Annotated in this window: 46 protein-coding genes and 6 pseudogenes; 32 read left to right on the top strand and 20 right to left on the bottom strand. The window is 70.0% G+C overall.

Translation table 11 applies throughout. The features are described from left to right. A partial coding sequence (locus BUE44_RS33045; RefSeq protein WP_073502712.1) for a glycoside hydrolase family 11 protein occupies positions 1-884 on the top strand: 884 nt, incomplete at its 5' end. A gap of 275 nt (positions 885-1,159) precedes the next feature. On the opposite strand, the gene BUE44_RS37660 is transcribed toward BUE44_RS33045, so the two are convergent. Next, a complete protein-coding gene (locus tag BUE44_RS37660) occupies positions 1,160-1,465 on the bottom strand; it encodes a hypothetical protein (RefSeq protein WP_159450326.1) in 306 nt (101 codons plus the stop codon). A gap of 1,129 nt (positions 1,466-2,594) precedes the next feature. Here BUE44_RS37660 and BUE44_RS39045 point away from each other — a divergent pair. The 3 genes from BUE44_RS39045 (at position 2,595) to BUE44_RS33020 (ending at position 6,594) form a co-directional block, all read left to right on the top strand. Then, positions 2,595-4,490, top strand: a complete 1,896-nt coding sequence (locus tag BUE44_RS39045) for a putative Ig domain-containing protein (RefSeq protein WP_235002707.1) — start codon at positions 2,595-2,597, stop codon at positions 4,488-4,490. Between the two features lie 93 nt (positions 4,491-4,583). Continuing rightward, positions 4,584-5,078 carry a hypothetical protein gene (locus BUE44_RS33030; RefSeq protein ID WP_073502710.1) on the top strand — a complete coding sequence of 165 codons (495 nt, stop codon included), beginning with the start codon at positions 4,584-4,586 and terminating at the stop codon, positions 5,076-5,078. A 697-nt stretch (positions 5,079-5,775) separates the two neighbouring features. Continuing rightward, positions 5,776-6,594, top strand: coding sequence for a D-alanyl-D-alanine carboxypeptidase family protein (locus tag BUE44_RS33020; protein WP_107415926.1), 819 nt, complete (start codon positions 5,776-5,778; stop codon positions 6,592-6,594). Positions 6,595-6,953: 359 nt separating this feature from the next. Here BUE44_RS33020 and BUE44_RS33015 read toward each other — a convergent pair whose 3' ends face one another. Together BUE44_RS33015 and BUE44_RS33010 are read right to left on the bottom strand one after the other, a co-directional pair. Continuing rightward, positions 6,954-7,745, bottom strand: a complete 792-nt coding sequence (locus BUE44_RS33015; protein WP_073502707.1) for an ABC transporter permease subunit — start codon at positions 7,743-7,745, stop codon at positions 6,954-6,956. Continuing rightward, positions 7,745-8,368, bottom strand: a pseudogene (locus BUE44_RS33010) (ABC transporter ATP-binding protein); the annotation flags it as partial. The gene BUE44_RS33015 and the pseudogene BUE44_RS33010, both read right to left, overlap by 1 nt. Between BUE44_RS33010 and BUE44_RS39040 the strand changes: the two are divergent. Next, positions 8,288-8,755, top strand: a complete 468-nt coding sequence (locus BUE44_RS39040; protein ID WP_407640086.1) for a sensor histidine kinase — start codon at positions 8,288-8,290, stop codon at positions 8,753-8,755. The pseudogene BUE44_RS33010 and the gene BUE44_RS39040 overlap by 81 nt on opposite strands. After that, positions 8,647-9,294, top strand: coding sequence for a response regulator (locus BUE44_RS33000; protein WP_407640085.1), 648 nt, complete (start codon positions 8,647-8,649; stop codon positions 9,292-9,294). The genes BUE44_RS39040 and BUE44_RS33000 overlap by 109 nt, the downstream gene beginning before the upstream one ends. Before the next feature lie 8 nt (positions 9,295-9,302). Here the strand turns inward: BUE44_RS33000 and BUE44_RS32995 are convergent, their stop codons facing one another. Beyond that, the gene (locus BUE44_RS32995; RefSeq protein WP_143172643.1) at positions 9,303-11,057 is read right to left on the bottom strand and encodes a hypothetical protein; all 1,755 of its coding nucleotides are present in this window, start codon (positions 11,055-11,057) and stop codon (positions 9,303-9,305) included. A 326-nt stretch (positions 11,058-11,383) separates the two neighbouring features. Between BUE44_RS32995 and BUE44_RS32990 the strand changes: the two genes are divergently transcribed. After that, positions 11,384-13,762, top strand: a complete 2,379-nt coding sequence (locus tag BUE44_RS32990) for a hypothetical protein (protein ID WP_073502702.1) — start codon at positions 11,384-11,386, stop codon at positions 13,760-13,762. 204 nt (positions 13,763-13,966) lie between these two features. Here the strand turns inward: BUE44_RS32990 and BUE44_RS32985 are convergent, their stop codons facing one another. Then, positions 13,967-14,194, bottom strand: coding sequence for a hypothetical protein (locus BUE44_RS32985; protein WP_073502701.1), 228 nt, complete (start codon positions 14,192-14,194; stop codon positions 13,967-13,969). Positions 14,195-14,220: 26 nt separating this feature from the next. Between BUE44_RS32985 and BUE44_RS36870 the strand changes: the two are divergent. From BUE44_RS36870 to BUE44_RS32970, 4 genes and pseudogenes are all read left to right on the top strand, one after another. Beyond that, positions 14,221-14,316 (top strand): annotated as a pseudogene (locus BUE44_RS36870) (ABC transporter permease); the annotation flags it as partial. A gap of 119 nt (positions 14,317-14,435) precedes the next feature. Continuing rightward, a pseudogene (locus tag BUE44_RS32980) lies at positions 14,436-16,167 on the top strand (glycoside hydrolase family 13 protein). A gap of 201 nt (positions 16,168-16,368) precedes the next feature. Further along, the gene (locus BUE44_RS32975) at positions 16,369-17,022 is read left to right on the top strand and encodes a helix-turn-helix transcriptional regulator (protein ID WP_235002705.1); all 654 of its coding nucleotides are present in this window, start codon (positions 16,369-16,371) and stop codon (positions 17,020-17,022) included. A 467-nt stretch (positions 17,023-17,489) separates the two neighbouring features. Further along, positions 17,490-17,942, top strand: coding sequence for a hypothetical protein (locus BUE44_RS32970; RefSeq protein ID WP_143172642.1), 453 nt, complete (start codon positions 17,490-17,492; stop codon positions 17,940-17,942). A 303-nt stretch (positions 17,943-18,245) separates the two neighbouring features. Here BUE44_RS32970 and BUE44_RS32965 read toward each other — a convergent pair whose 3' ends face one another. Beyond that, the gene (locus BUE44_RS32965; protein ID WP_073502698.1) at positions 18,246-19,268 is read right to left on the bottom strand and encodes an LLM class flavin-dependent oxidoreductase; all 1,023 of its coding nucleotides are present in this window, start codon (positions 19,266-19,268) and stop codon (positions 18,246-18,248) included. Positions 19,269-19,580: 312 nt separating this feature from the next. Here BUE44_RS32965 and BUE44_RS32960 point away from each other — a divergent pair, with 312 nt between their 5' ends. Further along, complete coding sequence (locus tag BUE44_RS32960) at positions 19,581-19,826, top strand: hypothetical protein (RefSeq protein WP_073502697.1); 246 nt, start codon at positions 19,581-19,583, stop codon at positions 19,824-19,826. Positions 19,827-20,007: 181 nt separating this feature from the next. Next, entirely contained in the window at positions 20,008-20,130 is a 123-nt protein-coding gene (locus BUE44_RS39435) for a hypothetical protein (RefSeq protein WP_265737191.1), read from the top strand. 126 nt (positions 20,131-20,256) lie between these two features. Here BUE44_RS39435 and BUE44_RS37255 read toward each other — a convergent pair whose 3' ends face one another. Next, positions 20,257-20,571, bottom strand: coding sequence for a hypothetical protein (locus BUE44_RS37255; protein ID WP_159450325.1), 315 nt, complete (start codon positions 20,569-20,571; stop codon positions 20,257-20,259). Between the two features lie 192 nt (positions 20,572-20,763). Here BUE44_RS37255 and BUE44_RS39675 point away from each other — a divergent pair, with 192 nt between their 5' ends. Beyond that, positions 20,764-21,717, top strand: coding sequence for a coiled-coil domain-containing protein (locus tag BUE44_RS39675; RefSeq protein WP_200804601.1), 954 nt, complete (start codon positions 20,764-20,766; stop codon positions 21,715-21,717). On the opposite strand, the gene BUE44_RS32945 is transcribed toward BUE44_RS39675, so the two are convergent. Further along, the gene (locus BUE44_RS32945) at positions 21,636-22,430 is read right to left on the bottom strand and encodes a MerR family transcriptional regulator (protein WP_073502695.1); all 795 of its coding nucleotides are present in this window, start codon (positions 22,428-22,430) and stop codon (positions 21,636-21,638) included. The two genes, BUE44_RS39675 and BUE44_RS32945, sit on opposite strands and share 82 nt — an antisense overlap. A gap of 78 nt (positions 22,431-22,508) precedes the next feature. Between BUE44_RS32945 and BUE44_RS32940 the strand changes: the two genes are divergently transcribed. The 4 genes and pseudogenes from BUE44_RS32940 to BUE44_RS32925 all read left to right on the top strand — a co-directional run. Continuing rightward, on the top strand, positions 22,509-22,871 hold the full coding sequence (locus BUE44_RS32940) for a nuclear transport factor 2 family protein (RefSeq protein WP_073502694.1): 363 nt from the start codon (positions 22,509-22,511) through the stop codon (positions 22,869-22,871). A 37-nt stretch (positions 22,872-22,908) separates the two neighbouring features. Beyond that, on the top strand, positions 22,909-23,697 hold the full coding sequence (locus BUE44_RS32935; RefSeq protein WP_073502693.1) for an SDR family oxidoreductase: 789 nt from the start codon (positions 22,909-22,911) through the stop codon (positions 23,695-23,697). A gap of 229 nt (positions 23,698-23,926) precedes the next feature. Then, entirely contained in the window at positions 23,927-24,940 is a 1,014-nt protein-coding gene (locus BUE44_RS32930; protein ID WP_073502692.1) for an alpha/beta hydrolase, read from the top strand. 100 nt (positions 24,941-25,040) lie between these two features. Next, a pseudogene (locus BUE44_RS32925) lies at positions 25,041-26,053 on the top strand (glycoside hydrolase family 15 protein); the annotation flags it as partial. Between the two features lie 122 nt (positions 26,054-26,175). Here BUE44_RS32925 and BUE44_RS32920 read toward each other — a convergent pair. Further along, positions 26,176-26,919, bottom strand: coding sequence for an SDR family NAD(P)-dependent oxidoreductase (locus tag BUE44_RS32920; protein ID WP_073502691.1), 744 nt, complete (start codon positions 26,917-26,919; stop codon positions 26,176-26,178). Positions 26,920-27,226: 307 nt separating this feature from the next. On the opposite strand from BUE44_RS32920, the pseudogene BUE44_RS32915 reads away from it, so the two are divergent. The 5 genes and pseudogenes from BUE44_RS32915 to BUE44_RS40000 all read left to right on the top strand — a co-directional run. Then, a pseudogene (locus BUE44_RS32915) lies at positions 27,227-27,637 on the top strand (aldo/keto reductase); the annotation flags it as partial. A gap of 174 nt (positions 27,638-27,811) precedes the next feature. Then, positions 27,812-28,120, top strand: coding sequence for a putative quinol monooxygenase (locus BUE44_RS32910; RefSeq protein ID WP_073502690.1), 309 nt, complete (start codon positions 27,812-27,814; stop codon positions 28,118-28,120). 296 nt (positions 28,121-28,416) lie between these two features. Continuing rightward, positions 28,417-28,971, top strand: coding sequence for a type 1 glutamine amidotransferase domain-containing protein (locus tag BUE44_RS32905; protein WP_073502689.1), 555 nt, complete (start codon positions 28,417-28,419; stop codon positions 28,969-28,971). A 311-nt stretch (positions 28,972-29,282) separates the two neighbouring features. After that, positions 29,283-29,546 (top strand): annotated as a pseudogene (locus BUE44_RS40005) (alcohol dehydrogenase catalytic domain-containing protein); the annotation flags it as partial. A 158-nt stretch (positions 29,547-29,704) separates the two neighbouring features. Then, positions 29,705-30,361 (top strand): zinc-binding dehydrogenase, encoded by a 657-nt coding sequence (locus BUE44_RS40000; protein ID WP_322940974.1) that lies wholly within the window; start codon positions 29,705-29,707, stop codon positions 30,359-30,361. A gap of 48 nt (positions 30,362-30,409) precedes the next feature. On the opposite strand, the gene BUE44_RS39915 is transcribed toward BUE44_RS40000, so the two are convergent. The 3 genes from BUE44_RS39915 to BUE44_RS37250 all read right to left on the bottom strand — a co-directional run bounded on the left by BUE44_RS39915 (position 30,410) and on the right by BUE44_RS37250 (position 32,921). Beyond that, positions 30,410-31,015, bottom strand: a complete 606-nt coding sequence (locus tag BUE44_RS39915; protein WP_107415925.1) for a relaxase domain-containing protein — start codon at positions 31,013-31,015, stop codon at positions 30,410-30,412. Positions 31,016-31,033: 18 nt separating this feature from the next. After that, the gene (locus tag BUE44_RS32895; RefSeq protein ID WP_073502688.1) at positions 31,034-32,338 is read right to left on the bottom strand and encodes a carbohydrate-binding protein; all 1,305 of its coding nucleotides are present in this window, start codon (positions 32,336-32,338) and stop codon (positions 31,034-31,036) included. Positions 32,339-32,498: 160 nt separating this feature from the next. Then, positions 32,499-32,921, bottom strand: coding sequence for a hypothetical protein (locus BUE44_RS37250; protein WP_143172640.1), 423 nt, complete (start codon positions 32,919-32,921; stop codon positions 32,499-32,501). Positions 32,922-32,941: 20 nt separating this feature from the next. Here BUE44_RS37250 and BUE44_RS32890 point away from each other — a divergent pair, with 20 nt between their 5' ends. Next, positions 32,942-34,033, top strand: a complete 1,092-nt coding sequence (locus BUE44_RS32890) for an integrase core domain-containing protein (RefSeq protein ID WP_073502687.1) — start codon at positions 32,942-32,944, stop codon at positions 34,031-34,033. Between the two features lie 881 nt (positions 34,034-34,914). Here the strand turns inward: BUE44_RS32890 and BUE44_RS32885 are convergent. Continuing rightward, a complete protein-coding gene (locus BUE44_RS32885; protein ID WP_073502686.1) occupies positions 34,915-36,447 on the bottom strand; it encodes an esterase/lipase family protein in 1,533 nt (510 codons plus the stop codon). Between the two features lie 236 nt (positions 36,448-36,683). On the opposite strand from BUE44_RS32885, the gene BUE44_RS38125 reads away from it, so the two are divergent. From BUE44_RS38125 to BUE44_RS39995, 3 genes are all read left to right on the top strand, one after another. Continuing rightward, on the top strand, positions 36,684-37,091 hold the full coding sequence (locus BUE44_RS38125; RefSeq protein ID WP_073502685.1) for a hypothetical protein: 408 nt from the start codon (positions 36,684-36,686) through the stop codon (positions 37,089-37,091). 3 nt (positions 37,092-37,094) lie between these two features. Next, entirely contained in the window at positions 37,095-37,898 is an 804-nt protein-coding gene (locus tag BUE44_RS38120) for an NACHT domain-containing protein (RefSeq protein WP_073502684.1), read from the top strand. A 71-nt stretch (positions 37,899-37,969) separates the two neighbouring features. Continuing rightward, a protein-coding gene (locus BUE44_RS39995; RefSeq protein ID WP_456049218.1) for an IS630 family transposase occupies positions 37,970-39,048 on the top strand; the annotation gives its coding sequence in 2 pieces (ribosomal slippage) (positions 37,970-38,471 and positions 38,471-39,048; 1,080 coding nt in all). Positions 39,049-39,464: 416 nt separating this feature from the next. On the opposite strand, the gene BUE44_RS32860 is transcribed toward BUE44_RS39995, so the two are convergent. The 5 genes from BUE44_RS32860 to BUE44_RS32840 form a co-directional block, all read right to left on the bottom strand. Then, a complete protein-coding gene (locus BUE44_RS32860) occupies positions 39,465-39,935 on the bottom strand; it encodes a hypothetical protein (protein WP_143172639.1) in 471 nt (156 codons plus the stop codon). A gap of 380 nt (positions 39,936-40,315) precedes the next feature. Next, the gene (locus BUE44_RS32855; protein ID WP_073502681.1) at positions 40,316-40,825 is read right to left on the bottom strand and encodes a hypothetical protein; all 510 of its coding nucleotides are present in this window, start codon (positions 40,823-40,825) and stop codon (positions 40,316-40,318) included. Further along, positions 40,822-41,283 carry a hypothetical protein gene (locus BUE44_RS32850; protein WP_073502680.1) on the bottom strand — a complete coding sequence of 154 codons (462 nt, stop codon included), beginning with the start codon at positions 41,281-41,283 and terminating at the stop codon, positions 40,822-40,824. Before BUE44_RS32850 ends, BUE44_RS32855 begins: the two co-directional genes overlap by 4 nt. A gap of 7 nt (positions 41,284-41,290) precedes the next feature. Then, positions 41,291-43,144 carry an alpha/beta hydrolase gene (locus BUE44_RS32845; protein ID WP_073502679.1) on the bottom strand — a complete coding sequence of 618 codons (1,854 nt, stop codon included), beginning with the start codon at positions 43,142-43,144 and terminating at the stop codon, positions 41,291-41,293. Positions 43,145-43,147: 3 nt separating this feature from the next. Further along, positions 43,148-43,645 (bottom strand): hypothetical protein, encoded by a 498-nt coding sequence (locus tag BUE44_RS32840; RefSeq protein ID WP_073502678.1) that lies wholly within the window; start codon positions 43,643-43,645, stop codon positions 43,148-43,150. A gap of 292 nt (positions 43,646-43,937) precedes the next feature. Between BUE44_RS32840 and BUE44_RS32835 the strand changes: the two genes are divergently transcribed. Together BUE44_RS32835 and BUE44_RS32830 are read left to right on the top strand one after the other, a co-directional pair. Beyond that, positions 43,938-44,576 carry an ISAs1 family transposase gene (locus BUE44_RS32835; protein WP_073502677.1) on the top strand — a complete coding sequence of 213 codons (639 nt, stop codon included), beginning with the start codon at positions 43,938-43,940 and terminating at the stop codon, positions 44,574-44,576. Positions 44,577-44,949: 373 nt separating this feature from the next. Further along, on the top strand, positions 44,950-45,480 hold the full coding sequence (locus BUE44_RS32830; protein ID WP_235002701.1) for an alpha/beta fold hydrolase: 531 nt from the start codon (positions 44,950-44,952) through the stop codon (positions 45,478-45,480). A 390-nt stretch (positions 45,481-45,870) separates the two neighbouring features. Here BUE44_RS32830 and BUE44_RS32825 read toward each other — a convergent pair whose 3' ends face one another. Then, positions 45,871-47,946 (bottom strand): WD40 repeat domain-containing protein, encoded by a 2,076-nt coding sequence (locus BUE44_RS32825; RefSeq protein ID WP_073502676.1) that lies wholly within the window; start codon positions 47,944-47,946, stop codon positions 45,871-45,873. 248 nt (positions 47,947-48,194) lie between these two features. Between BUE44_RS32825 and BUE44_RS37245 the strand changes: the two genes are divergently transcribed. The 3 genes from BUE44_RS37245 (at position 48,195) to BUE44_RS32815 (ending at position 51,344) form a co-directional block, all read left to right on the top strand. Then, positions 48,195-48,347 carry a glycosyltransferase family 4 protein gene (locus tag BUE44_RS37245; protein WP_143172638.1) on the top strand — a complete coding sequence of 51 codons (153 nt, stop codon included), beginning with the start codon at positions 48,195-48,197 and terminating at the stop codon, positions 48,345-48,347. Positions 48,348-50,081: 1,734 nt separating this feature from the next. After that, positions 50,082-50,741 carry a GNAT family N-acetyltransferase gene (locus BUE44_RS32820; protein WP_073502675.1) on the top strand — a complete coding sequence of 220 codons (660 nt, stop codon included), beginning with the start codon at positions 50,082-50,084 and terminating at the stop codon, positions 50,739-50,741. A gap of 135 nt (positions 50,742-50,876) precedes the next feature. Next, positions 50,877-51,344, top strand: a complete 468-nt coding sequence (locus tag BUE44_RS32815; protein WP_073502674.1) for a hypothetical protein — start codon at positions 50,877-50,879, stop codon at positions 51,342-51,344. Positions 51,345-51,821: 477 nt separating this feature from the next. Here BUE44_RS32815 and BUE44_RS32810 read toward each other — a convergent pair whose 3' ends face one another. Continuing rightward, entirely contained in the window at positions 51,822-52,619 is a 798-nt protein-coding gene (locus BUE44_RS32810; RefSeq protein WP_073502673.1) for an SMI1/KNR4 family protein, read from the bottom strand. Positions 52,620-52,855 lie beyond the last annotated feature (236 nt).

Here is a 52,855-nt window from a genome sequence, read left to right as displayed (position 1 = left end):
TGGGCTCCGGCGGCCAGTACAGCACCACGTGGAACAACGTGACCAACTTCGTTGCCGGCAAGGGCTGGAACCCGGGCACGACCGCCCCCGTGACCTACTCGGGCTCGTGGAACTGCAACGGCAACTGCTACCTGTCGCTGTACGGCTGGACCACGAACCCGCTCATCGAGTACTACATCGTCGACAACTACGGCAACTACAACCCGAGTTCCGGCACCTCCAGGCTGGGCTCCGTCAACAGCGACGGCAGCACGTACGACCTGTACCGGACGCAGCGCGTCAACCAGCCCTCCATCCAGGGCACCGCGACGTTCTACCAGTACTGGGCGGTCCGCCAGGCGAAGCGCACCGGCGGCACCATCACCGTGGCCAACTTCTTCAACGCGTGGGCGCAGGCGGGCCTGAACCTCGGCACCCCGAACTACGAGATCCTGGCCACCGAGGGCTACGGGTCCTCCGGCAACTCCAACATCACCGTCGCCAGCACGACGCCGACCACGCCTCCTCCCACCAGCAACCCGCCCACCTCGACGCCTCCCACCAGCACCCCGCCGACCACCCCGCCGCCGAGCGGCGGCGGCAACGGCTGCACCGCGACCTTCACCAACTCCTCCGACTGGGGCGCCGGGTTCACCGGTGTGGTGAACGTCAAGAACAACGGTTCCGCCACCACCAACGGCTGGACCGTGCAGTTGGTCTTCCCCGGGAACCAGACGGTCACCAACATGTGGAGCGGCACCTACACCCAGTCCGGCAACACGGTGACGGTGAACAACGCGAGTTACAACGGCGCCGTGGGAGCCGGTGCCAGCACCTCGTTCGGGTTCAACGCCAACTACTCAGGCAGCAACGGCGCTCCGACGCTCTCCTGCACCACCCGCTGACCCCGGTCACCGCCAGAGCCGCCGTCGGCGGCGCGGCCCACGGGGACCCGGCAGGCCCCGCCCCCGCTCGTTCGCGGGGGCGGGGCCTGCAGCTCGGCGGCGAGCGGACCCACGAGCGCAGAACTTCACGGTCCGCATCGGAGACGACCAGCGGCAGGCCGACAGGCATACGCCATTCAACCGCACCCCAAGCCGCTGTCCGAGAATCTCATTCACGCGACACTGGAAGGTGCCGAATTCGTCCTTCATCTGCTCGATCATTCGCTCCTGGCTCCTCACCCGGAAATCATCGGCGGCCTGGCGTAGAGCCTCGTTACGAGCGTCCAGCAGTTTCGGGTACGTTTGCGGACTGACCGCTTCCAGCGGTGCGGGATGACGTTCACGGCCTGGCCGATCACTCCACCCGTCACCACGGCGCCGACGACGGTCCCCTCCAGTTCCTGCTTCTTCGCCTCCAGCGTTTCGTCGAACTGAGCCAGAAGTCGCTGACCCTCCTGGGGACTCAACCCCCGTGCGGACTGCTCCACCGCGCTGCGCACTTTCTCTTGACCTTCGAGTGCGGCCCAGGCGAACCAAAACATCCCCTCCGATATAGTCTCCGAACTCGGCAGAGGCTCGGTGAACACGGCGGCACGACCGGTGACAGCCGACTCCACTCCCTCCCCCAGCCCGGTCACGCGCGGGCGCCGACCTCGGCGGCGGAGGCGCGGGCGACTCCCCCCGGTGACCGCAGCCGGCGGAGTGCTGGTGCTCCTCGGGCTTAGCCCACGAGTGCCCGGACTGACCGAGCAGCTGTACGACGGCCGCGTTGCCGACGGCCCGCTGAAGGCCGGGCAGGCCCTGCGACCGTCCGGGGAGGGCTGGCCCGGACCGGCGGGGTGAACGCGCGGCCTTCTCGGCCCCGCCCTTCTTGGCGCTCTCGTGGCTGTACAAGGAAACCCCTCCGATGACGTGAAGTCGTCAACTTCCTACCCGACCTTCTCCCCCCGTGCCAGAGTCTCCCGGGCAGCACCGGCTGATCGAACGGGCACCTGTCGACGGCGGCCCGGCGGGCACGGGCCGAAATCTTTGAGGTCTGCTTCCGAGCACGGCGGTCGAGCGGACTCCCCAAGCGCGAAGTCCACCTCCCGGCGCCCGAGGACGCGGTCCATCCGGCGCGGGCAGCGCTCCGGACGGCGACGAGCCGCAGGGCGGCACGCCCGACCTGAGCAAGCCAAGGAATGAGCTGTGAACGGTCAAGATTTGCCCACGCCGACTGACGTACCTCTGTAGACGAAGTGGCTGCGTAACCCCCGAATCAGGGGTCAGGGGAGGCGTACCGGCTGGTGAGGGCGCCACTTCCGGCTATTGACCGGGTCACGCCAATCTGCTTTTCTGTCGCCACGGCGCACCCCCACCAGTCATCTGTCGGATCGTCAGCACGACTCCTCGCAGTCGGTTCCGCCTCCGTCGAGAGCTCCGCGAGGGGCCTTGGTGGATCGCTTGGCCATGACCACGCTCGGCCGGCTCGTCGCTGCGGCCCGGCATGTCCACCTCATCTACGCGCGTCCGGCTACCCGGACCGGACCTCACCGGCCCGGAGCCGCCCCACCCGGCAGTCCAAGCCCCGGCCGTCGCCGGGGCTGTCCCGGTGCGTCTCCTTCCGTCCCTACATGCGGATCAGCGCTGCCCACCGGCAGCCGGAGTCCGCGAAGAAAGGTTCCTCCACCCATGGGCGAGACCTATCACCGCAGAGCGGCACGAGCGGCCTTCACCGGCCTCGCGTCGCTCGCCCTCGTCACCGGCGCAGCATTCGCCGCCGCACCCCTGGCGGCAGCCGCGCCGGCACCCGCGTCCGGCCAGTCGGTCGCCAACCCCTACAGCCCCGCGCACGACCACGCCTACCGGCACGGCGTCGTACCGACCCTCCAGCAGAACGCGAAGATGAAGTCGTGGGCCGCCGCTCAGGCGTCCCCCGCGGCGACCGGGCCGCAGACGCTGTCCTACGGCGGCGGCATCGACGGCATCGGTGTCCAGAACGGCCACTCGAAGGTCTACCTGGTCTTCTACGGCACCCAGTGGGGCACGCAGAGCACCAACAGCAGCGGCGACGCGACGTTCTCCGGCGACGCGAAGGGCGCCGCCCCGGTGGCCCAGGAGATGTTCAAGGACATCGGTACCGGCGGCGAACTGTGGTCGGCCGACCTCACGCAGTGGTGCGAAGGTCCGAACGTCGCAACCGGTGCGACCAGTTGCCCCTCGAACGCCAGCTTCATCCCTTACCAGAGCGGCGGAGTGCTCAGCGGCGTCTGGTACGACAATTCGGCCGCCTCGCCCAGCGCTGCCACCGGACACCAACTGGGAGTGGAGGCCGTGAAGGCGGCCAGCCACTTCGGGAACACCACCGCTGCGGCCAACCGGGATGCGTACTACGTGATCCTTTCCCCGCACGGCACCAACCCGGACAATTACCAGAACCAGTACTGCGCCTGGCATGACTACAACGGTGACACCACGCTGACCGGCGGCGCCGTGTCCTCGACGGTCGGTGACGTCGCCTTCAGTAACCAGCCGTACAACATCGACTCCGGCGCGGGCTGCGGCGTCGGCTTCGTCAACTCCCCAGGAACACTCGACGGGTGGACGATGACGCTCGGCCACGAGTGGCAGGAGATGATGTCGGACCAGAACCCGGCCGGCGGCTGGACCAACCACACCGGCAGCTCCTACGACGGCCAGGAGAACTCCGACGAGTGCGCCTGGCTCAACCCCGGCACGACGGGCGGCGCGGCGAACATCACGATGGGTACCGGCACCTTCGCCGAGCAGGCGAGCTGGTCCAACGACACCAACTCGTGCGCCATCTCGCACGCGATCGTCGGCGGCGGCAGCACCGGCAACACCGTCACCGTGACCAGCCCCGGCAACCAGAGTTCGACCGTCGGCACCGCGGTCTCGCTGCAGGTGCGCGCCAGCGACTCGGCTTCGGGACAGACCCTGACCTACAGCGCGACGGGCCTTCCCGCCGGGCTGGGCATCTCCTCCAGCGGCCTGATCACCGGCACGCCCACCACGAGCGGCACCTCCACCGTCACCGTCACCGCCAAGGACACCACCGGCGCCTCCGGCAGCGCGTCCTTCACCTGGACCGTCAGCACCACCGGCGGCGGTTGCGCCAGCCCCGGCCAGAAGATCGGCAACCCCGGCTTCGAGACCGGAACGGCCGCACCCTGGACCGCCAGCTCCGGCGTGGTCGACAACAGCTCCGGTGAGGCCGCGCACTCCGGCAGCTGGAAGGCGTGGATGAACGGCTACGGCAGCACGCACACCGACACCGTCTCCCAGTCCGTCACCATCCCGGCCGGATGCGCGGCGACCTTCTCCTTCTACCTGCACATCGACACGGCCGAGTCCGGCAGCACGGCCTACGACAAGCTGACCGTCCAGGTCGGCAGCACGACGCTGGCCACCTACTCCAACGTGAACGCGGCCACCGGCTACGCCCTGAAGTCCTTCTCCCTGTCCAGCTACGCCGGGCAGACGGTGACGCTGAAGTTCACCGGCACCGAGGACTCCTCGCTCCAGACCAGCTTCGTGATCGACGACACGGCGCTGAACGCCTCCTGACAGCACGTTGGTTCGCGGTGGTGGGGCGGGACGTCCGCGCCACCACCGCGGTATCCGGGACCATGAAGACGTCACAGCCCAGGAGGTACGCCGATGTCCGGTCGAACGATCCGCGATGCCGCCGCACCCGCCGGTCGCGGACTTCCCACCCCGCTGCCGGCCCTGGTCCTCGCCGCCGTACTCTGCGCGACCGGTGCCTGCTCGTCCGCGTCGGGCCACCCCACGGGGTCCACCGCCGACCCGTCGTCGCACACCGCCGCATCCCCCGCGACGCTCACCCTCGACGAGCACGCCCTGCGGACCAGCGTGCGCGTACGCAGCGGCACCGCCGTCATCGTCCGGTTGCACAGCACGTACTGGTCGACGCCCACGACTTCCGACCCGGGCGTGCTCGTGCCCGGCGGCGGCGGAAGCTCTCCCACCGGCTCGTGCCCGCCGGGTGGCGGCTGCGGCGTGGCGTCGGCCCGCTTCACCGCGACACACCCCGGCACCGTCCGCATCACCGCCCACCGCTCGTCCTGCGGCGAGGCGATGCGCTGCCCGCCGGGCCAGAGCGCTTACGAGGTCACGGTGACGGTCAGCGGGTAGGGACTGTCCGGCCGAACGCGTAGGCCAGGCCGCGGGCGTGCCGGTGCTCCACCGACCAGCGGACAAAGTGGCCGGTCTCGTCTGGAGCGATGGACTCCAGGCATCGATGCCACCTACTGCGCGCGACCGGGCAGCCCAGCCAGCCGGCACAGAGCCACGGTCCTCTGGTCTGCAACGAGGAGGGCTTCGTCATCTCGGCGGGCACCCCCGGCACCACACTGGTGAATCCCGAGGACGCCTTTGATCTCCAGCCTTTGCCCAACTGGGAGCGCAACACGAGATGCTGCGGGCCGACCGGCAACGAAGGGCTCAACCGAGCCTGCCCCTGCGGTGCTCCGGTCGCGACCCTCGCAGCCGACTGCTTCGGGCCCTACGAGCGGTGCGACGTACGGTCGGGGCAGCCGGGACCTGGCCGGGGCGCGCCGGCGCCCCGCGGCGCCCCACAGTCCGGGCGACGGCCCGCTGCGGCCCAGCGCCCCCCGGGATGGGCACGGGCGGCTCGCCGACGGGTAACGACTGGGCGCGAGCCGGCGGGTCCGTGCATCCATCCGGCCGCCCGGCGTGTCTCACGTTTGGCCGCTCACTCCCATGTGGCCGCAGCACAGGCGCATTTGGAGCATCTATCGTGATAACCGGCAGCAAGGCCATCCACCGCGTCACCGCGGCCGCCGTCACCGCGGGCACCGTCCTGACCGCCATGGCGGTCGCCGCACCGGCGCAGGCCGCGACGCCCCCACCGCCGTCGATCGCGGCCAAGGGCGGCTTCGTGATGAACAACGCGTCGGATGCGACGTACTACACGAAGGCGGCCGACACCCGGCGGTCCACCGGCTCCACCACGAAGATCATGACGTTCGAGGTGGTGTTGCGGCAGAAGAACCTCAACCTGAACTCGCGAATCACCGTCCAGAAGGCGTACAGCGACTACATCGTCAGCAAGAACGCCTCCTCCGCCCACCTGATCGTGGGCGACAAGCTCACCGTGCGGCAGCTGCTGTTCGGGATGATGCTGCCCTCGGGCTGCGACGCGGCCTACGCGCTGGCCGACCGGTACGGCGTGGGCAGCACCCGGGCCGCCCGGGTCAAGCAGTTCATCGGCCAGATGAACTCCGCCGCGAAGGGGCTGGGTCTGAAGAACACCCACTTCGACTCCTTCGACGGGATCGGCAACGGCGCGAACTACTCCACGCCGCGCGACCTGACGAAGCTGGCGAGCACCGCCATGAAGAGCGCCGACTTCCGCTCCGTGGTGAAGACCCGCACCATCAAGACGAGGGTCGTCACCAAGACCAACGGGTACCGCAACTACTCCTGGACCAACACCAACACGCTGCTCGGCAGCTACACCGGGACGATAGGCGTCAAGACCGGCTCAGGCCCGCAGGCCGGCTACTGCCTGGTCTTCGCCGCCACGCGCGGCTCGCGAACCGTCATCGGCACCGTCCTGGCCTCCACCTCCGCCACCCAGCGCGCGACGGATGCCCGGAAGCTGATGGACTACGCCTTCAAGCGCTGACCCCGCGCCGCGCCCCGCGGGCCCCGCCCGCCACTGCGGCGGTCGGGGCCCGCTGCCACCGCCCACGGTAATAACGGCCTGGTCGGCGGTGAGCAACCGCGGTGTCGGCGTCGCGGAGTTGGAGGCGGGCGTCGGCGGTACGGCTCAGGCGGCGGGCGCGTGAGCGGGGGTGGGCGCCGGTGTCGTGCGCGATGCGCCCCTGTCGGCCGCGAAGGCCACGGTCGTCAGGTGCCCGGCGATGACGGCGACCTCGACGGCGGACGCGCGCCGTCCAGGACGGCCGTGACCAGAGGACCACCGCCGCGGCGAAGTGCCCGACTGGCCCGAGTGCGTTTTCCGGAGACTCGGCAGCCCGGCGCTCACGGGTCGCGGCGCACTCGCCAGGCTCCGAGGGCGAGGGCGACGGCGAGGTACAGGGCGAGATCGAGGAAGGCCATGCCGAGCGAGGGTGTGCGGGGTGAGTCGGGCGGAATGTGCGTCTGGGCGAGGACGTCGGAGGCGTTGGACAGCACCAAATGGTCGGGGAGATAAGACCAGTTGTCGAAGGCGCGGGCGAGACCATAGGCGAGGTAGACCAGGCCGAACATGCCGGCGACGGCGCCGGCGGTGTGCCGGATGACCGCTCCGAGGCCGAAGCCGACCATCGCCACGACGAAGAGATACAGGCCGGCGCCGGTCACCGCGCGCAGTACCCCCGGATCGCCGAGACCGACGCTCAGGTGCGCGTGAGCCAGGTTGCGCTGCCCGAGGAAGAAGGCGGTGAAGGCCATGCACTCGCCGAGGACCAGCGCGACCGCACCGATTACCAGCGCTTTGGCGGCGAATACGGTGCCGCGCCGGGGGACGGCGGTAAACGTCGTACGGATCGAGCCGGTGCGGTACTCGGAGCTGACCGCGAGCACGCCGAGCACGCCGAAGGCCAGTTGCCCGATGACGAATCCGGTGAAGCAGTCGCCGACGGGGTCGAATCCGGCGCGGTCGCCGGCGGACATGGTGGGCCAGTTGTGGGCGGCGGAGGCGGTGTCGACCCATCCGAGGACCAGTCCCATGAGCAGGGCGCACAGCAGGGTGAGATAGGTGGAGCGGACCGAGCGCAGTTTGATCCATTCGGAGAGGACCGCGCGGCGCAGGACCCTGTCGTGGGCTGTCATCAGCGGTGCACCGCCCGGTACTCGGACGCGTCCGCGGTCAGCCTGAGGTAGGCGTCCTCCAGCAGGGTGCGAGCGTCTGCCCCCGTCCTGGCGTCGGCCCGCTGGGCGAGCAAGTCGGCCGTGCTGGTGTCAGCGAGGAGGCGGCCCCGGCCGATGACAAGCAGATGGTCGGCGGTCAGGGCGGTCTCGCTCATCAGGTGGCTGGAGACCAGGACGGTGCGGCCTTCGCCGGCGAGGGACTTCAGCAAGCCCCTCATCCAGCGGATGCCGCCCGGATCGAGGCCGTTGACCGGCTCGTCCAAGAGCAGTACAGGTGGGTCGCCGAGTAGCGCGGCGGCGATCGCGAGCCGTTGCCGCATGCCGAGCGAGAAGCCGCCGACACGCTTGCCGGCGACGCTGTCCAGGCCGGTGCGGGCGAGCACCTCCGCGATCCTGGCTCGCGGCAGGCCGTTGGTGGCCGCCAGGGACTCCAGATGGCTGCGGGCGCTGCGGCCTCCGTGCACGGCGGCCGGGTCGAGGAGAGCGCCGACCTCACGCAGCGGGTGGCCAAGGCGGGCTTCGGCCACCTGGTCATCGACGACCGGCCCGAGGAGGCGCGCGCCGCCCTCGGCGCCATCGAGACCACCGGACGCGAGGCACTGGGCGAGATGCGGCGCCTGCTGGGCGTGTTGCCGGAGGAGCCCAAGGACGGTGAGACCTGCGAGCCCGCGCTCGTCCCCTGTCCCGGACTCGCCGGCTTGGACCGGTTGCTGGCCTCGACCGCCATCGCGGGCCTGCACGTCGAGCTGATGGTCACCGGCAGCCCCCAACCGCTGCCCGCCGGGGTCGATGTGTCCGCATACCGGATCGTGCAAGAGGCCGGGTGGTCGTGGCAGACGACCAGGCCCTGGTCTGGGCGGCCCTGTGCGGCATCGTCGGGACCGCGCAGGACCTCGCGGTGGTCGCCGCGGTCGACACCGGCACCACAGCCGTCGAGGCGGCCAGGGCTCAGCACGCCGATGTCGTGCTGATGGACGTGCGGATGCCCGACATGGACGGCATCGAAGCCACCCGGTTGATCTGCGCCCCAGCCTCGGGTCCTGTCCCCCGCGTCCTGATACTCACCACCTTCGACCTGGACGAGTACGTGTACGGAGCGCTGCGCGCCGGAGCCAGCGGGTTCCTGCTCAAGGACACCCCGCCGACCGACCTGATCGCCGCCGTACGCGTGATCGCCGCGGGAGACGCACTGCTCGCCCCCGGCATCACCCGGCGTCTGATCACAGAGTTCACCGCCCGGCAGGCTCCCCTGCCCACGCCCGCACTTAGGGACCTGGCCGGCGTCACCACGCGCGAACGGCAGGTACTGATCCTGGTCGCCGAGGGGCTGTCCAACGCCGAGATCGCACACCGCCTGCACATCACCACAGGAACCGCCAAAACGCATGTTGGACACCTGCTGACCAAGTTCCAGGTGCGTGACCGCATCCAACTGGTCATCCTGGCCCACCGCACCGGGCTCGTACCCGGACAGCCCTCATTATCCGGTGACGCACCGGAATCGCGCTGACGGGCGGATCAGGCCGCGTGACCCGTCGGGGTGGGCTCCGGTACGAGCACCGACTCCGCGCCGCCCGGGTTGTAGTCGCGGAACCAGCTCAGGTCGTCGGAACCCATCGCGTGGAAGTGGCGCCCGGCGTTGTCCAGCAGGGTCGTGTGGGCCTTGCCCTGGTCGAGCCAGTCGACCTCCAGGTCGAAGGTGCAGTCGCAGTGGTGATCGCCCACCTCGATCCGGAACTCCTCCGGGGAGCCCGCGGTGACGTAGAAGTAGACACCGGCGGCCGACCGGGTGCTCGGGACGACCCGGGGTGTCCGGTCGTCCAGCCGGGTGGAGAAGCTCCGCGGCTCCCCCTGGGCGCCGCACCCACCGCAGGGGACGTCCACGTACAGCCCCGCCCGCGGGTCGGTCCTGCGCTGCAGGTGCACCACCTGTATCTCGTTGATCAGTACGGCCTCGGTACTGCTGGTCTGCAGCGTGATGAGGATGCCGTCGGCGAGGTGGGCGATCCCCGGTTCCTCAGCGAGGGCACGGCCCGCCCCGAGGTCGCCGTCAAGCACCTCCTTGGCCTTGGGCCAGTAGTAGTGGACGGCGGTCGAGGGCCCGCTGACCGTCGTGGTGGCGCTGATGACCCCGCTGCCGGTCCGCACGCCGTCCGCGCCGCCGGACGACGGACCGGCGCCGGCGTCGTCGGCCGACGAGCGATGGAGGCCGATGAATGTCGTCGTGACCGCGACGACGAGCGCGAGCACGACGACGGCGACCAGCGCACGGCTCTGGAGGCCGACTGTCACCGTGGTCCGGCCGCCGCCGGAGACCACGATCTGGCTGCTGCGCCGCGACCCGGTCAGTTGGATCCCGCCCGGCGGCAGGCCGCCAGGACCGCCACCCCCTGCGGGACCCGGAACGGACGACGCGGCCCCGGCGGTCGCCCCCTGTTCCGCGCCCCTGCCCGGCAGATCCGCGAAGCCCGGGCCCGCGGCTGCGACCACGGCGGCAGCAGCGACGCCGAGCGAGGCGGCGACCACCCAGCGGTCCGCCGACTCCTCCAGCAGTGGTGGCAGGAGAAGGGCACCGGCCACCCACATCGTGACGGCGCAGACCGCCAGTGCGAGTCCCACCATGACGAACCAGCGTGCCCAGGACGGCAGTCCGGCGGGCCGGTCTGCCCTCGTTGCCTCGGATGACGGCGCCGACGACGGCCCGGTGAACGGCGCGGCGGTCGGACCGGCTCCGGGGCCGGGGGCTGCGGCCGCACCACCCGGGGCGGGCAGGGCTCCCACGTCGGCCATTGCACCCGTGGCACGGCCACCCGAGCCGCCCGAAGTGCCGCTCGCGGCCGTCGCCTCCGGCTCTCCCGGGCCGCGCTGCTCGGGCAGCGTGCCGACGAACTCCTCCAGCAGGCGCAGGCTTCGCCGCCACCGCATGAAGTCGGCCCCGAACCGGCTGTCCGCGGCTGCGGTGTCCATCAGCCACCGCGCCAACTGCCGGGCCGTGGCCCGGTCGTCCGGCGCCTCACGCAGCGCCGTCAGAAGCGCGAGCCCGGCTGCCGGATCCGGCGGACCCGCGACGCCGAGGGCGGCGGGCCGTCGTGCCGGGTCGATGGTGGGCCTGTCCCCGGCGGGGGCGGGCGAGCTGCCGTCGGCCGAGCCGACCAGTTCGATCAGCGGGGCCCAGTACCGCGCCCCCTGATGGCCGGAAGCGGCCCCGGCCACGTATCCGAGCAGGGTGGCCAGCATGCCCGTCTCCAGCTTGCGCCCCCCGATTGTCCCCACTACGGCCCTCCCCCTTCGACTCGCCCCAATGAAGATGCTCGCACAGATCTGACTGCTTTTCAGCTCTTCCGGACCCCTGTGGGCGCTCCGGGCTAGGGTGGGCGAATCCTGGCTCCGATCGCAGGGCACCCGCTCGGCCGCCACGCTTCGGGAGCGCTGGCGGGGGCGGCCAGAACAGGGGGTGGCTGATGAGATCCTGGGCACTTGCGGTTGATCTGGGCACGGCCTGGACGAGCGCTGCGACGGCGTCGCCGCACCATCCGCAAGGCCCCGGCAGCACCCCCCGGATAGCGTCGATCGTCTATCCGGCCGCAGACGGTGGGCTGTTGATCGGAGAGGCCGCCCAGCGCCGGGCGGCGGAGCTCGGGGAGCGGGCCCGGCCCCCCGCGGAGCCCGGCGCACAGGCTGCCGGGGCGGACAGGTTCACCCCGGCCCAGGCGTGGGCGGCGCTCGTCGTGGCGGTGGCCGGTGCGGTCGTGCCCGGGTGCCCCACCGGAGGACCGTGGGAGTTGCTGGTGGTGCACCCGGCGGGATGGACCCCCGACGCGTTGTCCGTCCTCGGCCGGGCGCTGGAGGCTGCCGGGCTGCCCGCGCCCCGGTTCGTCCCGCGCGCCGTCTGCGTCGCGGAGGCCGCGGACGCTGCGGCCCCGGCCGACCCCGCGGCCCCGGCAGGGAAGCCGGAGACGCCGCCGATACCGGGTGAGCCGCGGACGCCGGCGACGCGGCGGGCACAGGACGGCATCCTCGCCGTCGTCACTGACGACGGAGCGGACTTCGAGGTCGCGGTCCTGGAGCGGACGCGTGGCGGATTGCGGCTCGCCGGACCGGGCGGCGGCCTCGGCGTCGACGCGGACCGGCCGGCCGACGCCACCGCACGGGCGCTGGGGCACGAGCTCCTCGCGACTCTCGCCGGTGCCGGGCTGCCGCCGGACCGGCTGGCCGAGGTCGTCCTGAGCGGTCGGGCGGCAGCCGGTCCGCATGTTCGGGAGGCCGTGGGGACCATGACCGGTGTGCCCGTGCGGGTCGCGTCGGACATCCCGGGCGGCGCAGCCGGGGCTGCCCTCGCCGCGTACCGTCTCGGCCGGGGCGAACGGGTGGCGCATCCCGGCAGGCCGGCCCGGCTCGGCAACCGGCGGCTGATCGCGTGTGCCGCCGCGGTGGCCCTGGTGCTGGCCGGCCTGGGCGCGTACGCCCTCGCGCGGCCACGGCACCCGGCGGCGACTCCGAGCGCCGCCCGGAGTACGCCGGGCTCGCCGCGGCAGGGTGGCTCACCGGCGGCCGCCCCGGGCGGGACGGCGGGCGGTTCCTACGACGTCTACGTCGCCGACCAGCAGACCGACTCGCTCAGCCGGGTCGACACCGCCACCGGGCAGGCCGGGCCGCCCGTCCAGCTCGGCTCGTGCCAGTGGCCCAGCGATGTCGTGGTCAGCTCGGACCGCAAGCAGGCGTTCGTGGAGTGTGCCGGGGCGATGATCAGGCCGGTGGACCTGGCCACGGGGACCGTCGGACCCCCGATCACGCTCCCGTCGCAGGGGAACAACGACCTTGTCTTCTCGCCCGACGGGTCGGTGCTCTACGCGCTGTCGGTCGACGACCACCGCGACGCCGGCGCGGTCACCCCCATCGACACCCGAACCGGCAAGGCGGGCAGGTCCGTTCCGGTCACCGGCAACGTCCACACGATGGCGGTGACCCCCGACGGACGACATGTGTACGTCCTCGACTACGGCACAGGCGGCGGAGCGACGGGGTCGGTGACCGACGTCGACACCACCCGCGGGACCGCGTCCGGACCGATCCCGCTCGGCAAGAACCCGACCGCGATCGTCCTGACCCCGGACGGCCTGACGGCCTACATCGCGTGCAGCGACTCGGGGTTCGTCGTGCCGCTCGCCACCGCGACGGACACTGCCGGGCAGCCCATCCCACTGGCGGGCGGACCGGTACGGCTTGCGATCACCCCCGACAGCAGGACGCTCTACGCCCTCGTCGGCGGCCTCCCGACCGCCTCGGGCACGGCGGTCACCCCGATCGACACGGCGACCGGTGTGACCGGCACACCGATCGACGTCGTCGGCAACGACATGGCGATCACACCGGACGGCAGGCAGGTCTTCGTGTTCGGGTCCGCCATCGAAGCGGCCGCCGACTGGTTCGACACGGCCACCGGGCGGCTCCGGCCGCGGATCACCGTCGGCACCTACCCGTCGGGCCTGGCGTTCTCGGCCGACGGGACGCAGGCGTTCATCCTCAAGGACGGGACCGGGAGCGGGGACCCGGTCACCACGGTGGTCCCGGTGGCGTTGCCCTCCGGCCGTACCGGCAAGCCGATCAAGATCCTCCCGGGGGCGGGCGTGATCGCGGTTGCCGCACCCCGGGTCCGCCCCCATCCGGTCCCGACTCGAACCGCCCCGGTTGTCTCGCCGACCACGGGCGCCGACACCGGTGCGGGTTGCGGAGCCGCTGGTACGAGCCCGTCGGGCGGCAGCCTGGTCCTGACCGTCACCTCCGGCTCGGTGACCTGTGCCGAGGCGCGCAAGGTGCTGGGCGATTACCGCGCGTCCCACGACCGGGAGGGCTCCGGCGGTTTCGCCACGGTGGACGGCTGGGACTGCGGCCACGACAGCGTCGCGGGATTCGAGCACTCCGGAGAGTACGAGAGCTGCCAGCGAGGCGGCGCCGTCTTCCGCACCCGGGCCGCCTGACGCTGTCCTTGCCGAAAGCCTGGTCCGTCCTGATCAGCCGATAGGTGCGCGAAATGGGGCCGCCGGCCGCGCCGAGGCAGGAGTGGAGGGATCGGGACGGGTGGCAGCCCGGTGATCGGGGACCGTCAAGGTCGGCCCCCCGGTGAATGTCTTCGCCGGGGGGGCCGGATACGAGAGCGGACGATGGTGCGGAGGGGCTGGTGGTCAGTTCTTCTTGTAGACGGTGACGGACTGGCCGGCGCAGGTGGTGCTGCCGGCGACGCTCACGGCCCCGGTGGTGTCGAGGACCTTGGTCCACGTGCCGGCGGGCAGGGTGACGTTGTAGGTGCCGGCGGTGGGATTGTCGACGACGACGGTGTCATAGGCGGTCGGCGCGCTCGCGTTGGAGCTGATGGAGCCGATGACGACGGAGCCGTCGATCCTGGTGGTCATCTGGTTGTGGACGGCGTCCCAGGTGGTCAGGCGTGATGATCGCCGTGCCGGCCGGCGGGTTCTTCTACCTCGTCCAGCGGCACCTGGTCACCGGCCTGACCGCAGGCGGCAGCAAAAGCTGAGCACGCCCGGCTGCTCCCGGCCCGCGCGTCCTTCCGCCACGAGGTGCCCGAGCCCGATGACGCACACCCGCGCACCACCCGCGCAAGACCGCAATCCGCCCCGCATCCCGAGGGACCCCATGACACCGGACACCCTGCTGCACGCAAGCACCGAAGCGAGCGCCGCCGATGCCACCGCCGCACGCAGAACCGGCTGGTGGCGCGACGCGGTGATCTACCAGGTCTACCCCCGCAGCTTCGCCGACGCCGACGCCGACGCCGATGGCGACGGCATAGGCGACCTGCCCGGCATCCGCAGCCGCCTGCCCCACCTGCGCGACCTGGGCGTCGACGCCGTATGGCTTTCGCCGTTCTACGCCTCCCCGCAGGCAGACGCCGGATACGACGTCGCCGACTACCGCACCGTGGACCCCGTGTTCGGACAGCTGTCCGACGCCGTCGCCCTGATCGAGGACGCGCACCGCCTCGGCCCGCGGGTCATCTTCGACATCGTGCCCAACCACTGCTCCGACCACCACCCCTGGTTCCTCCAGGCACTGCGCGACGGCCCCGGCTCCCCCGCCCGCCCCCGCTTCCACTTCCGCCCCGGCAAGGGACCGGCCGGCGAGCAGCCGCCCAACGACTGGGAATCCGTCTTCGGCGGCCCGGCCTGGACCCGCACCACCGACCCCGACGGAACCCCCGGCGAGTGGTATCTGCACCTGTTCGCCCCGCAGCAGCCCGACTTCAATTGGGACCACCCCGCCGTCCACGACGAATTCCGCTCCATCCTGCGCTTCTGGCTCGACCTCGGCGTCGACGGATTCCGTATCGACGTCGCCCACGGCCTGGTCAAAGCACCCGGCCTTCCCGACACAGGTGTTCACCACAGACACGCCTGCTCGACGGACAGGCCACACCCTGCTTCGACCAGGACGGTGTCCACGCCATCTACCGCCGCTGGCGCGAACTGCTGCAGGAATACAGCGGGGAGCGTGTCTTCGTCGCCGAAGCCTGGACCCCGCCATCCCCCGCACCGCGAACTACGTCCGAACCGACGAACTGCACCAGGCGTTCAACTTCCAGTACCTGGCCGCCTACTGGGACGCCGACGCCCTGCGCGGGGTCATCGACACCACCCTGCACGCCATGTGGACCGTTGGCGCCCCGCCGACCTGGGTCCTGTCCAACCACGACGTCACCCGCCACACCACCCGCCTCGCCAACCCGCCCGGCTCCGGCACCCAGATGCGCACCCCCGGCGACCCTGCCCTCGGCCTGCGGCGGGCCCGCGCCGCCAGCCTGCTCATGCTCGCACTGCCCGGCTCTGCATACATCTACCAAGGCGAGGAACTCGGCCTGCCCGACGTCACCGACCTGCCCGACACCGTCCGCCAGGACCCCTCGTACTTCCGCGCCAGCGGCCAGGACGGCTTCCGCGACGGCTGCCGGGTCCCGATCCCCTGGTCCGGGACCGAACCGCCCTACGGCTTCGGGCCCGTGGGAGCGCCGACCTGGCTGCCGCAGCCCGACTCGTGGGCCGGGCTGAGCGTCCAGGCCCAGACCGGCGACCCGGACTCCACCCTGGAGCTGTACCGCGCCGCCCTGGCCCACCGGCGCGACCATCCGGCACTGGGCGCCCCGGACAACCTGTCCTGGCACGACAGCCCGCCCGGCACCCTGGTTTTCGACCGGACCCCCGGATTCCGCTGCACCGTCAACCTGACCGCTGAACGAGTCGCTCTCCCAGCCGCCGGCACCATGACGATCCCCGCCACCGGCCGCCTGATCCTGGCCAGCGGCCCGGTCACTCACACTGGTGGCGGGATCCTGCTGCCGCCGGACACCACCGCCTGGTGGTCCCTGAGCTGACCCGCACCCGGCGGGACAGAAGCCCGGCGGACCACTCCCCGTAACCGCCCGGCACCAGGACGCCGTCCTCAACTTCGGCGAGCTGTTCCTCGCCAGCTACCTGGCCGCCCGCAGCTGGCGGCGCGGGACCAGGACGGCGGCCCCCGCCTCGCCGCCGGCCCAGACTGCGGCCTGACCGCCCGGTCCGCGGGGGCGCCCGACGTGGGCCTCACCGCCGGAGCCCGCCGCCGTACGCCGGGCCTGCGCCGCGAGGAGGTGGCCCAGCTCGCCGGCATGTCCGTGGACTACTACACGCGGATGGAACAGTCCCGGGGGCCGCGCCCGTCCCGCCAGATGCTCACGGCGCTGGCCCGTGCCCTGCGCCTGACGGAGGACGAACGCGACCACCTCTTCCACCTCACCGGTGAGCAGCCGCCGCGCCGGGCGACTGCCAACCGCCCGCCCCGAGGACGCAACATGATCCGCCGCTTCTTCCTGGACCCGGCGGCCCAGGAGCTCTTCCCGCCCGAGGACCGCCCCAAGCGCGCCCGCGAGCTGGTCGCCGGTCTGCGAGCGGTGGCCTCGGCCCGCCCCACGGACCCCGGACCCACCGCCCTCGTCGCCGAACTACGCACAGCGAGCGAGGAATTCGCCCACCTCTGGGACGAGCACGAGGTCGCCGTACGCCGTGCCGCCACGAAACGCTTCCGGCACCCTGCGATCGGCATCCTCGAACTCGACTGCGAGGTCCTCGTCAACTCCGGCCACAACCAGCAACTCGTCATCCACACGGCCCGCCCAGGCACGGAGTCGTACGAGCGCTTGCAGGCGCTGCGCCTGGTGGTCTCGCCGGACCTCACGCCGACGGCCCCCTGACCGCCTGCGCGCCTTCACGGCCCGGCCCCGGACCCCGCCGCCGCCAGATCGTCGGCGGGACATACCCGGGGATCAACGCCAACAGTGCGGAATATCCGTGAATAGCCATCCCCAAGCCCACCTTGCAGGGATACAGTGGAGCGAACTCACTTCCAGGCGATCCAGGGAAAACAGCACCGGCGCCGAACAGTTCAACCGCCTGGAGAATACGATCTTTCGGTGCGCGACCCGAGGACGGTCACGGCGGCCGCGAATGCGATCTGTGGCGCGTCCTCGCTGGTCAGCGGGATGGGGCGGCTGCGGGCGTCGGGTGGGCACATGGGTGAACGCCGACTCGGGCGCCCGGTCCCGCTGGAGACAGCTCCCCAGTAATCGACCATGACGATAAACGGGCCGACGGAATCCGCCTCTGCCGACCGGCCCCTGCCGAAATACACGTACGTCCGAATTCGACTGGAGGATGAATCATGGACTTACCTGCTCACGCTGCCGCCCCACCTCGCGAAGACCCGGCCGAGGTTTCCGGCAGACGGGCTTTCCTCGGCAAGACGCTCGCCGTGACCGCCGGCCTGGCCGGTGCCACGGTGGCGGCCGGTGCGACCGCCGCCCCCGCCCACGCCAGCTCCCTGAGGCCCCAGGCAACACAGACGTACTGGCGGTTCTGCAGCAAGTGCTACGGAATGTTCTACTGGGGCTACTCGGGCAACGGCGTCTGCCCGGCCGGTGCGGACCACCTCGCGCAGGGCTACAACTTCGTCCTCCCGCATGACGTGGTCGAGACACCGACCGCGCAGGCCTACTGGCGGTTCTGCAGCAAATGCTACGGAATGTTCTACTGGGGCTATTCGACCCGGGGTAGGTGCCCGGCCGGTGCGGACCATCTCGCGCAGGGCTACAACTTCGTGCTCCCGCACTCGTAGGAACGGCCACCCGCCGCGGCGGGGCGTGCGACCCCTGTCCGGCAACCCGGCCCAGGGTCCGTCTCGTCCACCATGCGCGCCGGCCGCTGACGTCGCGTGCTCGGTCTCGTCGTGACGGCACCCGCACGATTCCCGTGCGGCAGCCCGCGCAGCGGGATCCGGCTGACGGTGAGCCGGATCCCGCTGCGCGCTGTGCCGGCGCCGCGGAGATGGATGCTCTCCTCCTCCCACGACGACGTCAACGACCAGTCCGCCCGCGCTGCACGGCAAAGACCGTGGCAGGACCAGCCCCGCAGCCCGCGGCTACCGCCAGCCGAGGTCGGGGGCGACGTGGGTGAGGATGCTCTCCAGGACGTGGGCGTTGTAGTCGACCCCGAGCTGGTTCGGAATGGTCAGCAGCACGGTGTCCGCGGCCTGGATCGCCTCGTCCTCCCGCAGCAGCTTCACCAGTTCGTCCGGCTCGCCGGCGTACGAGCGGCCGAAGACCGCCCTGGTCTTCTCGTCGATCATCCCGACCTGGTCCTGCGAGTTGCGGTCGCGGCCGAAGTAGGCGCGGTCGGTGTCGCTGGTCAGCGCGAAGATGCTGCGGCTGACCGAGACCCGCGGCTCGCGCTCATGGCCGGCCTCCTTGTACGCCGCGCGGTACGCCTCGATCTGCTTGCGCTGTTGGACGTGCAACGGCTCGCCCGTCTCGTCGTCCTTCAGCGTGGAGCTCTGCAGGTTCATCCCCAGCTTCGCCGCCCAGACCGAGGTCGCGTTCGAACCGGAGCCCCACCAGATCCGGTCGCGCAGCCCGGCGGAGTGCGGCTCGACACGCAGCAGCCCCGGCGGGTTGGGGAACATCGGCCGCGGGTTCGGGCGGGCGAAGCCCTCACCCTCGATCACCTTGAGGAACGCCTCCGCGTGCCGCCGGGCCATGTCCGCGTCGGTCTCCCCCTCGGCAGGCGCGTACCCGAAGTACCGCCAGCCCTCGATCACCTGCTCCGGTGACCCACGGCTGATGCCCAGCTGCAGCCTGCCACCCGAGATGAGGTCGGCCGCGCCGGCGTCCTCCGCCATGTACAGCGGGTTCTCGTAGCGCATGTCGATCACGCCGGTACCGATCTCGATCCTCGACGTGCGCGCGCCGATGGCCGACAGCAGGGGGAAGGGGCTCCCCGCCTGCTCCGCGAAGTGGTGCACCCGGAAGTACGCGCCGTCCACCCCCAGCTCCTCCGCCGCGACCGCGAGGTCGATCGACTGGTGCAGGAAGTCGGCGGCAGAGCGCGTCTGCGAGTGCACACCGGGCGACCAGTGCCCGAACGAGAGAAATCCGATCTTCTTCACACCAGGTCATAGCGTGTGAAGGCCCCCGTTGATTCCCCCGACGCATCACGACGAGTACACCGGGCGGGCGCCCGGGACAGGAGGCCAGCCGCTGCCCCGATGTCACCCTGAAGTGGGACACCACGGGCTGTTACCGATCCGGCCGACGGCACGGGCTGAATACTCCCGGTCATGGGGATCGACGCGCGCGCCCGCCGGGACGGCCTGGACGACTGGGCGCATCAGGCCGTCGCGTGAGCGGTCGGCCCCGCGTCTGCCCGTGAGATCGAGGCAGCGCTTGAGCCCGGCGACGCCGCCGGAGCCATCGAGTTGATGACTGACCTGTCGGCCTTCGATCTCGCCTACTCGCCAATCCTTCTCCGAGACCGTGATCACGCGAAGCGGGCGGCTACGCGGGTGGCGAAGCTGTCTGGACCGGGCACCAGTTGGGTCACGAACATGGAGGGCATGGACAACGGCCGCGCGTGGACGCCCGTCACCCGACACGGCATCGATATCGTGGTTGCCGGAACCAACAGCGAGCAGTTCGCGATACTGCTCGCGCTGGGTGACGACTAGCGGGAGCCAGGCCCCTCGCCTGGGCTGATGGCCGGCCTGCCCGGATAATCAGCTCTGACTCAGGCCGCTCGCCTGGCAGTCGGCCCGGGCGCCGTGAGATCGTCCGCAGGTGACCGACGTTGCTGGTGGAGAAACCACTTCGGGATGACCGGACGACCGCGCCGCGTCCGCCCTGTGCTTCGTGACGGAGCTCGTCGCGTGGGTGGCCACCCCCTGGGCATTGGCCGGCCGCTCATGGCTGCTTGCCGCTGTGCTCTTCTACTTCGCCGGCCACGGTCTGCGCACCGACGGCGGCCGGCTGTGACTGGCGCTGCTCGACTCCACGGACGATCCGTCGAGGCCGCAGCGGACCGCGTTGCCCGTCGACGACGTGCCGGACCTGCTCGACGGCTCCCGGGCCAGGCACGAGCTGGCCATCCTCGACTGCCGCCTACTGCAGCGCCAGTTCCTCGCTGACCTGCCAGTACGTGACCTCGGAGCTGTTGTCGAGGCCGAGACCGGAGCCGGAGGCGGGCGCGGTGACCGTGACGTGGCCGTCCGTGCCGCCGCCGCTGCGGTCGGCCAGGGTGACGTTGAGGGTCTTGGTGCGGTGGGTGGGCTTTTCGGAGAGGTAGATCGCCGCGTACGCGGTGTGACCGGGAGTCAGCTCCACCACGGCCTGCGGGACGGTGTCCTTGTTGACCGGCAGGTTCTTGCCCGCGACCGGGTCGGGCCCCTGCACGTCCTGCGGTTGATCGCCGGACACGGCTCCCTGCACACCACCCAGCGCTACCTCCACCCCGACCTGCACACCGTCATGCACGCCGGCGACACCCTCAGCACCCACCTCACCACGAAGCCCGGCCTACCCCCGCCCCCGCCGAGCCAGGGGCGAACACTCCGGGGTTTGTAGGAAACCGACAATAAATTGGCCCCCAGGACCCTGACGCCCCATCACATGGAAACCGTTGCCGACAACAGCGAAGGCCCGCTGACCTGGCCAAATGCCAGTCCAGCGGGCCCCGGCGCCGCTCCCGGACCGGGCGCCAAGCCCCTGATCGGCATGTGCGACGCCGCCCGCTGCCTGCAGGTCACCCACCACCCGCAGCACCGCGCAGTGTGGGCGGACAGCGCGGAGCGCAGTCGGCGCCTGCTCACCGCCCTGCCGCGCAGCCAGCGTGACGCCCGCGCCCGCGTCCAGGCTGACGTCGACCGCTCCCTGCACGTCGTGGGACGCCATCGACCAGGCGGACACGCCAGGGGAGGTGTGATCGTGCCACGGATCAGCGCGGACGGCCGGGCCCGCAACGAGCAGGCGGTGCGGGTCGCCATGGACCGCCTGCTGCGTGGCGAGGTACCGGCCGGCGGTCACGTCGACCTTAAGACCCTCGTCGCCGAGGCCGGCATCCCGCGCACCGGCTTCTACGCCAAGCGCAACCGGGACGGCACCGTGCGGCGCGGCCCCTACCAGCACCTGGCCGAAGAGTTCGACCGCCGCCTTCAGAGGCTGCGCGAAGTCGGAATGGTTCCTGACCCCCGGGACAGCCAGATCGAACGTCAGCGGCAGGCCAACGACGCGCTGCGCGAGCGGCTGCGCCGCCGGGACGCCGAGATCGCCGAGCTGAAGGCGTTCCGCCAGCGGACCCTGTCCCAGCTCGCCGCCCAGGACGCCGAACTGCAGCGCTTGCGCGGCCAACTACAGGCCGGCGTGCGGCGCCTGCGCCCGCCGGAGCCGGATCCGGCCGGCCCCTGCGGATGGGACCGACGTACGCGACAGTTCTCACCGTGCCGCAGACCACTCCTGCACTCGGTGGTAGGCACTGACCGTTTTCAGGTGACACGAAAGACCGGCCAGCCGATCTCTGTGCGCCACGCGGCGGGATCGCTTGTGTCACGAGGGCTGACGACGTAGACCTCCCGCACCGGCCCGGCCACGGACATCGCGTTCTCCACCACCCAGGTGCCGAGTTCACCGTAGGTGACCTCGATGCTGTCGTGCTCGCCGACGTGGGTGGTGACGGCCAGTTCCGCGGCCGGCAGAGTCACGGGGTGCACGCGCCCGGTGCGGGGTCGCGCGGCGGTCGGCAGGTAGAGGACCGCGTGACCGCGTTCCTGCTCGAAGAGGGAGTTGTCGTAGGTGCCGCCCGGTGGTCCGGTCATGGCGGTGCCGACGGCCGCCTGCAGTTCGGCCATCGCGCCTGCGTACCAGGTCTCAATGTCACCAATTTCGACTATTCCCTCCACCGCCGCGACCGTCCGGGCGGGCTCCGCACGCAGCTCCACGTCGATCGGCGCGGGGTCCGGCTGGAGCAGGCGGCGCAGTGAGACGACCGCGGCCCGGGTCCGGTCGAGCACGCCTTCAAGGCGTTGCAGGTGCTCCGTGACCAGGGCCGCCCGGACACCGGGGTCGGGGGTCTGCAGGATCTGCTGCACACCGCTGAGGGGGACGTCGAGCTCGCGGAGCCGGTGGATGACCTGCGCGGTCGGAATCTGGTCGACCCCGTAATAGCGGTAACCGGTGGTCTCGTCCACCACGGCGGGTTCCAGCAGAGCCGCTTCGTGATACCGGCGCAGAGTCCGTACGCTCAAGTGGGTCAGCCGCGAGAACTCTCCGATGGTCAGCATCCCGTCATTTTGAGCCCTCTCCCAGGGGGAGAGTCCACGGCTTGACCCTCCCGCGCCGTGAGGTCACACGATGGGCTCATGACACAGCACACCGATCTCCCGTCCGAAGCACTCCCGGCCACCGTGCGCGAATTCCTTGCCGCCCACGTCATACGTGACGCCGACACCTCCTCGTCGTTCCTCGCCGAGGATGCGGTGATCGTCGACCAGGACGAGACCTTCCGCGGCCACAAGGAGACCCATGCGTTCCTGCGGGACGCCGGGGCCGAGTTCGAGTACACGACCGAGCAGATCGGCGCTCGCCGCATCGACGACACCCACTGGGTGGTGACCCTGCGGCTCGAAGGCACCTTCCCGGGCGGCGTCGCCGCGCTCGACTACCGATTCACGCTGCGGGACGGCCTCATCGCCGACCTCGTCATCGCCAACCACCCGGCCTGACCGAACCCGCACCACCCCGAACTTCAATGGAGAGACAATGCCTAGTTCAGATCGCGATCGTCTCGACGGCCGCCGGGCACTGGTCACGGGCGGCTCGAAGGGGGCGGGCAAGGCCGTCGCACAGCGACTGCGAGAAATGGGCGCCGACGTGTACGTGACGGCACGGACCATACCCGACGGATACGAGCACCCTGACCGATTCATCGAAGCGGACCTGACGACGATCAACGGCACCAACACTGTGGCCGACCGCATCGCAGAGGCCGGCGGCACACTCGACATCCTGGTGCACGTCGTCGGAGGGACATCGACGCCGCCTGGTGGATTCGCGGTCATCACCAACGACCAGTGGCTCACCGAGCTCAACCTCAACCTCCTGGGAGCGGTGCGGCTGGATCGAGCTCTTCTGCCGGCAATGATCGCGTCCGGGTCGGGCGTGGTGCTGCACTTCACCTCGATCCAGCGCGAGCTGCCCCAACACGAGGCGTCCTTGGCCTACGCAGCAGCGAAGGCGGCGCTGCGCACATACAGCAAGGGGCTCGCCAACGAGCTCGCGCCGCGAGGCGTACGGGTCAACGCCATCAGCCCCGGCGGAATCGAAACCGAAGCCTACGAACAATTCGTGGACCGGATCGCCGAGGGCAACGGACTCACACGTGAAGCAGCCAAGCAGACCATCTACGACTCACTCGGGGGAGTACCCCTGGGACGATTCGCGCAACCCGAGGAAATCGCGGACCTGGTCGGATTCCTGGTCTCGGACCGCGCCTCGGCGATCGTGGGCGCCGAGTACGTGATCGACGGCGGCACCGTCCCGACCGTCTGAGCCAGCCGCCGGCTCCCAGGAGCTACCCGCGAACGGCTCGATCCGCCAGCGGAAACCCCTCCTTCACAAGGACGACTCTCAGACGCTGCCGAGAAGCGCGCCGACTGCCATCGTCGCGCTTCCGGCGCTCACCTGATCGTGGAGATCGGGGCGCGCATCTGCAGGCCGACTGCGCGCCACGCGCCTGCGTGCACGAGCGCTCCGGCTGACCCACCAGTAAGGACAACACATGACCAGGCACATCACCGACCGGCGTTCCCCCCAACCGGTCGGACCGCCCCCGCCCTTCGACCCGGAGCTCGCTCCCATTGTTGTGCTCCTGACCAGCCTGCGCTCCCCCGACGCGTACCGCTTGGACAACATCGCTGAAATGCGCCAGCCCGTCCCCGGCGTGGAGACCCCGACCGACGCAGTCCTCTCGCGCGGTGGCACCTACAGCGTGGAGGAGCGGACGGTGCCAGGGCAGGACGGGCAACCGGATATCTCGCTGCTGATCTGTCTCCCCAAGCACGCGGCGACGCCGACCCCGGCGATCTACCACATCCACGGCGGCGGGATGATCGTCGGAGACAACCGGTTCGGCCTGGCCGAAATGCTGAGCCTGGCCGAGCCGATGGACATGGCCGTGGTTTCGGTGGAGTACCGGCTCGCACCCCAGACACCCCACCCCGGTCCGGTCGAGGACTGCTACGCGGGCCTGGTGTGGCTGTCCGATCACGCCCACGAGCTCAACATCGACCCTGAACGCATCGTCATCGGCGGTGCGAGCGCCGGCGGCGGCCTCGCGGCAGGTGTCACCTTGATGGCACGCGACCGCAGCGGCCCGGCAATCCTCGCCCAGATGCTCCTGTCGCCGATGCTTGATGACCGCAACGACTCGCCCTCTGCCCGGCAGATGCGCGGCGTCGGTATCTGGGACAGCTCCTCGAACGAGACCGGATGGAACGCGCTCCTCGGCGAGCGCGTTCGCGGAGGACCGGACGTGTCCCCGTACGCCGCGCCTTCCCGCGCGGCAGACCTCTCCGGCCTGCCCTCCGCGTTCATTGACGTCGGGTCGGCCGAAACGTTCCGGGACGAAAACGTCGCCTACGCAAGCCGCATATGGCAGGCGGGCGGCCGCCTCGAACTGCACGTCTGGCCCGGCGGGTTCCACGGGTTCGACGTCGTGGCCCCACATACCATGATTTCGCAGGACGCCATCGCCGCCCGAGCGGCATGGCTGCGCCGTCAGCTCACGGCCTGACACACAGCCCCGGCCAGGTCACCGCGGCCGGCCCGGGCGGCTCCACCCGGCAGCGGCCCCCACCGCGACCGCTCCCCATCCTCCGTACCGGGAGGCCGAGATGGCCGCGACGCCGTTCCAGCAGGACGCCGGTTCGACCGCCCCCCGCTATCTCCCGATCGCCGAGCACGGACTCATCGGCGACCTGCGGAGCGTGGCCCTGGTCAGCAGCAACGGCACGATCGACTGGTACGGCTGCCCGTCCTTCGACTCGCCCAACGCCGTCGCCGCCGTCGTCGACGCCGAGCGCGGCGGCCGCTTCGAGCTGGCCGCCGCCGTCCCAGCCCGCACCAAGCAGTTCTACTTCCCCGACACCAACGTGCTGATCACCCGCTTCTTCACCGAGGAGGGCGTCGGCGAGGTCCAGGACGTCATGCCGGTGACCACCCACAGCCAGCGCGCGGGCCTCGCCCGTGAACCCGGCCGGCACCGGCTCATCCGGCGCGTGCTGTGCGTGCGCGGCACCGTCCCCTTCCGCACCCTGGTCGCCCCGCGCTTCGCCTACGACGCCGACCCTCACACCGTGACACTGCTGGGCGGCATGGCCGTGTTCGAGTCACCGGGCAAGTCCCTGGCGCCGACTTCAAACTCACCGAGGGCGAGAGCGCCGTGTTCGCCCTCGACCAACTGGGCGACCAGGTCGCGCCCCGGGGCTGCGCCCGCGCCGAGGCCGAGCACGAGTTCGCCGCCACCGTCGCCTACTGGCGGCGCTGGCTCGCCCAATCCCGCTACCGCGGCCGCTGGCGCGAGATGGTCCACCGCTCCGCCCTGACCCTCAAGCTGCTCACCTACGCGCCCACCGGCGCGATCGTCGCCGTCCCCACCACCAGCCTGCCCGACCAGGTCGGCGGCGAGCGGAACTGGGACTACCGCTACGTGTGGATCCGCGACGCCGCCTTCTGCGTGTACGCGCTGCTGCGGCTGGGCTTCTCCGGCGAGGCCGCGGCATTCATGCGCTTCCGGACCACCCACACCGTCAACCCCTACGACTCCACGAGTTCAGCCTCAGTAATGCGCCCGTTCGGCATCTCGTCTCACACCGCAATGCGGTGCACCACCGCGGCCCATCCCGAACGCACAGCGAAGCTCCCACCATGAGGCGAGCACACGACACGGGGGTCAGGTTGACTCTGGCCATGAGCACCTTGCCGAGGCTGTGGAGGGCGGACTCCATCCAGTGACGCACGCTCACACCCTCATTGTCGGCTCTCCCGGTCTCGCAGCCATTGTCCGAACTCGGCGGCGACGATGCGCTCGTCATGCACGCCGGCTGCGTTGTCGGAGGCCAGCCAGACGATGGGCGGGCCCATCACCGCGGGACTCAGGAACCCGTGGCTCTCGGGGGCGACGTCCTGGGGCAGCATCCCGGTGACCGTCGCGCCGCCGGGTAGCAGCAGGTTGACGGTGACGCCTGTGCCCCGCAGGTCGGCGGCCATGATGCGGGACAGCGCCTCGCTGCCGGCACGCGACGGCCCGTAGGGAACGAAGCCGGCGCGTCGCATGGTCGAGTGGTTCATCGAGATGTTGACGATGCGGCCACCGCCGGATGCCAGCATCCGTGGCGTGGTCTCGCGGGCAACCAGGAAGTAGCCGGTCAGGTTGGTGTCGACCACCGCGCGGAAGGCGTCGGACGGCACCTCCCAGAAGCCCTGCGGCTGTGTCATGAAGCGCGGGTTGACCGTGCGCATGCCGATGCCGGCGTTGTTCACCAGCATGTCGACGCCGCCGAGCCGCGACCACGCCCGGTCGACGGCCCTGGCCACCGACGACTCGTCGCGCACGTCCATTTCGATGCCGGTCGCCCCGGGCAGCCCCGCGGCGACGGACTCCGCACTCTCGCCCGACCGGCCGGTCAGCGCGACGGAGGCTCCCGCCGCGGCCAGGGCTGAGGCCATGGCGAGTCCGAGTCCACTCGTCCCGCCGGTCACCAGCACCTTCATCGGATCACCTCTGTCCTCAGAACCGGCCTTGCCGGGTCAACGGTCGCGCTCACCGCCGCGTCCATGGTCGCCGTTCGCGACCGTGGTCCTCGGTGGCAGGGCGTACTCGTGGGCGGAAGTCCGTGGCCGGAACTCTAGGGATTGGAGCACGCTCGAACCAACCGCGACGGGTGTCGCGGCCCGTCCGGGTGACATGCCCGAGGTCGTACAGGTGTCGCGGCTCGGGGCCGTCCGGGTGAGGTGGCCTGCATGCGCTTTCGAGGTCCGGCAGGAGCCGGTCGGCAAAGGCAGCACCGCCCGCATCGCCCTGCTGGACGGTTCCGGTGCGCCCTCGCAGGACGGAGCCCCTTCAGTCGAGTCCCTGGTACGGGAGGGTGCCATCGGCTCGTGGGGGGTGAGCAACCTGGACGTGGAGTATCTCGCGGACCTGCCGCCGGGGGCCGTGCCGCAGACCGACCAGGTGCTGTACAACCTCACCCGGCGGGGGCCTGAGCACCGTCTGCTGCCCAGGTGCCGTGAGCTGTCGATCCCGGTCATGGCGTACTCGCCGGTCGAGCAGGGCCGTCTGCTCGGCCACCCGGCGCTGCGGGAGGTGGCCGCGGCCCACGGTGCGACGCCCGCCCAGATCGCCCTGGCCTGGGTCCTGCGGCACGAGGACGTCATCGCGATCCCGAAGGCGTCCTCGCGCGGGCACGTCCGGGAGAACAGGGCGGCGAAGGAGTCGCCGTCTGGTCCACGCATCGGACGCCGGCCGCCCGCGGACTGCGTTTGCGCGTGAGGCGACGCCAGGTGACGGTGAGGGGGAGACCCGACGGTTCCACGGCGTCAAGGGCTCCGGCCATGGCCGGATGACGAGCTTGGCGAACCGAGCAAAGGAAGAGAGAGACCCACGATGGCAACGCAGGTCAGCAAAGCGGTTCTGGTGCGCCTCGAAGCGCTGCCCGGCAGGGAGGACGACGTCCGCGACTTCCTGAACCAGGGGCTGTCGATCGTCGAGGGGGAGCCCAAGACCGTCAGGTGGTTCGGAATCCAGTTCGGACCCACGTCGTTCGGGATCTTCGATGCCTTTCCCGACGACGACGGGCGCCAGGCGCATCTGTCGGGTGCGGTCGCGGAAGCTCTCGGTGAGAACACGGGTGTGCTCTTCGGGGAGCCCACGATCGAGCAGCTCGATGTCGTCGTGGAGAAGCAGCCGGCGTAGAGCGGGTGCTGCCCGCAGTGCGCGTGGTGGTTTGGCGCGGGCCGGGCGTGCCTCAGCGCCTGCCGGGCTTTCGGTGCGTCTCCGGCCATGCATACCGAGTCGCCCCTTTTGACACGTATTGCGGGAGCGGGGACTGTGGGAGTAGTGGGGGTGTTCCGTGCGGCACTCCGTCCACGGTGATGTGTCCACCAGGCTACGGGGACGGGCCAGGCCGACGTCAAGGCGTACAACAGCTGAGCGGCGGCAACACGGACCCGAACCGGTCCCCCGCCGACCACCGGAAGGAGCCACGCACCATGACCAACGAACTGCACGGCAGAAAGGTCGCCATCCTGGCCACGGACGGCGTCGAGCGCGTCGAACTCGAAGAACCTCTCGGCGCCCTGCTGGGCGCCGGAGCGCAGGCCGAACTCCTCTCCCTCCACACCGGCGAGATCAACGCGCGCCAGATGGACATCGACCCGGCCGGAACCTTCACCGTGGACAAGAAGGTCGCCGACGCCCGCGTGGACGACTACGAGGCGCTCCTGCTGCCCGGCGGCACCATGAACCCCGACCAACTGCGCACCGACCCCGACGCCGTCGCCTTCGTGAGGGAGTTCGTGGAGACCGGGAAGCCCGTTGCCACCATCTGCCACGGACCCTGGACACTGGCGGAGGCCGGCGTACTGCGCGGTCGCCGCCTCACCTCCTGGCCCAGCGTTCGTACTGACCTGCGCAACGCCGGCGCCGACGTCGTCGACGAGGAGGTCGTGGTCGACGGCCAGCTGATCTCCAGCCGCGGCCCGCAGGACCTCCCCGCCTTCTGCGAGGCGATCGTCGAACGCTTCGCCGCCGCAGTACCCGCCTGATCGGGAGAAGACGTACATGGCCGGAAGCGTGGCGCGCAGCGTCAGTGCGACGGCACGCAGGACACAGCGGGTGTGGCGCCGGCGTGCACACGTTCGGTGGCAGCCCTACGCCGGAAAAACCGGGGTCCCCAAGCCACCGAAGTGACCGCCGGCACTTCAACGGCCGAGTCGCCCTGGATCAGCAGAGGAGATCGTCATGGCAAGCAGCAACCGCGCAGTGGTCTTCCGGAACCCGAAAGACATGCGCGTAGAGTCTCTGGACTTCCCGAAGCTTCAGATGCCGAACGGGGAAGAAGGCCCCGCACGGTGTCATCCTCAGGATCGTCGCCACCAACATCTGCGGGAGCGACCTGCACATCTACCGCGGGTCCTTCCCGGTACCCCAGGGCATGGTGATGGGGCACGAGATGACGGGAGAGGTCGTCGAGGTCGGCCCCGACGTCGAGTTCCTCAGTGAGGGCGACCTCGTCTCCGTCCCGTTCAACGTCGCCTGCGGCCGATGCCGCAACTGCAGAGCGCGCCGGACCGACGTCTGCGAGACCACGAACCCCAAGGTGTCCTGCGGAGCGTACGGCTTCAACCTGGGCGACTGGACCGGCGGCCAGGCTGAGTACCTGTTCGTCCCTTACGCCGACTTCCAGCTCCTGCGCTTCCCTGACAAGGACCAGGCAATGGCGAAGATCCGTGACCTGGCGCTGCTCTCGGACTCCTGCCCACCGCGTTCGACGGCCTCATGGAGGCCGGTGCCAAGCCGGGCTCGACCGTGTACATCGCCGGCGCCGGCCCGGTCGGCCGCTGCGGCGCGGCAGCGGCGCGCCTCCTCGGGGCGTCCTGCATCATCGTCGGCGACCACAGCAGGGACCGCCTGGAGCTGGTGAAGAAGAACGGCTGCGAGACGATCGACCTGAACCAGGACGCAGCGCTCACCGACCAGATCGAGGCCATCCTGGGCGAACCCGTGGTCGACTGCGCAGTCGACTACGTCGGCACCGAGGCACACGGTATCGGCCGCGAGGCCGGGGAGATGGACCCGGCCTACGCCCTCAACCAGGTGATCGAAGCCACCCGCGCGGGCGGAGCCACCGGAGTCATCGGCGTCTACGGCGCCGACCCGCTCGCGAAGTCGAAGGCCGAGCAAGAGGGAACGTACCCGGTCGGCTTCGGCAAGGCCTGGATCAAATCGCCGCGGATCGCCGCCGGACAGGCACCGATCATGCACTACAACCGCGAGCTGATGATGGCGATCCTGTGGGACCGCCTGCCCTACTTGAGTTCCATGCTCAACACGAAGGTGATCAGCCTCGACGACGCCCCCGACGCCTACGCGACCTTCGACACGGGAGTGCCCGAAAAGTTCATCATCGACCCCCACGGCCTCATTCCCGCCTGAGGCCCGCCCCCACCGCACTATCGGTCACCGGCATCGGCTGACCCAGGACTACACCCCCAGCATCCCGACCACCCCCCAGAGCGCAGTCGTGGCCCACGGGCAGGCCGCCATGTACCAGGACCTCGCCGATTGCCCCGCTCCCCCATTACCGTCGGCACCGCTCCCTGAGCCGCGCAGCTGGTGTGTGCCTGGCCTCCAGGCACACACCAGCTGCACCAAGCGCCCGTGACCGCAGCGGTCCCGCGTTCGGCTCTGAAGGGGGCTCGACCGGGCGATCGAGGCGTCTTGGTTGACCGGCTCAGCGGCGTTGGCCTGCCGGCCGGCCGCCGGGGGAATTGCGAGGCGTACGGATCGCCTCCCGCCTAGCGGTGACCTCGGCAAGCAGGGGGAGCATCGTGTCGAGGGCGCCAGCGGCTTCCGAGTCAGGTGGCCCCACTTCCCGTCGGCACGCAGCACCTTCACCGACACCACCAGATGGTCGTGCGGCAACCGCATCCGGTGCCGGGAATCATGGTGCCGGAACCTGGCAGCGTCCAGACCGCCCACCGGCCGCTGTGGGAACCGACCTCGCGCCCGGTTCGCCGTCGCCGTCGTTCGGAACGAAGAAGAGGACGGGCGCGCACGATTGCCCGTGCGCGACCCGTCCCCTGACAGCCCGCCAGTTGCCGAGAGTCAATATCCGAGGGTGCTCAGGAACTTGCTGGTGTACTGGAGCGGCGTGGTGCTGGGGACCGAGTTGCACGTAGGCGACGCGTACGAGGCGGAGCAGGGCGTGTCGCGGTCCAGCGACCAGTGGTGCAGCCCGGCCAGGCCGTTGCTGACCGCGTACGACGTCAGCGTGCTCACGTCCGCGACGGTGAAGGTCTCGCTGGTCGCATCGTTCATGCCGATCATCGGAGTGACGGCGATCTTGCTCGCCGGGACCCCGTAGGTGTGCTCCAGGTTCTTCACCGCCTGAATCGCCGACTGCGCCATCTGGCAGCTGCCGGAGGAGACGACGCACACGCTGCTGGACGCGTTGCCGTAGTCCATGGTCATCAGGTTGATGACGTACTTCTTCAGACTTGAGCCGAGCACCGCCCTGACGACCGTGTTGCCGAGCGAGTTCACACCGCCGTAGCTGCCGTCGGACGCCCCCAGCGTGGCGAGGGTGAACGAGAACTGCAGGTTCGGGTACTGCGCCTGCGCCCCGGCCGCCGCGGCGACCAAGTTCTGGATGTCCGACGCGGACTGGCCGCCCTCGATGTCGAAGTCGACGCCGACCAGGTTCGGGCTGGCGTAGCGGGCGATGAACGACTCCATGCCCGCCGTCGAGCCGCAGGTGAAGGTGCCGGCCGCACCGCCGGTGGACACGACGTAGTTCAGGTTGGCGGCGTGGAGCTGCGGCACGTTCTCGGCGGCCCAGTTGGCACCCGACACGCCGCCCCAGTTCTCGCTGCCGCAGGCGCCCGTGGCGAACGCGACGGTGAGCGCGCGCAGCTTCGGGAGGTGCTGCGACACCAGGCTGCCGGAGCCCACCACCGGCTGGACGGAGCCGGCCGCGGCCGACTGCATCTGGTAGGTGTTCCAGTTCATGTTGATGGTCACGTCTTTGTACGGGCTGAAGAGCAGGCCGCTGACCGAACCCGTCCCGCCGCCTCCGCCTGTCCCGCCGCCGGTTCCGCCCGTTCCGCCGCCGGTACCGCCGCCGCCGGTACACGCTCCGTTGGACGTCCACGGCTGTCCCGAGCCGCTCCCGCCGTTGCTGGTCGCCGGGTCGTTGCCCTGGGTCCAGTAATTGGCGGTGTAGTTGGTCCCGTTCTCACTCGCCTGCTGGCCGGCGGTGTAGACGGTGCCGGAACTCCACGCCGAGGCGCAGGTGGCGGCCGCCTGGGCGGTGGGCGCCGAGGCCACGGCGAAGGCCACGCCGCCGACGGTCAGCCCGAGCGCCGAGCCGGCGACCAGAGCTTTGCGCAGAATCTGTTGCCCGACTCGCATGGACCCTCCAGGGGTGAGCGGAACTCCTGCCGTCGCGGCCTCGCAAGGCGACGGACGACAAGGCACCCGCTGTGTATGTGGGGGAAACGGAGTGGTCTTGACCAGTCAGCCGATTGGTCCAGGCCAAGTTATAGGGGTGGCGAGCGAGCCAGTCAAGGCTTCACACCCGTGGTCCGGGGCAGCGGCGGTCGTAAGCGGCCGCTGTCTGTCTGAAGATGGCGGCTGCAAGGTCGCGGGGATTGCTGCCGGGGGTTCGATCCGCGATCCTGGAAAGCTTGCCACGGTGGTGGGCTGTGAGGAGATGGGGATGGTTCACCCGGAAGTCGTCGACGGCAGCGATCCCAGGGCCGTCCAGGACACGCGTGTGCTGATCGACTGCTTGTACGAGTTGGTGAAGGGGGCGGACCGGCCGGTCAGGGACTGTGTACGGTATCCCGAGGTCGTGTGGATGGCTGACCTTCCGGATGCGATGCTGCGCCTGGACGGCGACACTGCGCGTGCCGATAAACCCGCCCAGGTCACGGACTTGATCGCCGATCTCCGGCGTCCTGCCCACCTCAAACTCCTCATCTGCACGGCGCATGGACGGCATCATGATCTGTCGTGCTGCTGCGCCTGGCCTACCTCACCGCGACCAACACCTTCGCCTTCCTCCGCCTGCTGCCGATGAACGACCGCGACAAGGACATCGAGATCCTCGCGCTCCGACACCAACTCATGGTTCTGCAACGCCAGATCAGCAGAGCCGCCTTCACCGACACCGACCGCGCAATCCTCGCCGGCCTGCTCCACCACCTCCCGATACACAAGCTGCGCCAGCTCCGTCTCCTGGTACGCCCCGACACGGTCCTGCGCCGGCACGGCAACCTGCTCAAGCAGCAGCATGCCGCGACCTGCGTACCGAGACCGCGTGGACGCCCTCCCACCATCCGCTCGATCCGCGCCCCGACCCTCCGCATCGCCCGTGAGAACCCCTCGTGGGGGTATCGGCGCATCTATGGCGAGCTCTCGGCCCTGAGGATCAAGGTCGCCGCCTCCACCGTGTGGGAAATCCTCAAGGAGCACTGCATCCCACCGGCGCCGGAACGAGCGAGCACGACGTGGGCGAACGTCCTTCGAAGCCAGGCCGGCGCCCTACTCGCCTGCGACTTCTTCGAAGCCCGAACCCTGACCGGGGCTCGTCTGCACGTATTCGCGGTCATCGAGCACTCCACCCGGCGCATCCGAATCCTGGGCACCACAGCACACCCCACCGCGCAATGGGTGGTACAGCTCGGACGCAACCTCGTCATGGACCTCGAAGGCGTCGGCAGCAAGGCCAGCTTCCTGATCCGCGACCGCGACTCCAAGTTCACGGCCGCCTTCGACACGCTGCTGACAGACGCCGGACTGAAGGTCGTCACCACCGGCATCCGGGTACAGCGTATGAACTCCATCATGGAGCGCTGGATCCAGACCTGCCGGCGAGAACTCCTCGACAGAACACTGATCTGGAACCAAAGCCATCTCCGCCACGCGCTCAGAGAGTTCAAGCTCTTCTACAACGGGCATCGGCCCCATCGGGCTCTCGGCCAAGCCGCTCCACTCCGACCACTCCCCCACCCAACCAACGAACCAGCCCAGACCAGACGTCTCGAGGTCCATCGACGAGATCGACTCGGAGGAACCCTCCACGAGTACCACCATGCCGCCTGACCAGGCCGGATTATTAATCGGCACCCACAGTCCCGCAAGAATGATCTCGAATCGGGCCGAAAACACGCTGACCTGCGGTTTTTTCACGCCCGTGGTTCCTAGCTGGTCCCCAGAACCCTGACGCCCCATCACATGGAAACCGTTGCCGGCAACGGCGAAGGCCCGCTGACCTGGCCAAATGCCAGTCCAGCGGGCCTTCTGTGCACCGTCGGGACGACAGGATTTGAACCTGCGACCCCCTGACCCCCAGTCGCGAAGATCAAGGGGATTTCCCTGTCAAACGGGACTAACTATCCGGGCGTTATCACCACTTACGCGAATAGCGCTCATAAACGCATACGCCGCGTGGTCCCCAGATGGTCCCCGAGGGGTCACGGGATCCTCTTCTTTCAGCTCTGCTATTCCAGCATCGCGCCATTGGCAGGAATACACGACCCCGACATCCGTTCGACTGCACCGAGTACGCGCGGGGACCACCAGCTACCAGGCCGGAACCGCATCTGGAATCACCTCTACCCCACTCAATAGCCCGCGCGCGTGGGAACAGTTCCACGACGGGCACCGCCCGACCCCGAGCATCGCCGACGGGAGACCACGGCACCGGTTGCCGCCACCAACCGCCGACCCCAGCCAAAGGCGCCCGCCTCGCGGTACAGGAACACGACCAACGCGACGGCAACCTCACGAGGACGAACATGCCAGGTGACCTGCCCGGATGAGGTTTTCGGCACCCGCAGGGCCGGCGCCGGGTGAGGGGCGTGCATGTGGCCGTCTCCGGCGGGCGGCGTCTCGACTCCCGCAGCTGGCGCCTGCCAGGTGCGTGCTCTCGCCGAGTTGCGGCCCGCGGTGCCGCGCCGCATTCGTGATCGCATCCGCGCGCCTCAGCCCCAGGGGGTGACCGTGAGCCGGATGGCTGCCTCGTCGCCGAGCAGGGGGGCCGCGGGTGGGGTCGCGGAGGCGGCGGAGGGGAGGGGGACGCGGGCGGTCCAGGTGTCCGGGGCGGGATTCTCGTCGAGGAGGGAAGGCCCGGAGGGTTCGTAGGCGCTGACGCTCCCCGCGATACGGGAGTTCCAGGCGGCCCGCGCGGACGGGGCACCGCCGGAGGGCGTGACGTCGACGATGAGGGTGTCGTCGAAGTCGCGGACCTGTTCGAGGTGGTCGCGGAAGGCGAAGAGCCGGTGCCGCTCCTGGCGTACCGAGAATACCCGCAGTTGCAGGGAGAAGCGCATCGTGTCGGTGCCGGGCGGCGGGAGCCGGCTGGACAGGAAGGTGGTCGCCAGCCGCACGGCACCGTCGGCGCTGCCGTCCTCGCCGGGGGCCGACAGCTGGAGCGGGCACCAGTGGGCCGCGAGCCGTTCGTGCAGTACGACCGGCAACCCGCGGACGGCCAGGCGCACTTCGGCCTGCCACGTCACGTTCGGGTCGGTGTCGGGGAGCCGGTGCCCGACCAGGTCGGCATCCACTCGCAGGTCGCCGAACAGGAAGCGCCGCAGACTCTGGTACGCCTCCTCGGAGTTGACCAGGCCGTAGCGCCCGCTGTGACTGCGGTGCACGAAGGCGCGGTGGGCGCCCGGCACGTACGCGTTCTCGATCTGGACCAGGCCATCGCTCCTGACGCCCACGGCGTCCGCGGAAAGCCCGAGCGCGACGTCGTAGTCCGACGGGTCGGTGCCGACCACGCACATGACCTTGTCCAGCGGAAGCGCCCGCGGTCCTGCCGGCATCTCACGGGCCGGCCAGCCCTCGGGCGGGCCGCCGGGCTCCCGCTGCGCCTCGGGGGTGAGGTATTCGTACATGCGGCGGGGGCCGAAGATGTCGGCGCCCTCGATGCCCAGCGCGTCCCGCAGCCGCTCCAGGGTGCCGAATCCCACGTCGAAGGCGATGCCGCCATGGGGGGTGCCGTAGGTGAACAGCTTCTCGACGTAGTCGCGCGGGTCGCCGCCCTCATCCGGGATGATCTTCTGGAGCAGGCAGCGGCAGATGAGCCCGCCCATGGAGTGCGCGACGAGGTGGACCCGCGGCGCCCCCGTCTTCTGCTGCAGCGTCCGGATCAGGGCCAGCAGGTCTCGCGCCGCGCTCTCCAGGCTGAAGTCCTGCGGCCTTGCGCCCCAGGTGTCGGCGGAGACGTCGTAGAAGCGGTGCACCCAGATGGTGTTCCACGGGACCTGGTCGTTCCGGTCCAGATACGCCATCTGCCCGCCCTCGACGAGGATCTGGTAGCCCTCGTCGGTGTGGAGCCTGAGCAGCGGCCCCTCGAACTGGTAAAAGTGCGGCTCGTCGCCGCTTCCCACCCGCACGTGCGTCGAGCCCTCGTTGAACCCGTAGAACGGGTCCGTCACCGCCTTGTCGATCCCGGGCGTGCCGCCCGCGAAACCCCGTACGTACACGAGGGGAAAGCCGGACCCGTCGGACATCGGACCTCCAAGGCGACCTCGCGACCACATGACCTGTATAGGTCATATTGACCTGCTATCGCGAGGAGGGCCAAGGGAAAGCCGCCCGGTCAGCCGACCCCCTCGCGGGCGAGTCAGGGGAGCGCGCCCGGCTCCGCGCCCGGGACTCCAACCGGCCAGGGGGGTGGACTGCGCCGTGCAGGTGAATGTCGCCGTGCCACCGTCGCATCCCGGCCCGGCGAGGAAACAGTGACAGGGTGAAGGTTGGCGGAGGCGCTTCGTGGAGGAGGCCGGGAGCCTACGACAAGGCTCGGAGGTGGCGGGTACGCACGAGCGGCTGGTACCTGCCGCTGCTGGCGCTGACCTTCGTGGAGGCGCTGGTCATGCTGTTCCTGGCAGCCGAGGCCGTCTACACCCTGGTCGGCAGGAAGGGCGTCAGGGACCACCGCTTCTGGTCGCCCATGATCTGGATCGACGGGCAGTGCGGCGAGAGCACCTTCTCCTGCGGCGTCCTGCAGAACGTCTTCATGCCCTTCCTCACGCTCGCCCTGGTCACCGTCGCCTACCTCTTCTTCCGGTTCAGCCGCGTGCGCAGGGCATATCTGAAGAGGGCCCGGCAGACCCCGCACGAGTTGGTGGAGACGGCGGGCGACATCTTCGGCTAGGTCGTGGGCCGCGACCAGCTCTCCGCCGTCCTCATGGCGGATCTGCAGGACAGCCGGTTCCGCCGTACGCACGTCGTCGTCGGGGGGATCGGAACGGGCAAGACGGCACTGGTCGTCCTGCTGACCCGGCAACTCGCCGAGGGCAGCGCCGTGCCCGTCCCGTTGCGCCTGCGCGGGGTCCAGGGCGGCCTGGACTTCATGCAGATGGCGTCCGAGCGGTTCTGCCGGGAAGTGCAGGGCAACATCCGCTCCGGCGCCGAGGGGGAGAAGGTGTGGCGGCGGCTATGCCAGCAGGGACGCGTCGTCGTCCTCGCGGACGGGCTGGAAGAGGCGCTGACCGGTGAGGCGCTGACCGAGGAGCGCGACAATATCATCCGGCTGGCCATCCGCCGGGCCAATGATGAGCGGCTGCCGCTGATCATCACCTCACGGCCGCACGACTCGCTCCGCGGGATGGACGCGTCCGTCACGGACCTGGAGCCGCTGAGCGAGGAGGCGGCCCTGGAGTACATCTCCTCCGGCACCATGTGGGAGGACCGGCAGCGGCTCGACTGGATCGTCGAGAAGGCCGGCATCGCCGAGGCGCCCACCTATCTGCAGATCGCCCGCGAGCTCCACGATGAGGGACTCCTGGAGCACGCCCTGTCCGGGCACGCCGAGGCGGAGGCTCTGGAGACTCGCGGCGGGGATCGGGCATCACTCCGCCTCCATCTGGTCGACACCTGGCTCAACGCCCTGATCGGCGGCGATCTCCACCCCGAGCTGCCGCTCAGGCCGGAGGAGCGGCGGTCGGCGATCCATTACTGACTTCGGCTCGTCGGGGTGAACTGTCCTGGGTTGCCTGACGGGCTCGTTGTGGTGGCTGTATCCGATGGTGTGTGAGATATGCAGATGGGGGCGGGCTGACCGCCGCGGGACGGGTACGCCGGGAGTCAGTGCGGATGCCGGCTGCCGAGCTGTTCGAGCAGGACGTCAAGCCGACGGTGGTCGCTCGACGTCTGCGGGTGAGTCCGAAGTCCGCCTACCAGTGGCACCAACTGTGGCGCGAAGGCGGGGGCGGGGCGCTGGCGTCACGCGGCCCGGGTGGGTCGCGATGCCGACTGTCTCCGCGCTGCCTGAAGAAGCTCGCCGCGTATCTGGACCAGGGTCCGGCCGCGCACGGCTGGGTGGAAGACCAGGTGTGGACCGCTTCGCGGGTGGCCACGCTGATCGGTCGGAAGTTCCACGTCTCGTACAGCGTCTCGGGTGCTACGAGGCTGATGCACCGGCTCGGCTTCAGTCCCCAGGTCCCGGCACGGCGGGTGGCTGAGCGCGATGAGCAGGCCGTCACCGCGTGGAAGGAGGCGACCTGGGCGGAGGTAAAAGGGCCCGGGCGGCCTGCGGGGGCTACATCTGCTTCGAGGACGAGGCAGGCTTCACCCGCCGACCGCCCAAGGGACGCACGTGGGGCCGGCGAGGCCGAACACCGGTCGTGACCGTCAGCGGCCGCCGCTCGGGACGCCTGTCCGTGGCGGGACTGATCGCCATGCGGCCGGGCTCGCGCACCAGGCTGTGCCACCGTCTGCGCACCCACCCCGCAGGCAAGGGCCAGCGCCGCAGCATGGACGAGCGCGACTTCATCGCCCTGGTCGACGGAGTGCACCACCTCGTGAAGGCACCAATCATCCTGGTCTGGGACCGCCTGAACACCCACGGCTCCCACGCCATGCGCGAATTGGTCGCTGAGCGCACCTGGTTGACGGTCTTCCTCCTCCCCGCCTACTCACCCGACCTCAACCCGGTCGAATGGGTCTGGGCACACGTCAAACGCAGCCTGGCAAACCTCGCCGTTGTCGCTCTCGACCGGCTCGAAGCCCTCGTCCGCAACCGGCTCAAGCGATTGCAGTACCGACCCGAGATCCTCGACGGCTTCATAGCCGGCACCAGGCTGACTCTCGACACCCCAACGTCACCCTGAAGAGCCGAAGTCAGTAACCGCTGTGCCCCACGGCCGTACCAGTCTCACGGGCCCACACGGAGGCGGTCATCGTTTTGGGACCGCCGACAGCAACGACGTCACTGTCGACCCCACCGTCTTGGCGACTGCGGCCCCGGCCGTTGCCGCACGATCCGACACGGTTGTTCCCCGACCCCCGAGCCGATGCCCGGGATGTGGTCGCGGAGGCCGGCCCGCGCGCCCAGCCGGAGCGAGCGCCGGTCCGGCGTGCTCATCGGCTGGGGCCGGGAGTCCCCGGACTCGGCTCCAGCCGAGCTGGCGGCTGACACACCGGACGCCAACCAGTGCCGGGCGAAGCCACCGTAAGGGGTGGAGCGGTCGCGCTACCCCTGCCGCCCCGGGGACCAGCCTTCCGGGACAGCAGGGGTGCGGGCAGGTCAGCCGAACTTGTACACGGTAACGGTCACGGATCCGCCTTCGGCGCTGATGGTGTAGTCGCCGGGGCCGGTGTAGGGCAGGCAGCCGTCGGCCAGGATGTCGTCGTCGTTGATGCCGGTGTCGTCTTCGCCGACGTTGGCGCAGATCTCGCTGACGGGGTGGGGGACGAACCGGTGATCGAAGGGGCCGAAGTCCGGGTAGCGGGGCAGGGTGGGGGTGTTGATGCCCACGTCGGGGTGCTCCCACAGCGTGGTCGGCTGCCCCCAGGGGGCCCGCACGTCGACCTCGCCGTAAGGCTCGGGCAGGTTGTTGTCGTCGCTCTCGCGGGGGTTGGAGAACGTGATCGAGTAATAGATGGGCCCAGGCCCACCAAGTTCCTGAGCGTGGGCCGCGCCGACGTTGGCGATGCCCGTCAGCATCAGGGCCGTTGAGGCGAAGGCCGCCACCCGGCCCGCAGAGCGCAGACGCATCCCGATCTCCTTCTACTCGTTCCGTAGCCACTTGACTACTCTCAGTAGAGAGTACTCGATACGGAACGTGACATTACTCAACGAACGCACGTTTGATCCTCGGTCCCCGAGTGGGGCCGCAGCCTGGTAGTCCGTGCGTCGCGCCACCGGTCAAACATCAGTGGCAAACGGTCGCCGCTGCCGTTGTCCGACGCCGTGCAGCTCGTCAGGAGGGCCCGCGACCGGCAACAACGGGTCCAACACAGCCCACTGGCCATGGGAAAGATCCCCACGCCCCACACCGAGATCATCACAGCAACGAACACGGCTCCGGAGCCGCTTCCACAACAGGCGCGAGGGTGCGCAGCCGTACGAGGACGCCGAGGTGGCGTCCTGCAGGGCTACTTGCTGCGGAAGCAGGGCGAGTAGACGTCGAACTGGATCAGCGGGTCGCCGTACCGGAGGTTCTTCTCCCAGGTCACGTCCATCTGGATCTTCGTCGCCAGGTGGGTGGCCAGGATCTGCTGGTTCTTGCTCAAGCTGGAGTCCGGGCCGTTCCTGACGATCTTCCACCCCTGCCCGGGCAGGCGCGCGGCCAGGTTGGCCATGCCCTTACCCAGGGCGGTGTTGTCCTTCGAGTGCACGGTCCACATCTGGGACAGCACGCGGTCGGGGCTGTCGTCGTTGTCGTCGTCGCACGACAGGTCGGTCGGGGTGCTCCGCGGCGGGAAGGCGCCCACTTGCCGGCCGGTGACGTGGGCGGTGTCCATGACGACGGCGGACTGGGTCATGACCTCGCTCCTGACAGTCGCCGCGTCGCGCTCGGGCGTGCCGTCGCCCCCGCAACCCGCGGCCAGGGCGAGCACACCCACGACGGCCGCACCCCGCCACGCCACGGCGATCCGCGTCACTGCCCGGGCTCCTGTGCGGAGACGAAGAAGCGGGAGTAGACGGAGAAGGAGATCAGCGGATCCCCGAGGTCCGTGTTCCGCTCGAAGGTCGCTTCGAGCTGGATGTGTGTCGCCAGGTGGGTGGCAAGGATCTCCTGGTTGCGGTTCCGGCTGGAGTCGGGACCGTTGCGCACCACGTGCCAGCCGTTCTCCGGCAGCCGTTGGGCGAGTGCGGCCATTGCCCCTTCCAACGCAGACTCGTCCACGCCGTGCAGGGACCACAGGTGCGTGACGTTGTGGAATTCATCGGGGTCCTCGCCCTGGTCCCAGGGCAATGCCATGGGTCCGCCCTCGGACACCTTTCCCTTGACCTGCACCATGTCGAGCACGGCGCTGGACAGTTCGGCAACCTGGACTTTCACATTCCGGGCGGAAAGCAACCGCGGCTGGTAACCGAGACGGTCGGACGCATCGTTCATTTCCCCACTACCTCGGTGCTCCGTAGGGCGACTGGTGTGTCAGCTTAACGTTGTCGTACCGGCCGACGACGACCTCGGCCTGGTTCTTCAGGCTGACTGACGGCTTGCCGTTGTCCATGTTCCAGTACGCACTGTGGTTGTGCGCGTCCGACGCCATCAGGTTGCCGCCGAACGCCGGGTCCGTCGGGATGTTCCCGCCGCCGCCCAGGCCCATGAAGCGGCCGCCGTCGCGGACGACGTGGTCGAGGCCACCGCCGCCCTCCGCCCACATGTGGGTGGGGTCCAGGCCGAGGTCACCGGGGTGCTCGGCCTGCATGCCCGGGCTGCCGACGGCGATCACGTCGTCGACGGGCAGCGGGTCGGCGACACCTACCTGGTGGTCGGGATACGCGTACTTGGCGGTGTCGCCGATCAGCGTGCTGCCGTAGCTGTGGCCGATGAGCGTGGTGTGCGCGTGGCTTCCGGTGGCCGCCTGGTGGGCTGCCGCGTTGCCGTCGAGGAACTGGCGCAACTCGGGCGCTCCGGCGTGCGCGTACTTGTCGTCGGTGGCTGCCGGGATGTCGTCGGGGGCGTTGTAGTCGAACCACGTGATGGTGGAGATCTTCGCGCCGGAGTCCTCCTGGTTGCTGGCCTGCCACAGGTTCACCCCCCGGTTGATGTCGCCGCCGATCTTGTCGAGCTTCGACGTCGTGCCAGGCACGTAGATGGCCGTGTGGTCCGCGGTGTCGGGGTTGCCGTTGGCCACGATGACCTTGCCGTCGCCCTTGCCCTCGGGGTCGAAGCCCAGGAGGTACGCCTCGGGCAGGCCGTCGGTGCCGGTGGCGTCGAAACGGGCCTGGATGGCGTCCATACCCTTGAGCCGGCCCCTGATGTGAGACAGGTCCCGGTACTTGTCGCCGTACACCGCGTTCCACACCGTCCATTCCGGGGTGTGGACCCCGCGCCCCGAGGGGTCCGCGATGTCGGCCCACACCTCCTTGGGCGGCGGGGGTATTGAGTCCAGCTGCATCTGGTAGTTGCCGCGGGTCTCGGCGAGGAGCGTGCGGTTGGCCTCGTCGCGTACGGTCGCGGGCAGGCCGTCGAGGGCGCCTGTGCGGTCGGGGTAGGCGGCCAGGTAGTCGGCCTGGTCCTGCGGGGACAGGCTCTTCCACCAGTCGGCGTTGTCCTGCGGCTTGCCGTGCTTCGGCGGCGGCTTGAGGTGGCTGAGGTAGGACGCGGCGTCCTTGTCGACGCCGGCCATGTCCTTCTGGGCGTCGGCCCAGTCCGCCGCGGAGACGGTGAGGTCGTCGTCGGCCATGAGCTTGCGAAGTTGCGGCGCCCACTTGTCATCGGCCGCGGTGGCCTCGCGCAGGGCGTCGGATATGCGGTCGGCGATGTCCTGGGCCACGGCGTGGTGCGGGTTGGGGTCGAAGTGGGCGGCCTGGTGGTCGATTGCGCGGACCGAGGCGTCGGCGGCGCCGGTGACCGTACCGCCGTGGACAGGCTTGCCCTTGTCTTCGCCGCCCTCAGGATAGGTGACCGAGCCGTCGTCGCCGACGGTGAACGTGTGGGCCGCCGCGTCCGCGACGGCCGCGTCGAACTTCACCTTGGCCGGCGTGATGTCGGCGACGAAGGCCCGCAAGGCCGTACTGACCAGGCCGCATTCGACCTGGATGTAGTGGAAGTTCTCCGCGACCTCACTGAGTTGGCGGTGCGCTGCGTCCGCGCTGACACCGGCGAGCTTGGCGACGCGCATCTTCGCGCTGATGCCGTTCTCGATGTCTCCCTTGCCCTGGTCGGCCATGTCGCTGAGCGCGCGGTAGCCGTCGGCGAGGCCTTCGAACTGGGCGGTCTTGAGGAACTTCAGAGCGGATACGTCCACAGGTCAGCCCGCCTGGTTCTGACCGCCGACGGCCGGGGTGTCGTTGTAGCCGTCGTCGAGCTTGTCGAACTCGGCCCTGACCAGCTCGTCGCTGACGCACAGGGTCGCGCCCGCCGCCTCCAGCTGCTTCTGCAGTGCCCCGCACCGGGTCAGCAGGCTGTTGACGTAGCCGCTCCAGGTGGAGCGCAACTGGGCCTGGGCCGTGAGGGTTTCGAAGGTGCAGTCGGAGAACTGGAGGCTGGTGTCCATGCCCTGCTGCGCCTCGTAGAGCTTGGTGCCGGCCTTCGACAGGTTGTCCGCCAGCGTGCCCACACCTTTGGCGGCGGCCTTCCACGCGGCGATGTCCGAGGCCATGCCCGCGTCACCACCCGTGGCCTCCGGAGTACCCCCGCCGTCGGCGTCGGCGTCGGCGTCGGCGTCGGCGTCGGCGTGCGCAAGCGTCAGCACCGGCCCGCCGGCCACCTCCTGCTTGATCCCGGCCCATTCCGCTTCGAATGTCACGGCCCCCACCCCTCCCCGACCACAGGGCGGTTGCAAGTTTCGGGATCGCGTAGATCGTCCGTGCTCAGCGGGAGTTGAGGTGGCAGCAGCACAGGCACGAGACCGGTGATCATCAGGGTGTCTACGCCAGCTGATCACATCGAGGTCCCGTGCCTGCCGTTCCATCTTTCCCGATCCCTGCCGTCCTGGTGAAACTGGCCCCCCATCAGCACGACACCGGTCGCCTGCAGCCCGCCTCCGGCGCGTACCCGACCCGCGCTCGCGTCGCGGACGCTGGTATCCCCTGGTCGGGTTGCTGCTGATCTGTGCCTGCGCGGTCGTCTCCGGAGCCCGGACCGTCACCGAGATCACCGAGTGGGGACAGCGCGCCACCACGACGGTGCTGGAAGAGTTCGGCATCCGCCGCCACCTGCTTGGACGCCGCCGCGCCCCGTCCCATGCCACCCTCACCCGGCTCCTGGCCGCCCTCGGCGGCGATGCCCTGGACACCGCGATCGGCGCCTACCTGGCCGAACACGACCACACCGACATCCGCGCCGCCGGCTCGCCGCCCCGGCCGGCGATCGCGGTGGACGGCAAGGCGCTGACCGGCTCCGCACACCGACAGCGGCGCCACCGGCACCTGCTGTCCGCCGTCACCCACGCCCCCGCCGTCACCCTGGCCCAGCGGGAAGTGGGAGCCAAGACCAACGAGACGGCCGCTTTCCGCCCGCTGCTGGAACCACTCGATCTGGCCGGCACCGTGGTCACCTTCGACGCCCTGCACATCGTCAAGGACCAGGTGCGCTGGCTGGTGCAGGAGAAGAAGGCCCACTACATCGCGGTGATCAAGGGAAACCAGCCGACCGCGTCCGCCCAGCTCAAGGCCCTGCCATGGGAGCAGGTGCCCGTGGCGCACACCGCCGGGCCGACGGGCCGCTGGTCGACGTGACCCTCCCCAAGCCAGCACCTGTACGCCTTGGTGAAAGCCCGGGCCAGGGCGGGCCGGACGGCTGGTGGTACGACCTGCAGGTCCACGTGCCGAGCCAGAGCAGCGAGCGGGGCCGGCTCCCGGCCCTCCCGGCCCTCCCGGCCCTCCCAGCCCTCCCGGCCGCTGTTTGTAAGCACGTGAATGGGCTCCCTGTACGGACGAGAAGTGGCTCTGCAACGCAAGAAGTTGATCTGGCCCCACCCGGCGGTCAGAGAGCCGTGAAAGGCTCGACCGGGTGGGCTGTTTGGCCGCACCTGAGCTTCTTCGAAACCAAGCGTTCTGCTGTCGGCCAACACTGTCGCGGCTCCGATGGCATGGGCGACAGGATCGTCACATGCAGCCGATCTTCGTTCTCGTGCACAGTCCGTCCGTAGGCCCCTCGACCTGGCGCCCCGTGGCCGAACACCTAGCAGCGGCGGGATACCAGGTACTGGTGCCGTCCCTGTTGCACATCGGCGCCGGTGCTCCGCCGTTTTGGCCCCGCATCGTCAGTGCCGTCCGCGACGACCTCCGACAGGTCCCGGCTGGCAGCCCCGTCACGTTGGTGGCACACAGCAATGCAGGCTTGTTTCTCCCGGCGATCCGCTCGGGCCTCGACCATCCGGTGGCCAGCTCGATCTTCGTCGATGCCGCGTTGCCGGCCCTGATCGGACCGACCCCTGTCGCCCCACCCGAGTTGCTGGAGTTCCTCGGTCCGAAGGCCGTGAACGGCAGGCTTCCACGCTGGACCGACTGGTGGGACGAGGCAGACGTCGCACCCATGTTCTCCGATCCGACGATGCGACAGACCGTCATTGAGGAGCAAGCCCACCCTGCCGCTGTCCTACTACGAGCAGCACATCCCGGTCCCCGACGGCTGGGATGACCACCCCTGCTCCTACTTGTTGTTCGGGCCTCCGTATGACGACCTTGCCGCCGAAGCGCGCGAACGCGGATGGCGTGTGGCACACCTGCCCGGCGCACACCTCCATCAGATCATCGATCCTGCCGGCACGGCCCGGCACCTCGTCGAACTCGCCACCACGACATGATCTACCATCGAAGTGGGGCCAAATCACTTTGCTACAGGGGCGTGAATCACACCACCGCACGCCCCCTCCAGCCCCTGACCGGTCCAAAGGAACTCCGTGCAGTGGAGCCCAAAGAAGTGCTTACAGACACTTTGTCCTTGGGATCTCCGACGTCGCGACCATGAGCACCCTCCTCCTCCGGGACGGCCGGGAATTCTGCCACCCCGCGGCACTCAAGGAGGCTTTCACGCCGCCGTGAAGACCCGGGCGGCTCCGTCGTCGCAGGCGGTGGCGAGCCACTGCCCGTCGGGGCTGAACGCCACTGCGTTCACTGGGAGTCCGTGGTCCAGGCGCAGGATCTGCACGCCGGCGGCCGGGTCGAAGAGGCCGGCCGTGCCGTCGGCGGACGCGGATGCGAGACGGCGGCCGTCCGGGCTGAAGGTGACCGCTCGCACCGGGGCGCCGATCTGCCAGTGGAAGAGCTCGGCGCCGTCGGCGAGGCGGAACAGCCGGACGAGCTCGTCGTCGCAGGCGGTGGCGAGCAGGCCGGCCGGGCTGACCGCGACGGACAGGACGGAGCCGCCGTGGGTCAACTGGTACCGCTGGGCGCCGGTCTGGCGGTCGAAGACCCGCGCCGTCCGGTCGGCGGAGGCCGTGGCCAGAAAGTCTCCGTCCTGGCTGAAGGCGACGTGGTGTACCGGCCCGGCATGGCTCAGTACCGCGTGGCCGGTCCCCGTCCCGGCGTCGAAGATCCGGGCCGCCGTGTCCGCACTGCCGGTGGCGAGCCACTTTCCGTCCCTCGTGAACGCGACCGTCCCGACCTCGCCGCCGTGCGTGAGCTCGAACCGCGGCTCGCCGGTGTCACCCGCGAATACCCGGGCCTTGCCGTCCTTGCTTCCCGTGGCCAGGGACAGCCCGTCCTCGCTGAACGCGACGGCGGACACGGCCCCGCCGTGGGCCAGCTCCTTCAGGACCGCGCCGGTGGCCGCGTCCCAGAGACGGACCTTGCCGCCGCTGCCGCCGCTGGCGATCCTGCCCAGGTGCGAACACGCCACGGCCGTGACGGTGCCGCTGTAGATCTGGCCGCTCCCCTGGGTGCCGCTGGCGGCGTCGAAGACCCGGGAGGTCCCGTCCTGGGAGGCGGTCGCCACCTGGCCGCCCGCCGGGCTGAACGCGACCGCGTTCACAGGGCCGCCGTGGGTCAGCCGGCAGCGCTCCTGGTCGGCGAAGGGGTCGAAGACCCGCGTCACGCCGTCGGAGGGACCACCGGCCGCGGCGACCAGCGTGCCGTCCGGGCTGAACGCCGCGCTCACACAGAAGCCCAGTAGCGACAGCTTCTTCCCCGTCGCCGCGTCGAACACGAGCCCGCCGCCCTCCGTGCCCGGCGGCGCGTCGACGACGATCCCGGACGACGACGTGGCCAGCCATCGGCCGTCCCGGCTGAAACCCGCGATGCCGGCGGCGTAGCCGTGCGTCACCCGGTACCTCTCCGCACCGCTTGCCGCGTCGAAGAGGCGGACCGTGTAGTCGGCTCCGGACAGTGCCACCGACGCGTCGTCGGGGCTGAACACCGCGCCCCACACCTGGTGGTCGAGATCGAGGGGCTCAAGGAGCCGGGTGCGCAGCGTCCCGGTGGTCGAGTGGACCACCATCGCACTCCCGTCCCCGCAGGCGGCGGCGAGGTACTTTCCGCTGTTGCTCCAGGCCACGCTGTTGACGAAGCCGGTCATCGCGGCCCGCGCCATCACGATCCCGCCGTCGGTGTCGAAGATCGTCACCAGGCCCCGCTGCGTGTCCGCGGCAGCCGACGAGCCGAAACCGACGGCCAGCCGCAGGCCCGGGGTGTCGGGGCTCCAGGCCACGCACCTCACTGGGTACCACCGGGTGTCACCGGACGGGAACGCCAGTTCCAGCGCGCCGGTGGCGGCGTTGAAGATCAGGGCCGCGTCGTCCGCGCCCGTGGCCAGGCGTTTGCCGTTCCCGTTCCACGCGAGGGAGGACGTGCCGCGCTCCTCCGGCGTGCCGACGACGTGCTGCATGCGGCAGCGCTCCGCGCCGGTCGCGGCGTCGACGACCACGGCCCGCACCTTGTCGAACCCCATCGCCAGCCACTGTCCGTCGGGACTGAAGGCGACGACGTTGGGGGACCCGGCGATCCGGCAGCGTTCCACGCCCGTGCGGGCTTCGAAGACGCGCACCGTCCCGTCGGCGAAGCGGGTCGCCACCCATCGGCTGTCCGCGCTCCAGGACGTGCCGAACGCCGCCCTGTCCTCGCCGCCCGGAGCCAGGAAGCTCACCAGCTTCGCCTGCCGCGTCGTCATGCCCCGACCCGCCGATGTCCGACGTCGTCCCCGCTCGGCACTGCCATGGCGCGCTCTCTTCCCTGGACGGCTATGATCCTCCGGACGGCCGCGATGGGGCGTCCCGCCGGTCCCGTCCAGGATCAAGGAACCCGCCGGGGCCCGCACCTGGGACGAGCCCGTTCAGGTCGGCCCGCCACGGGGCGGGAACGTACGGCCTCCGCCTGCTGGATGCGTAGGGCCGTCCGCGGTGGGGTACGCGGGAGCAGGTGAAGATCACGTTCCTCATTCACGACCTCTACGGGCTCGGCGGGACGAGCCGGAGCACCCACAATCTCGCCGCGGTGCTCGCGGACCGGCACGCGGTGACGAGCGTCTCGCTGCGGTGGCACCTCCGGCTCCCGCCACTGTCGCCAGAGTGAGATGCGCGGGCCTGGAGTTCACCGTTCGTCGTCGGCGGTCCCGGCTTCGTCCCACAGGCGGGCGAGCTTCTTCACCTTCCGCTTCTCGAGCGCGGACATTGCGCTTCCCGGAGCTGGACAGTGGGTGCGCGACCTCGGTGTGCCACGCCTCAAGGCCGCCGATCCCGGCCGGGGCACCCGCCGCCCTGCCGCCGCGGGTGAAGCCCACGATCGTGGCGTTGACGGCCATCGCGTGCGGCGCGCCTCCGATACCCGCGCCGCGGGCGTTGCCGCCCATCAGTTCCTGTTCGCGCCCGAGTTTCTCGGCGGCCGCGTCCAGGCCGGCCGGTGTCAGGTGCCACAGCTTCCGCGACGGCTCACCCACACGGTCTGGTGCACCGAACCCGCCGTGCTGCCCTCGGCGACCACCAGCTTGTCGACCATGAGTGCCAACAGGGCGTTGCGGATCGCCTTGTTGTCCGACAGGTGGGCGGACCAGTTCCATGATCTGCGTCGCGGTCGCCACCTTCAGCACCCCCAGCACGCGCGGCGCGTCATGCCGGTCGCTCACACTCGACCGCGGCCGCCGCGACTGCTTGTCCCCCGGCCTGGTCACCGAGCCTGCCCCGTTCGCCACCTGACGCCTCCCCGCCGACGATCGTGCTGTGGAGGCCTTCCATCGTCGCCTGTGCCGCCGACAGCCCGGCCCGGCCCTCTTCCCAGGCCGACGCAACCAGCGGCGGCCAGCCGCCCGGCCAGGGCCCGCCGGAGGCCAAACCCGCCCCTGACCCCTCGCCCTGCCGCCCGCCTACGCCGCACCGTCCCCTTCCCCCAGGTACGGCCAAGGAGGGTGGAGGGCAGAGGGGTTGTCGGCATCCCCGGTGATGTCGGGACAAGGGCTCTGACCAGGGCAAAAGCTCCCGCCATGCGCGAGGGGGTCGGGTGCACCCTTGGGGGCGGCATCGGTATCACCGTCGGACAACCATCGGTAACCGGCCCCGTACACCCGCTCCCGGCACCGGCCGGCGCCGCACACCGACCCCGCCGGCGGCCACCAGCCGGAGCCCGCCGTGCCGTTCGAACCGGGAGCAGTGCACTTTGCCCAACCTGCTGACTGCCCGAACACCGCTTCTCGCCGCGTCCATGTACTTTGCCGTGCCGCAGCAGTGCACTCCCGTGCCGCTCAGCCGGTCCCTCCAGGATGCACCTGGCACCGGCACCGCCGCGCACCCGATTCTGCGCCTGCCACCGCGACCCCCTTCCGCTCGCCGGCGCGCCTCGCCGGCGAGTCGGGCGCAGGGTGACCCGGGCCCCCTTGTCCGCGGTCTGTTCCTGCCGGGCAACCGCCGCTGGTCCAGGAGAAACGCGAGGGCCGGACGACCGCGGCGCAGCGTGGTCAAGGGGTCGGGCAAGGGGTGGTCAAGGGGTGGCCACGCTGTTCCACCGCACCCGGATTGCCCAGTTCCCCGCCCATACCCACCGTTCCAGACCGTTCCAGACCGATCCGAGCGGTCCGCACACGGGCAGGTGAGCAGCCGGGGCAGTTGCTCACCTGCTTGTACCCACCGCCGCTTTCCACCGTTCCACGGCTGTGACCTGCTGTAGTGATGTTCGTAGAACGCCTCCCGTGTCCGGTGCCACTAAACCTTGACCGTTTGCCATTGGAGTTTGACCGGCAGGGGTCGGCGGCGAACGAGGACCTGCCTGCGAGGAAAACCGGGTGACCTCGGTCGCGACCGGACCGGACAATGGCTCATGCTGATGGATCACTGGCCCCTCCTGGGCTTGCGTCTGAACACTCCCCGTCTGGAGCTGCGACTGCCCTCCGAGGACGAACTGGCCCAGCTGGCCGACCTCGCGGCCGATGGCGTCCATGAGCCGGACCGGATGCCGTTCATCGTGCCCTGGACGGATCTGCCGCCTGCCGAGAGGGCACGTTCGGTGGTGCAGCACCATTGGCTGCGGCGGGGAAACTGGGCACCGGACAACTGGGCGCTGAACCTCGCCGTCTTCACGGACGGCCGCGTCGTCGGCCTTCAGGAGATCACCGCTCGTGACTTCGCCGTGCTGCGGCAGGTCAGCACGGCCTCCTGGCTCGGTGTGCGCCATCAGCGACAGGGAATCGGGACCGAGATGCGCGCCGCGATCTTGCACCTGGCCTTCGCCGGGCTGGGCGCGGCCGACGCGCTGTCGGGCGCCTTCGAAGACAACCCTTCTTCCTTCGCCGTGTCCGAGAAGCTGGGATACGAGCCCGACGGCGTCGCCCAGTGGAGCATCCGTGGCCGACGCACGACGATGCGGCGCTTGCGGTTGGCCCGGGCCAGCTGGGAGATACACCAGCGCGTCCCCACCACGATCACCGGTCTCCTGCCCTGCTTGCCACTCTTCGGTCTCACGGGCCAGGCAGAGGACTGAACCACTAGCGCAAGCACCGCCCGCCAAACTCCAATGGCAAACGGTCAAGGTTCAGTGGCACCGGACATCCCGGGTGGAGCGACGGAAGGCGTTCCACCCGTGGAATCGAACGGGGAATCGAACTAGGTTGGAGGGGTGGGCGACGACCAGGAACAGGAGCAGGGCCAGGCGCAGTCGGCTGCGCTGCCGCTGGCCGACGGGCCGCTGGTCGACGTGACCCTCCCGGACGGACAGCGCCTGTACGCCGTCGTCAAAGCCCGGGTCAGGGAGCCGGACGGCTGGTGGTACGACCTGCAGATCCACGTGCCCCACCAGAGCAGCGAGCGAGGCCGGCTCCTGGCCCTCCCGGCCGCCGTGGACTTCCGCGCACCGGCCGCCCTGTGCGAGCCGATCGACGGCCAGCCCTACGACCAGGTCCCGACCGAGCGGCCCGGCACCACCCCGGCCTGGAAGGTCGAAGAGAAGGTGTACTGCAGAACCAAGCGCGACGACGACAACGACAGGCGGCCCGACTCGGAGGACAGGGACCAAAGCTCGCAAACAGGGACATTGGCGCGGCGTGGGCTATTTGTGGGCCGCACGAGCCGACGGAGTGTCAGGTAGCCGTCTGACATGCGAAGACTTTTCCAAAGCCCGCGTCTCCGGAGCCGTGTGCGCAGGTTCGAATCCTGCCGGGGGCACAACCGGAACAAGGCTCTGACCAGCAGGAATGCCGGTCAGAGCCTTTCCTGTACCTGCCAAATCGCACACGGTCTTCTGACCGTTGCTCTTTTCGGGGCAGGAAGTACTCGGCTGGACTGTGCAATCGGCTCGTTACTCGGCTGTTCTGCCAGGTCAGACCACCGTTTGCAGGGCGCTGGCCGGCCGCTTAACCCGCCGGAACTGCACTGCGGACCGCATTCGTCCAACGATTGTCCTGCTTACGAGCAGTCCTGTGACCTGCACCTATTTCGGAAACGCACACGGCGTAGAGGGTCGTTGCTCTTGGGTAACGGCTTCGCCCGGGGCGAACCCCGCGGTCGAGGGGCGTTCCGCGACCCGGAACATCCACCCCAGCGGTCAGTTGGCAGCGGGGCCGGATCACAAGCCGTCCTGATAGCTCAGGAACCAGTGGGTGTCGAAGTAGCGGGCCATCGTGAACGGATGGTGCCGGTCAAGGAGGATGCGGCAGACGAACTCCGCGGCCGGGCAGTCGAAGAGGACGTCGCGGTTGTCGAAGGTCCGGACCGCGACGGGCCAGCGGTCCGGGTCCCCGCCGTCGACCCGCCAGCAGTACAGGTCCTCGTGTTCGGTGCCTGCCCAGATGAGCAGACCGTCCTCCCGCAGATGCGTCCACGGCTCCTGGTTCAGGTCGAGGTAACCGTCGAAGGCGCCCACACCGAAGGTCGCCACCATGCGTTTGTAGTCACCGGGAAGTCTCGATCCCAGGCGCCCCTCGATCCGCGCCCAGTCGACGTCCTGCCGTCGCGAGGAGGGGGTCCAGCCGGTGACGCGGACGAGCCGGTCGACCCAGTCCTCATCCTGGCCCAGTGGCCCCACGGGCGGTGCCTGCGTGCGCCGCGGCGCGGTCGCCAGCACCGGCCGGACGACGCCTTCCGCGTCCCGCGCCGTCCCCGCACCGATCCACTGCTCCCCGTACGCCCATGCCCGTATCGTCACCCCCCGCCCTTCGAGGCCGGTCAGCAACCCCGCGCCGCTCCACTCATCCGCGGTCGGATCCGTGAAGCCGTCAAGGACAAGGGTTCGCGGGGCACCGTAGCGACCGTCCAGCAACTCCACGAGTGCGTGTGGGTCGACATCCGAGGGCAGGTGCAGACACCCGCCCGGGGAGGTGATTCGGGCCAGCAGGTCGTTGAGCGTCGATTGCGTGAGTTCCATGGCGGCAGTGAAGCGCACCGCACCGACAACAAGCCTGCCGAGAACGAGGTGCAGCGCAGGTCCGCCGGTCTACCAGGTCGCGGTGCTTGCGAGCCCTCGACACCCGGGGGCGAACAGGCGATCAGGCAGGGGGTGACATGGCGGTTGAGCGTCACAGACACCTGATGCCTCGTCCCTCCGGGACAAGGCATTCGGGTGGTCCACATGGGCAGGGCGCGCCGCGCTGCGGCCGGTCA

Origin of the sequence: Actinacidiphila paucisporea (assembly GCF_900142575.1) — a bacterium.
GTDB lineage: Bacteria > Actinomycetota > Actinomycetes > Streptomycetales > Streptomycetaceae > Actinacidiphila > Actinacidiphila paucisporea.
Note: the sequence above shows the minus strand (reverse complement) of the source record. Positions and strands in the feature narration are given on the sequence as shown.

Coding starts and splice junctions, on each gene's coding strand:
- BUE44_RS37660 (WP_159450326.1), bottom strand. CDS start 1,465: ATGTTTTGGTTCGCCTGGGCCGCACTCGAAGGTCAAGAGAAAGTGCGC.
- BUE44_RS39045 (WP_235002707.1), top strand. CDS start 2,595: ATGGGCGAGACCTATCACCGCAGAGCGGCACGAGCGGCCTTCACCGGC.
- BUE44_RS33030 (WP_073502710.1), top strand. CDS start 4,584: ATGTCCGGTCGAACGATCCGCGATGCCGCCGCACCCGCCGGTCGCGGA.
- BUE44_RS33020 (WP_107415926.1), top strand. CDS start 5,776: ATGGCGGTCGCCGCACCGGCGCAGGCCGCGACGCCCCCACCGCCGTCG.
- BUE44_RS33015 (WP_073502707.1), bottom strand. CDS start 7,745: ATGACAGCCCACGACAGGGTCCTGCGCCGCGCGGTCCTCTCCGAATGG.
- BUE44_RS32985 (WP_073502701.1), bottom strand. CDS start 14,194: ATGACCACCAGGATCGACGGCTCCGTCGTCATCGGCTCCATCAGCTCC.
- BUE44_RS32970 (WP_143172642.1), top strand. CDS start 17,490: ATGGACTTACCTGCTCACGCTGCCGCCCCACCTCGCGAAGACCCGGCC.
- BUE44_RS32960 (WP_073502697.1), top strand. CDS start 19,581: ATGACTGACCTGTCGGCCTTCGATCTCGCCTACTCGCCAATCCTTCTC.
- BUE44_RS39675 (WP_200804601.1), top strand. CDS start 20,764: ATGGAAACCGTTGCCGACAACAGCGAAGGCCCGCTGACCTGGCCAAAT.
- BUE44_RS32945 (WP_073502695.1), bottom strand. CDS start 22,430: ATGCTGACCATCGGAGAGTTCTCGCGGCTGACCCACTTGAGCGTACGG.
- BUE44_RS32940 (WP_073502694.1), top strand. CDS start 22,509: ATGACACAGCACACCGATCTCCCGTCCGAAGCACTCCCGGCCACCGTG.
- BUE44_RS32935 (WP_073502693.1), top strand. CDS start 22,909: ATGCCTAGTTCAGATCGCGATCGTCTCGACGGCCGCCGGGCACTGGTC.
- BUE44_RS32930 (WP_073502692.1), top strand. CDS start 23,927: ATGACCAGGCACATCACCGACCGGCGTTCCCCCCAACCGGTCGGACCG.
- BUE44_RS32920 (WP_073502691.1), bottom strand. CDS start 26,919: ATGAAGGTGCTGGTGACCGGCGGGACGAGTGGACTCGGACTCGCCATG.
- BUE44_RS32910 (WP_073502690.1), top strand. CDS start 27,812: ATGGCAACGCAGGTCAGCAAAGCGGTTCTGGTGCGCCTCGAAGCGCTG.
- BUE44_RS32905 (WP_073502689.1), top strand. CDS start 28,417: ATGACCAACGAACTGCACGGCAGAAAGGTCGCCATCCTGGCCACGGAC.
- BUE44_RS40000 (WP_322940974.1), top strand. CDS start 29,705: ATGGAGGCCGGTGCCAAGCCGGGCTCGACCGTGTACATCGCCGGCGCC.
- BUE44_RS32895 (WP_073502688.1), bottom strand. CDS start 32,338: ATGCGAGTCGGGCAACAGATTCTGCGCAAAGCTCTGGTCGCCGGCTCG.
- BUE44_RS37250 (WP_143172640.1), bottom strand. CDS start 32,921: ATGCGCCGTGCAGATGAGGAGTTTGAGGTGGGCAGGACGCCGGAGATC.
- BUE44_RS32885 (WP_073502686.1), bottom strand. CDS start 36,447: ATGTCCGACGGGTCCGGCTTTCCCCTCGTGTACGTACGGGGTTTCGCG.
- BUE44_RS32860 (WP_143172639.1), bottom strand. CDS start 39,935: ATGCGTCTGCGCTCTGCGGGCCGGGTGGCGGCCTTCGCCTCAACGGCC.
- BUE44_RS32850 (WP_073502680.1), bottom strand. CDS start 41,283: ATGAACGATGCGTCCGACCGTCTCGGTTACCAGCCGCGGTTGCTTTCC.
- BUE44_RS32830 (WP_235002701.1), top strand. CDS start 44,950: ATGCAGCCGATCTTCGTTCTCGTGCACAGTCCGTCCGTAGGCCCCTCG.
- BUE44_RS32825 (WP_073502676.1), bottom strand. CDS start 47,946: ATGACGACGCGGCAGGCGAAGCTGGTGAGCTTCCTGGCTCCGGGCGGC.
- BUE44_RS32820 (WP_073502675.1), top strand. CDS start 50,082: ATGCTGATGGATCACTGGCCCCTCCTGGGCTTGCGTCTGAACACTCCC.
- BUE44_RS32810 (WP_073502673.1), bottom strand. CDS start 52,619: ATGGAACTCACGCAATCGACGCTCAACGACCTGCTGGCCCGAATCACC.